43 protein-coding genes and 4 pseudogenes are annotated in these 51323 nt (G+C 41.1%); 32 read left to right on the top strand and 15 right to left on the bottom strand.

Translation table 11 applies throughout. The features are described from left to right. Positions 1 to 560 precede the first annotated feature (560 nt). The 6 genes and pseudogenes from ACE01T_RS07480 to ACE01T_RS07505 form a co-directional block, all read right to left on the bottom strand. Positions 561 to 3437, bottom strand: a complete 2877-nt coding sequence (locus tag ACE01T_RS07480; RefSeq protein ID WP_395519032.1) for a type I restriction endonuclease subunit R — start codon at positions 3435 to 3437, stop codon at positions 561 to 563. Positions 3438 to 3529: 92 nt separating this feature from the next. Continuing rightward, positions 3530 to 5182 (bottom strand): RNA/DNA-binding domain-containing protein, encoded by a 1653-nt coding sequence (locus ACE01T_RS07485; protein ID WP_395519033.1) that lies wholly within the window; start codon positions 5180 to 5182, stop codon positions 3530 to 3532. A 10-nt stretch (positions 5183 to 5192) separates the two neighbouring features. Continuing rightward, a pseudogene (locus ACE01T_RS07490) lies at positions 5193 to 5948 on the bottom strand (restriction endonuclease subunit S); the annotation flags it as partial. After that, a pseudogene (locus ACE01T_RS07495) lies at positions 5937 to 6455 on the bottom strand (restriction endonuclease subunit S domain-containing protein); the annotation flags it as partial. The pseudogenes ACE01T_RS07490 and ACE01T_RS07495, both read right to left, overlap by 12 nt. After that, the gene (locus tag ACE01T_RS07500; protein WP_395519035.1) at positions 6455 to 8023 is read right to left on the bottom strand and encodes a type I restriction-modification system subunit M; all 1569 of its coding nucleotides are present in this window, start codon (positions 8021 to 8023) and stop codon (positions 6455 to 6457) included. The gene ACE01T_RS07500 and the pseudogene ACE01T_RS07495, both read right to left, overlap by 1 nt. 234 nt (positions 8024 to 8257) lie before the next feature. After that, a complete protein-coding gene (locus ACE01T_RS07505) occupies positions 8258 to 9427 on the bottom strand; it encodes a RepB family plasmid replication initiator protein (RefSeq protein ID WP_395519036.1) in 1170 nt (389 codons plus the stop codon). A gap of 907 nt (positions 9428 to 10334) precedes the next feature. Between ACE01T_RS07505 and ACE01T_RS07510 the strand changes: the two genes are divergently transcribed. From ACE01T_RS07510 to ACE01T_RS07605, 20 genes are all read left to right on the top strand, one after another. Then, the gene (locus ACE01T_RS07510) at positions 10335 to 11120 is read left to right on the top strand and encodes a ParA family protein (RefSeq protein WP_166171951.1); all 786 of its coding nucleotides are present in this window, start codon (positions 10335 to 10337) and stop codon (positions 11118 to 11120) included. Between the two features lie 18 nt (positions 11121 to 11138). Further along, entirely contained in the window at positions 11139 to 12038 is a 900-nt protein-coding gene (locus ACE01T_RS07515) for a ParB/RepB/Spo0J family partition protein (protein ID WP_180082421.1), read from the top strand. 292 nt (positions 12039 to 12330) lie between these two features. Then, the gene (locus ACE01T_RS07520; protein ID WP_180082423.1) at positions 12331 to 12474 is read left to right on the top strand and encodes a hypothetical protein; all 144 of its coding nucleotides are present in this window, start codon (positions 12331 to 12333) and stop codon (positions 12472 to 12474) included. A 581-nt stretch (positions 12475 to 13055) separates the two neighbouring features. Then, positions 13056 to 13805 carry a thermostable hemolysin gene (locus tag ACE01T_RS07525; RefSeq protein ID WP_395519037.1) on the top strand — a complete coding sequence of 250 codons (750 nt, stop codon included), beginning with the start codon at positions 13056 to 13058 and terminating at the stop codon, positions 13803 to 13805. A gap of 30 nt (positions 13806 to 13835) precedes the next feature. Further along, positions 13836 to 15347: an AMP-binding protein gene (locus tag ACE01T_RS07530; RefSeq protein WP_395519038.1), complete on the top strand. Its 1512-nt coding sequence runs from the start codon at positions 13836 to 13838 to the stop codon at positions 15345 to 15347. 200 nt (positions 15348 to 15547) lie between these two features. After that, positions 15548 to 16615: an RNA-guided endonuclease InsQ/TnpB family protein gene (locus ACE01T_RS07535; protein ID WP_180082427.1), complete on the top strand. Its 1068-nt coding sequence runs from the start codon at positions 15548 to 15550 to the stop codon at positions 16613 to 16615. Between the two features lie 34 nt (positions 16616 to 16649). Further along, positions 16650 to 17483 carry a TauD/TfdA family dioxygenase gene (locus ACE01T_RS07540; RefSeq protein ID WP_395519056.1) on the top strand — a complete coding sequence of 278 codons (834 nt, stop codon included), beginning with the start codon at positions 16650 to 16652 and terminating at the stop codon, positions 17481 to 17483. A gap of 48 nt (positions 17484 to 17531) precedes the next feature. After that, entirely contained in the window at positions 17532 to 18341 is an 810-nt protein-coding gene (locus ACE01T_RS07545) for an SDR family oxidoreductase (RefSeq protein ID WP_395519039.1), read from the top strand. A 489-nt stretch (positions 18342 to 18830) separates the two neighbouring features. Then, positions 18831 to 19433 (top strand): GTP cyclohydrolase II, encoded by a 603-nt coding sequence (gene ribA / locus ACE01T_RS07550; RefSeq protein ID WP_180175023.1) that lies wholly within the window; start codon positions 18831 to 18833, stop codon positions 19431 to 19433. A 792-nt stretch (positions 19434 to 20225) separates the two neighbouring features. Beyond that, positions 20226 to 20783 carry a hypothetical protein gene (locus ACE01T_RS07555; RefSeq protein WP_086197139.1) on the top strand — a complete coding sequence of 186 codons (558 nt, stop codon included), beginning with the start codon at positions 20226 to 20228 and terminating at the stop codon, positions 20781 to 20783. 399 nt (positions 20784 to 21182) lie between these two features. Further along, entirely contained in the window at positions 21183 to 23360 is a 2178-nt protein-coding gene (locus ACE01T_RS07560; protein WP_395519041.1) for a TonB-dependent siderophore receptor, read from the top strand. Between the two features lie 323 nt (positions 23361 to 23683). Then, positions 23684 to 24118, top strand: coding sequence for an arsenate reductase (glutaredoxin) (gene arsC / locus ACE01T_RS07565; RefSeq protein WP_395519042.1), 435 nt, complete (start codon positions 23684 to 23686; stop codon positions 24116 to 24118). Positions 24119 to 24234: 116 nt separating this feature from the next. Then, positions 24235 to 24522: an ArsR/SmtB family transcription factor gene (locus tag ACE01T_RS07570; RefSeq protein WP_395519043.1), complete on the top strand. Its 288-nt coding sequence runs from the start codon at positions 24235 to 24237 to the stop codon at positions 24520 to 24522. After that, positions 24523 to 25545 (top strand): permease, encoded by a 1023-nt coding sequence (locus tag ACE01T_RS07575; RefSeq protein WP_395519044.1) that lies wholly within the window; start codon positions 24523 to 24525, stop codon positions 25543 to 25545. It abuts the gene before it with no gap. Between the two features lie 19 nt (positions 25546 to 25564). Next, positions 25565 to 25804: a thioredoxin family protein gene (locus ACE01T_RS07580; RefSeq protein WP_300045903.1), complete on the top strand. Its 240-nt coding sequence runs from the start codon at positions 25565 to 25567 to the stop codon at positions 25802 to 25804. 192 nt (positions 25805 to 25996) lie between these two features. After that, positions 25997 to 26317 (top strand): metalloregulator ArsR/SmtB family transcription factor, encoded by a 321-nt coding sequence (locus ACE01T_RS07585; RefSeq protein ID WP_395519045.1) that lies wholly within the window; start codon positions 25997 to 25999, stop codon positions 26315 to 26317. Positions 26318 to 26323: 6 nt separating this feature from the next. After that, positions 26324 to 26794, top strand: a complete 471-nt coding sequence (locus ACE01T_RS07590) for an arsenate reductase ArsC (protein ID WP_395519047.1) — start codon at positions 26324 to 26326, stop codon at positions 26792 to 26794. An 11-nt stretch (positions 26795 to 26805) separates the two neighbouring features. Beyond that, positions 26806 to 27846: an ACR3 family arsenite efflux transporter gene (gene arsB / locus ACE01T_RS07595; protein ID WP_395519048.1), complete on the top strand. Its 1041-nt coding sequence runs from the start codon at positions 26806 to 26808 to the stop codon at positions 27844 to 27846. Positions 27847 to 27855: 9 nt separating this feature from the next. Next, the gene (arsH, locus tag ACE01T_RS07600) at positions 27856 to 28560 is read left to right on the top strand and encodes an arsenical resistance protein ArsH (protein ID WP_395519049.1); all 705 of its coding nucleotides are present in this window, start codon (positions 27856 to 27858) and stop codon (positions 28558 to 28560) included. A 97-nt stretch (positions 28561 to 28657) separates the two neighbouring features. Beyond that, complete coding sequence (locus ACE01T_RS07605; protein ID WP_395519050.1) at positions 28658 to 29737, top strand: ArsO family NAD(P)H-dependent flavin-containing monooxygenase; 1080 nt, start codon at positions 28658 to 28660, stop codon at positions 29735 to 29737. A 480-nt stretch (positions 29738 to 30217) separates the two neighbouring features. Here ACE01T_RS07605 and ACE01T_RS07610 read toward each other — a convergent pair whose 3' ends face one another. Beyond that, positions 30218 to 31966 carry a hypothetical protein gene (locus ACE01T_RS07610; protein WP_395519051.1) on the bottom strand — a complete coding sequence of 583 codons (1749 nt, stop codon included), beginning with the start codon at positions 31964 to 31966 and terminating at the stop codon, positions 30218 to 30220. Positions 31967 to 32425: 459 nt separating this feature from the next. Here ACE01T_RS07610 and ACE01T_RS07615 point away from each other — a divergent pair, with 459 nt between their 5' ends. The 3 genes and pseudogenes from ACE01T_RS07615 to ACE01T_RS17720 form a co-directional block, all read left to right on the top strand. Beyond that, positions 32426 to 33988 (top strand): sensor domain-containing diguanylate cyclase, encoded by a 1563-nt coding sequence (locus tag ACE01T_RS07615; RefSeq protein ID WP_395519052.1) that lies wholly within the window; start codon positions 32426 to 32428, stop codon positions 33986 to 33988. A gap of 206 nt (positions 33989 to 34194) precedes the next feature. Further along, positions 34195 to 37650: an MASE3 domain-containing protein gene (locus tag ACE01T_RS07620; protein WP_395519053.1), complete on the top strand. Its 3456-nt coding sequence runs from the start codon at positions 34195 to 34197 to the stop codon at positions 37648 to 37650. 243 nt (positions 37651 to 37893) lie between these two features. Further along, a pseudogene (locus ACE01T_RS17720) lies at positions 37894 to 37992 on the top strand (IS5 family transposase); the annotation flags it as partial. Positions 37993 to 38533: 541 nt separating this feature from the next. Here the strand turns inward: ACE01T_RS17720 and thrS are convergent. From thrS to fur, 6 genes are all read right to left on the bottom strand, one after another. Continuing rightward, positions 38534 to 40444, bottom strand: coding sequence for a threonine--tRNA ligase (gene thrS / locus ACE01T_RS07630; protein ID WP_086197113.1), 1911 nt, complete (start codon positions 40442 to 40444; stop codon positions 38534 to 38536). Between the two features lie 36 nt (positions 40445 to 40480). Beyond that, positions 40481 to 41836 (bottom strand): dihydroorotase, encoded by a 1356-nt coding sequence (locus ACE01T_RS07635; RefSeq protein ID WP_180044070.1) that lies wholly within the window; start codon positions 41834 to 41836, stop codon positions 40481 to 40483. Next, the gene (locus tag ACE01T_RS07640) at positions 41826 to 42386 is read right to left on the bottom strand and encodes a gamma carbonic anhydrase family protein (RefSeq protein WP_166171516.1); all 561 of its coding nucleotides are present in this window, start codon (positions 42384 to 42386) and stop codon (positions 41826 to 41828) included. The genes ACE01T_RS07635 and ACE01T_RS07640 overlap by 11 nt, the downstream gene beginning before the upstream one ends. 29 nt (positions 42387 to 42415) lie before the next feature. Next, entirely contained in the window at positions 42416 to 42835 is a 420-nt protein-coding gene (gene hisI, locus ACE01T_RS07645; protein WP_180044072.1) for a phosphoribosyl-AMP cyclohydrolase, read from the bottom strand. Continuing rightward, positions 42829 to 43734, bottom strand: a complete 906-nt coding sequence (gene folE2 / locus ACE01T_RS07650) for a GTP cyclohydrolase FolE2 (RefSeq protein WP_180044074.1) — start codon at positions 43732 to 43734, stop codon at positions 42829 to 42831. The genes hisI and folE2 overlap by 7 nt, the downstream gene beginning before the upstream one ends. 102 nt (positions 43735 to 43836) lie before the next feature. Then, positions 43837 to 44253 (bottom strand): ferric iron uptake transcriptional regulator, encoded by a 417-nt coding sequence (gene fur, locus ACE01T_RS07655; protein WP_395519054.1) that lies wholly within the window; start codon positions 44251 to 44253, stop codon positions 43837 to 43839. A gap of 154 nt (positions 44254 to 44407) precedes the next feature. Between fur and ACE01T_RS07660 the strand changes: the two genes are divergently transcribed. Genes ACE01T_RS07660 through zigA form a run of 3 tightly spaced genes read left to right on the top strand, consistent with a single transcriptional unit; the run spans position 44408 to position 46804 of the window. Continuing rightward, positions 44408 to 45154, top strand: a complete 747-nt coding sequence (locus ACE01T_RS07660) for a D-Ala-D-Ala carboxypeptidase family metallohydrolase (protein WP_086197107.1) — start codon at positions 44408 to 44410, stop codon at positions 45152 to 45154. Then, positions 45147 to 45557: a Fur family transcriptional regulator gene (locus ACE01T_RS07665; protein WP_086197106.1), complete on the top strand. Its 411-nt coding sequence runs from the start codon at positions 45147 to 45149 to the stop codon at positions 45555 to 45557. The genes ACE01T_RS07660 and ACE01T_RS07665 overlap by 8 nt, the downstream gene beginning before the upstream one ends. Positions 45558 to 45571: 14 nt before the next feature. Beyond that, a complete protein-coding gene (gene zigA / locus ACE01T_RS07670; protein WP_086197105.1) occupies positions 45572 to 46804 on the top strand; it encodes a zinc metallochaperone GTPase ZigA in 1233 nt (410 codons plus the stop codon). A gap of 90 nt (positions 46805 to 46894) precedes the next feature. Here zigA and ACE01T_RS07675 read toward each other — a convergent pair whose 3' ends face one another. After that, positions 46895 to 47215: an ArsR/SmtB family transcription factor gene (locus ACE01T_RS07675; RefSeq protein ID WP_086197104.1), complete on the bottom strand. Its 321-nt coding sequence runs from the start codon at positions 47213 to 47215 to the stop codon at positions 46895 to 46897. A gap of 145 nt (positions 47216 to 47360) precedes the next feature. Between ACE01T_RS07675 and ACE01T_RS07680 the strand changes: the two are divergent. The 6 genes and pseudogenes from ACE01T_RS07680 to ACE01T_RS07705 form a co-directional block, all read left to right on the top strand. Next, a pseudogene (locus ACE01T_RS07680) lies at positions 47361 to 47510 on the top strand (MBL fold metallo-hydrolase); the annotation flags it as partial. A gap of 71 nt (positions 47511 to 47581) precedes the next feature. Further along, positions 47582 to 48364: a sulfite exporter TauE/SafE family protein gene (locus ACE01T_RS07685; protein WP_086197103.1), complete on the top strand. Its 783-nt coding sequence runs from the start codon at positions 47582 to 47584 to the stop codon at positions 48362 to 48364. A gap of 239 nt (positions 48365 to 48603) precedes the next feature. After that, a complete protein-coding gene (locus ACE01T_RS07690; protein ID WP_086197165.1) occupies positions 48604 to 48999 on the top strand; it encodes a rhodanese-like domain-containing protein in 396 nt (131 codons plus the stop codon). A gap of 52 nt (positions 49000 to 49051) precedes the next feature. Next, a complete protein-coding gene (locus ACE01T_RS07695; RefSeq protein WP_086197102.1) occupies positions 49052 to 49387 on the top strand; it encodes a carboxymuconolactone decarboxylase family protein in 336 nt (111 codons plus the stop codon). Positions 49388 to 49416: 29 nt separating this feature from the next. Then, on the top strand, positions 49417 to 50037 hold the full coding sequence (locus tag ACE01T_RS07700) for a class I SAM-dependent methyltransferase (protein WP_180082290.1): 621 nt from the start codon (positions 49417 to 49419) through the stop codon (positions 50035 to 50037). A 67-nt stretch (positions 50038 to 50104) separates the two neighbouring features. After that, positions 50105 to 50848, top strand: coding sequence for an SDR family NAD(P)-dependent oxidoreductase (locus tag ACE01T_RS07705; RefSeq protein ID WP_086197164.1), 744 nt, complete (start codon positions 50105 to 50107; stop codon positions 50846 to 50848). Between the two features lie 79 nt (positions 50849 to 50927). Here the strand turns inward: ACE01T_RS07705 and ACE01T_RS07710 are convergent. Further along, positions 50928 to 51323: transposase (locus tag ACE01T_RS07710; RefSeq protein ID WP_257060014.1), on the bottom strand; the 396-nt coding region annotated here is incomplete at its 5' end.

Genomic DNA, 51323 nt, shown 5'->3' on the forward strand with positions numbered 1-51323 from the left:
TCAATAATTGAACCGCTCTATCTCTGATTTCAGGGGTATATTTTGGTTTTTTCATCGGAACATTCTCTCAGGAAAGTTGGTCTCCGACAAACCCGGTACGGTTCATATTGTGACTATATTTATATTTTATAATACATTTGATAAATAAGTTAATAAATTTATGTCTAATAAAGTCGATGCATGCTATTTTTTCAACCTCGGGTTTGAGTGTGCCGATGCATAAGCTACTCAGTAAAATCACGACAAGTTATTGAATAGAAATTAAAACTTAGCTAAACCTGCAAAATAGACCTAAGATAGCCTCCAATTTCAATGGCGTTATTCAGTTGTTCTCAAAGATATTAATACCCTTTGACCAACTATTTCGGATTTATGAGCTGAATAGTTAGGTCTCATACTTAGGCTATTTACCAGAGAAAAAGCCAAGGTACATCATGGGTATATGATCATTTCCTTTCTTTTTTCATAAGCATAAATCCATCGGTTAAATACGATCTCTGATCAGGCATGATCTTGACTAGCTCAAATTTTATCCTGTCAGATCACATCGCTGTTTGCTTTTACAACCCGATATAAAACTTTTCAATCAGCTGCCGCGTTTTCACAAGCAGATTGCTAAACACGTTCTCCCGTTCAAACAGCTTAACCTTGTAATTTGGCAAGTCTTTCAATTCTTCCTTGCGTGGCAAGCGTTTGGTGAACTCATAATGCTCCAGGACGGTTTTCATTGCTTCTGGTTTAAGATTTTCCTCTTTACAGAGATGCTGATAGGCCTGTTCTTTTTCAGCATCCCAGAACTGAGCAAAGGCCGTTTGTACGCTCTGGCCATTGATCATCTTGGGCAGGTTTTCTTCAATAAACTTCTGGATCAGCTCCTGCTTGTCATACAGGGTGATTTCATTGCCAATCAGGTCATAGACCTGAGCTTCATACTTTTTGCGCTTCTGCTCGTCCCCGCTATTGACGGCCAGCTGTAACAGGTTAATGATATAACCAACATTGATCCGGTCACTGTGCAGTAAGTCCAGCTGAAAATCGACATCGTCCAGTACCGACACTTTTTCTTTTTTAGTGGTCTTGCGTACATCACGACATAGATCGGCATACTTGGACGCAAAGTTGGCAAAATGCTGTTTATCCAGTGCAGTCTGGTCCTGATCATATTCAATAAAGGTTTGCAGCTGGGCGTTGTAACGCATCACTTCTCGAAAGGCTTTAATGAACGCCAGCTGCTGATCTTCAGTGATGAGCTCGTCGACACTTTGATAATCAGAGGTAATATTTAGTAGCTTCTGTACTGCCACTTCATAGTCCTGCTGAATTTCTTCATAACTTGGCACCAGTACTACTTTTTGCGCTTCTTTATTGGAAAATAATGCCAGTGCTTCATCGGTGGCGCGTTTCAGGTTACGGAAACAGATGATGTTGCCGAAAGGTTTTTTGTCGTTAAAGACGCGGTTGGTTCGCGAGAATGCCTGAATCAGACCATGGTATTTCAGGTTCTTGTCGACATACAGCGTATTCAATGGCTTGGAATCAAAACCGGTCAGAAACATATTCACCACAAGCAGGATATCAATCTGTTTCTTTTTGACCCGATCGGCAATGTCACGGTAATAGGCATAGAACTGATCACCAGAATTATAGTTAGTTTTAAACTGCTGGTTGTACTGGGCAATATAGCGATCCAGCTTGTCACGGCTGGACGGATTGATCTGGCTCGGGATATCTGCCGCTTCTTCATGGATCAGCCCGTTCTGTTCATCCACCGGCACGGCTTCATTGGCGGCATAGGAGAAAATCGTCGCAATGGTCAGCGGTTTAAATAACCTGCCCTGCTCTTCATCCTGCTGCTGTTTCTCGGCCTGAACCTTTTCAAACAGTTCATAGTACTGGGTTAAGGTATCGACTGAACTGACACAGAACATCGCCGTGAATTCACGATTACGGGTTTTGGTATCATGCGTCTCGACAATATAGCGCGCAATCATTTCCAGACGCTGCGGATTGTCATATAGCTCCCGGGTATCAATCCCTTCGACCTCATCATCATAATCGAGGTTGTGCTGCATGCCCTTGGCCGTGTATTTACCCCGGTAATCAATCTGGAACTGCAACACGTTACGGTCACGGATCGCATCGACAATCACATATTGGTGCAGGCATTCATTGAACAGGTAATCTGTAGTGAGTTTCAGGCCGGCTTTAGACTGGCTGTTTTCCTCAAAGATCGGCGTTCCAGTAAAGCCAAACATCTGGGCATTGCCAAAGAACTTCTTGATATTCTGATGGGTCTCACCAAACTGGCTGCGATGACATTCATCAAAGATAAACACCACTTTCTGGTCTTTGAGATAATCAATGTATTCCAGATAGCGATCCGTGCTGATGGCGCGATTGAGCTTTTGAATGGTAGTGACAATCAGTTTGTCATGCCGCTGATCCAGCTGCTTGACCAAAGTATGCGTGCTATCGGTGCTGTCGACACTTTCGGCTTTAAAGGCATTAAATTCGCGTGAGGTTTGCGTGTCCAGGTCGTTCCTGTCCACCACAAACAGGACTTTTTCCACGTCCGGCATTTGTATGATGATCTGACTGGCTTTAAACGAGGTCAGGGTCTTGCCTGAACCGGTGGTATGCCAGATATAGCCGTTCTGATTTGAGTTTTGTACCTGCTGGACAATTTTCTGTACTGCATAGATCTGATAGGGACGCAGCACCATCAGGCTTTTCGTGGTTTCCAGCATGACCATGTACTGGGTCAGCATTTGGGTCAGATGCTGCTGATTGAGAAAAGCGTCGGCAAAGTCGACAATTTCATTGATATGTTTGTTGCTGACATCAGCCCAAGGAAAGGCGAACTCAATGCCAGTCGTGCCGTTGGAGTAGTAACGGGTATTGGTGCCATTACTGATCACAAACAGCTGAATAAAGCCAAACAGGCCCTGTCCGGCCCAATAGGCTTCACGCGTATAGCGCTGGGTCTGGTTAAAGGCTTCGGCGATTTCCATGCCGCGCTTTTTCAGCTCGATCTGAACTAGTGGCAGACCATTGACCAATAAGGTCACATCAAAACGGCTGGTACGGCCATTATAGTCACGGTGGTCAATCGTGATCTGGTTGGTGACCTGATAGATGTTTTTGCTGGGGTCATCGGACAGGAAAAAGATGTGTTTACTTGTACCATCATCAAACTTGACCGGGAACAGATCGCGCAGATTCTTGGCGCGTTCAAATACTGTTACGGTATTTAAAAAGCTGATGACCTGCTTCCACTCAGTTTCTGACAGTGGCGCAAGACCATTGGCACGTTCAATCTGGGTTTTCAGGTTAGACAGTAGCTGGACTTCATCCTTGAGCGTCACTGAGGCATAACCCAATTGTTGCAGCTGGCCAATCAGTTCGTTTTCAAGTTGATATTCGCTTTGTACTGTCATTATTTTCTCTTACTTAAATATATATTTAACAAATACTTATATACAAAAATGACTAAACTTAGTTATTTTTAGCTAAGTTTAGTCATTTTTAGCTATTTCTTAGCTATTTTCCAAGTTTTCCCTTCTGTTTTAATTAAGCCATTTAACCGCATTTTTTGCATTAAATTCCTAATTCTATTAATTTTTTTTGATTCATCTAAAACTTGAGGTAACTTATCGAGCAATAGTTTTTCTAACTCAGAACGCTTTGCTTGACCAAACTTTTTTAAATATTCCAAAATCAGTCCCTGATAATGCTGATCATCTAATCCACGCATTTCTAAATATTCGGTTTTTTGATCTGTATGTTCGGCAACATCGGCTGAAATACAATAGTTGGGCTTTCTTCCTTCAATTAAGCCTTTCTTTCTTAATTCCACAGCATCATCATCGCTAATCAATTGATTTTTTTGAACCTGATCTAAAGCAATAATATTGGTCAAAGAAAGATCTGGAAGCTCAGCGAGTTTTCTCGCGTAGTCAATACTCAGGACTTTTCCTGTGATTTTCACCTGAACACGATTATTGTCTAAAGTGTAATCTGGCATCGGGAAAAACTTTTCTCGTTGTTTCAAAAACATTCTTCGAATACCGCTGCCAATGGTATCAATCAGATTCAACTGCATCATGGCATTGACTAAAAATGTATTACGATACTTTTGCTCGGGTGTATCCCCTAAAATGACATTTTCAATCGATACTGGAAGAAAGCTGCCATAATTCTGAAAGGTCAGTGTGGAGTCTTCTTTTTCTACAATGGTAATTCGTCCACCCAAACGATAGTCCTGGTGTGCGATCGCATTACTGAGGGCTTCTCGTATGATATATGGATCGTATTGATCGACTTCTTCAGGAAACAAGGTGCCATCAACCAAGTAGCGATATTTAAGATTACGGATTTTGTGATACACCTCATCTACTGCCAGCAGAAAAGGGGTATAGAAGTGTTGATAGTCTTTTTCAATACCATCTACCCCTTTTAAAATCCAGGTAATCTGGGCCACAGCAGGATTAAGGAAATGTGCAGATTCCGGTAACCCCAATAAAACTATCGCTGTATGTGTAATTTTGCCTTGGATCGTGATCCGGGCTTTATTTAAAAAGGTGGCGTCATCCCATTGTGGGACTTCTGCAGCCAAGCGCGGGTTTTTACGGATAAATAACTGTCGTGCAGTGGTAATTGCAACTGGATCTAAATCGTGAATCGTGGCCTCTGGACAAATTTCAGCACTCCAGTCTGTAGACATGCTTTGCCATATTTTTTTGGCTTTTTCTGGATAGTCTTTCAATTTTTTAGTGTAACTACCCACACGAATATAAGCCTCATGAAGAAAACTCACAGGTGATCCACTTGTGGCGGGTATTTCAAATAAAATGACTTTTTTATCATCAAAATCAAGTTCATGAATTTTAAAATCTATACGTGGATTCAAACGGGTCAGTAGCCAAAATTCTAAATCTTCATTGCCTTTGGCTTTTTGTTTTTTGGGTTCAAAGGTTGTACCCACAATGGTCTGGTCATCGTCTTTGATACCAAAAATCAAGTAACCGTAACGTTTGCTACATAAACAGGCTCCATTGGATAAAGCCGAAATACGCTCACCAATCTCCTCTGGACCATGATAGTTTTCTTTAAACTCTAACCATTCCTGTTCATTGGGTTCATTTAAGAGCTGTTGCACAAGATTTTTAAAATAATCTGTCATGCTTTCCCCCCTACACAAACATCTGCTGCAACAAGCCTTTTTTCCAAGTTTTAGCCTGTTCAATTTGCTGTGCAACCACTTCAATTTTTTGGTCAATCGCAGATAAGAAATTAGCGATTTTGGTTTGTTCTTCAAGGCAAGGGATTAACACAATAATTTGATTCAAATTTTTCTTTGGCAGTTGTTTTAATGCAGTACCTGTTTGTAGTTCTTTGAATTGTTTTTGACCAAAACTACTATGAAGAAAATAAAGCAAATATAAAGAATCTAGTTCCTTACTATTCAATACTCTTAACAAGCAAATTTGAGCGTTAATATTGGAGTTCTCATGTTGCTTATCAACTAAAGCTAACATTCCAATATCACCTCTAGTTGTAACTAAAATGTCATTTTCTTTAAGATGCCCACTAACCAATACTCTGTTCAGATCTTCATCAATAAATCTCATATCATCATTAGTAATTCTGAGGTTCTTAATGTTATTAGCCCGAATGAAAGGGATCCCCACAGTTTCAAACTGTGATGCTATTGGATAAAGCTCCCCATAGTTTCCATCAGAAATGTAAAGATTAAGATCTTTTATGCACTTCTGTTTAAATTCCCCAAACTCACTACCATCATCCGCTTTAAAACGAATCTGCTGGCTAAACAGCTTTTGCATCATGCCTTGTTTATATTGGCTCAGTAGCTGATGTTTTTGCGTGAGTTGACTAACCTTTTCATCTACAGCGGAAAGAAAAGAAGCGATTTTGGTTTGTTCTTGTTTTGATGGGGCACTTAATTCAAAGTTTAGTACATCAGACTTAGTAATATTCTTCATACTATTACTTGTGCCTGTTGCCATATCTCTTAGTTTTATTAGAGTAGTTTCAGATGATAAATGAAACGACAACCATCTAATATCAGCCTTATCATTAACTTTGATTTGCCACAATTTATCTGATAAATATGTATTTTTCGGAGCTTTCTTAATAAACGCAGATGATCCAACCAATAAAGGTGTATTACTACGATTCATAACAAGTGAATTATCTAGTAAAGGCTCTTTTAGTCTTTGAATCTCGTTTTCTAAATTAACTAGTTTTCGTTCATTTGCATTAAAAACACCTAAAGAAACACAGCTCGTTTTCAGAACAGAAAAATCATCTTCAGTGACATCTACATCTTCACCATTTACAGAAACGCCCGCATCTAAAGATATCACCAATTCTTTTAACTTAACCTTAGACCAGTCACTATCAAACTCTTTAAATCTTAACTTTGGCGCAGTCATTACTTCACCTCTGTAAAAGGCGAAGCAATCCCAAGCTCTTTGCAGAAATCCGCAATTACCGCATCGGTCTTTTGGCTGTCTTGTTCCAAAGCCTGTAACTGCTGAGCAATTGCATCCAGATCAATCTCGGCTTCCGCTTCAAAGGTATCCACATAACGCGGAATATTCAGGTTGTAATCGTTGTCTTTAACTTCTTGTAAAGTTGCTACATGCGCGTATTTTTCAATGTCTTGGCGCTTTTCAAAAGCCGCAATAATATGGTCCAAATGCTCAGGCAATAACTTGTTTTGATTCTTCTGCTTTTCAAAACCGTTACTGGCATCAATAAACAGAATATTGCCAGTATGCTCACGGTTTTTCTTCAACACCAAAATACAGGTCGGAATCGAGGTGCCATAGAAAATATTGGCCGGTAAACCAATAATCGTATCCACCACATTCAACTGTTCAATCAGGTACTGACGAATAACGCCCTCACTGGAACCACGGAATAATACGCCATGCGGTAACACCACCGCCATCGTGCCGTTATCATCCAGTTGATAAAGCATATGCTGGACAAAAGCCATATCGGCTTTGGAACTTGGCGCCAGTTTGCCATAAGCGGCAAAACGTTCATCCTGTAGAAATAAAGGATCGGCTGACCAGTTGGCTGAAAATGGCGGATTGGCCACCACCGCATCAAACTTGTGCTCTAAATGCTGCGGACGGGTTAAAGTGTTTTCCTGCTTGATGTCGAACTTGGCAAAATGTACATCATGCAGAATCATGTTCATGCGCGCCAAGTTATAAGTGGTACGGTTCATCTCCTGACCATAAATCATATCCACATCTTTGACTTCACGTTTTACCCGCAGCAACAAAGAACCCGAACCGCAGGTTGGGTCATACACTGAACGTAAACGCTCTTTGCCTTGGGTGACAATTTTAGCCAGTAAAGTCGATACCGTTTGCGGGGTATAGAACTCACCAGCTTTCTTGCCCGCACCTGATGCAAACTCACCAATCAGGTATTCGTAAGCATCACCCAGTACATCGGCTTCAGTATTGGAAATATCAAAATCAATGTCGTCTAAATGACTGAGGACTTTCGCTACCAGTTCATTACGGTCACTGGCATTATTGCCCAGCTTAGTCGAATTCAGATCCAGATCTTTAAACAGGTTGGCAAAGTCATCGGCAGAGTCGGTGCCTAAAGTACTTTGTTCAATCGATTTTAAAGTCGCAGTTAAATCATCCAGAATAAACTCGCCCTGACGACCACGCTCAGCTAAGGTATGGAATAGCTGTTTTGGCGTCAGCGCATAACCGACTTCGGCAATGGCATTCTTTTTGATTTCTTCGATATAAGGCACATGCTCAGGATGGTTTTCATCCAGCTCAAGAAAACTGAGGTCTTCGCCATCTAGCAATTCATTAGCAAAATTAACCGACTTTTCCGATAAATATTTAAAGAAAATAAAACCCAGAATGTAATCCCGGAATTCATCTGCCCCCATGGTGCCGCGCAAAGTATTGGCAATATTCCAAAGTTGTTTTTGTAGCTGTTGCAGTTGTACCTGGGTCATGCAGAATCCATCAGTTTAATTTTTAACAATAAGTATAGTTTAGCTTAATGATCAAAAGCTTTCAGCGCGATGTGACATCACTTTTCGCTTTGATTGTACTTTTTCAAATATTGCATTGAAATGCGAGACAGATGATAAATGTTGTAGCAAGTTGCTACACGCTTTAAATCAGTACTGGCCCAAAAATCTGGCTTGAAGCCTTGCCATAAAAGCTGTAGTAAGTTGCTACACTTTTTAAATAATTTCTTTACCAAAAATCTCATTCAAACGTTCGCGATTTTCCTGCACGAAATTGGGATCATTTTTCAGCTTATATTTCATCTCTTTCTTGAAATCACTCATGGAGGCACCCGCCACAGCAAAATCCATTTGAAACATAATATCGTTCACAATCACGTTGGCCTGTGAATCGGTGAGGCAGCCTTCGATCTTAAACCATTTGCTGAACTGTTTATAATTCGGATCATTGGCATAGATATACCAGGAACGCACTGTCAGATCGAACTTTGCCCCCAACTCTTTCACAATGGCATTATCATCAAAATCGACATCCAGGTAGATCTGGGTCTTTTCGTTGCTGTGCGGGATCACCTTTTCAGTATGTCCATTCACAATTTTAAAGCGCACCCCGACAACAGGACGACCTTTCTTGATAGTGTCATATTCGAGTTTGAGGCTGGTTCTTTGATTAATTTCTTCCACAATCTTATCCAGCACATAACGTCTGAAGTCGACCCAACGATCATATTTCTTCTCGCCAATGTCGGTTAAAGCCTTGATATTTTCTAGGGACAGTTCAACTTCATAGGCGTCTTGATTGGCATATTTGAACTCGTTTTTAATAAAGTAGGAATACAGGCTCATACTGGTTACCGAGTCTAAAGCAAATAAATCCTTTAATTGGTAAGTGGTAAAATTGCCGCTTGCCAGACGGGTAAAATAAGGCAGCACTTCGCTGGTAAAACGGATCTGCAAGGCATTTTTCGCATCATCTTCCCAACGCAGCTCTCGAATAATCGGGACCACTGAATGGACTTTTTTTACCTTGCGCTTGCTTTCATCTACCGGTTCTTCAATCACAAAATGGGCCACCCGGGAGGACAGCTCTTTATAGATCCGGTCAATCGCGACATTAATAGAGTTCTTTTTATCCAAACCCAGCAATTCGCCTAAATCATCTTTATGCAAATAAATATAGGTTTGTTCGGTAATTTCACGATCTTGATTATTTTTTTCCCCATAATTCGCCACCGCCATCGCATAAAGTAGCGCTTTATACTCATTGGATGACAGTTCAATCGGCCGGATCAGGCGGTTGCTGGTGCTGACCACGCCATTATGTCGAATATTGCCAATACAATATGGTAAATATTCTATTTCTTCTTGTTCATTCAGCTTGTTCATCAGTGGAAAATAAAAGTTATTTTCTACATGTTATACACAAAAGTGGAATCTAATGCAAATTATCCACCATTTTAACTCAGGCAAAGCGATACTTGGACAGGAAGCAAGCAAATCCAAAGCTAAGGGTGGAAAGCTTGTCACGCTATTTTGCCATTTAAACCACTTTTTAAACATGAAGTGGAAAATAATATAAAAAATCCACCTTTTAGTGACAAAGCTTCCACTTTTAATATTTCCCAGACATTTTATAATCTTATAAAAGGGGAAAAAATGTCCTAATCTTGCCATTAAAGTGGAAAACATAATAAAAAATACACCTTAATAGTGACAAAGCTTCCACTTTTAGCCAGTCCAGAAGTGAAAATGTACAGTCGCCTTGATGAAATTAGCAACAAACAGTTTATCCACAGGATAAAAATATCAAAATGACAAGCTTTCCACCTTTAAGGTCAAATAATTCAACTTATCAACAGATTAAAATATTGAATTTAAATAATTTTGTAAGATAAATTTAAGTTTTTTTTTTTAAACCAGTGACAAGCCTTCCACCATAGTGACAGACCTTCCACCTTTCAGTGACAGACCTTCCACCTTTCAGTGACAAGTCTTCCACCTTTCAGTGACAAGTCTTCCACCTTTTAGTGACAAACCTTCCACTTTTCGGTGACAAATCTTCCACTTTAAAATCTATAAGATATTGATTTTAAAAAATAAAAAAGTGCTCTAATTATAATTAACTAATTAGTATTAATTAATACTAATTATAATTAGCTAGCTATATTTTATAAAAAAATCAATTTGTTTGTTTTTTATTCATAATCAGATTATAACTTCAAACTAAGCTCAACAAGGTGTAGCAACTTGCTACAAAGTTCTTTATATTACAATAACTCAAGTGAGGATAATTATGACAACTCGGTCAACTAAAATCATTGCAGTGGCAAATCATAAAGGTGGTTGTGGAAAAACAACCACAGTCGTTCATCTAGCGTCTGAACTAGCCGACTTGGGTAATAAAGTATTGGTGATAGATTTAGATCCTCAGGCCAATGCAAGCTTACATATCGGATCAAGACATCCAAGTGAAGTTGAAACCACGTCGGCTGAATTACTACTGGGTGATTTAAACCTATTATCGGATGCCCTGGAAGAAGAAACCAATTTCAAAAACGTTTCTTTAATTTATGGTTCACTCAATTTAGGTAAAGCTGAAGATCAACTCAAAGATGATGCCCCAAGACCATCTGAAGAACTCTCCAATAAGTTGGAATTATTAAAAGGATTGTATGACTTCATCCTGATTGACTGTCCTCCAAGCCTAAAACTGCTCACCAGTAATGCATTGGCAGCCTCTACCCATGTGATGGTACCAATTGAGTCAGGTTCACAATATGGCTTGTATGGAGTAACTGACTTGATTAACCATTTAAGTAAAATCAGACGGGTCAATCCTGAGTTAAAACTTTTAGGCGCCTTGTTGATTAAACATGATGAACGTCAAAACGTCTGTAAATTGATTAGAGATGAAGCTTTAAGCCAAGTCGGTGAACTGTTAAAAACCACCATCCCAATGAGTACTAAAGTGAATCAGGCCGCAATTTTGCAACAGCCTTTATTCAGTGTAGATAAAAACGCTAAAGTTCGTAAAGCTTTCCAAGATTTAGCCAAAGAAATCATCAATCGTGTTGAATAAAAGCCTGCTGAGAATATTATGGTAAGTACAAAAGAATTGCTGGCACAACGTTTACAGCAAAATACTCAAAAGCATCAACAAGCTCAGCAAGAGCATGTTAATGATGTGAAAGAATTGCGTCGTAATGTACAAATTACAGATATCCAGCCAAGCCCAAATCAGCCAAGAAAAATATTTAATCCACAAGATATAGAAGACTTGGCAGCATCGATTGAAGAAATTGGCTTGTTACAACCAATTGCAGTGCGACGGATCCATGACAAATATGAATTAATCGCTGGTGAAAGACGCTTGAAAGCGCATCAAATTCTCAATAAAAACACCATTGAAGTGATTGTGATTGATGCATCTGATGAAGAAGTAGCACTGTTAACGCTAGCGGAAAACCTAAAACGGGAAGACTTAACTGATTATGAAATTTATGTGGGCTTAAGTTCACTGGATGAGAAACTAAAAAAGAACAAGCAAAAACTGGCAAAATCCTTAGGCATGAACCGGGAAGATATGTATAAATATTTATCTTTCGAAAAATTACCTCAAGAGCTGATTGAAGATTTAGAGCAACAACCGGCATTGCTGGCACGAACTGCCGCAACAGCAGTCAAAAAGTTTCTCTCCGATTATGAAGAAAATTACAGCAATGCTAAAAAAGCACTGCTAGAAGCCTGGGCGAAATTACTGAAAAAAGAAGTAGAGCAAACAAAACTGGCAGTATTGGCAGAAAAAATTCTCAAATCGAAAGAAACCAAACAACCCATTAAAACGTCAATCGTGCATAAAATCGAATATGAGGGGAAAGTCGCTGGCAATATCAAGTTTGATCACAATACTTTAAAAGTATCATTAAAGATAAGTGAATTTGATGATCAAAACTTACAGGAGCTGGAAAACCTGTTGAAAAAAATGCTAAATCAGTAATAGAAAAAGGTGTAGCAAATTGCTACACCTTTTTCATTAAGTCGTGAACAATTAGCACCTAAATCAGGATAAGCAGTACTCAAACTAAACGATTATTGACTCAATCAGAATTTAAATAGCTTAAGAAAAATGGGTGACTAAAAAAATCATGCTTAGTATTTAAATTTGAAGTATTTATATATTTTTTGAATTCAGATGCTATAAATTTCTGGTTTTTTATTCGAAAATAAAATGTTAATTCAATTTAAAAAGATTTTTTCTTAATGCTCACCATATTGTTTCAGCAGAAATTATGCCACTTGAATCAAATACTTTTTCAGTGCAGATTAAAACCTTGTCAATGAGTCAGGGAAATAAAGAGGTGATCAATATTGATTTTGATGATTATGAGTTTGCCAATGCATTGATCAGTAAAATCAAAAAAGTCCTGAAATAAAGTTCTAATTATATGAATACATGAGCACTACATAATATAGATTTAGCTCTCAATCCATATTTAGCTCACTATTCGGGTTAGGGGGCTATAAGTGAGATGGGAAACGCTTTTCTGGGGAGAAAAGGTATCTGATAATTATTTGATTACATATTAAGGGAACAATTTTACTAAACAGCAACAAGAATTATGGGGGCTATCATTTTAAAGCACACTGTATTTTTTCCATATTTCATCTTGATGTTCATTCATCAGAAATGTTGTTACCTTGTTCGAAGTTTAGAATGATTTAAGCTCCGATTTTTGTTTTCCAGATGCATACCCTTTTACTTAATAAAGCAGAAACAACAAAACGTTAAGTGATAAAAATAACATGATTGAGATTTTAAACTACCCGTTTAAAAATCAAAGATAAGTGCTGATGTCGCGATGCATAATTCGTTTTAATTTGATCATGATTCATTCTATAGCTCAACTTTTCAAGCCTGAAATTGCTTAAAAATACGCCTTCGATAGTGTTAAGTGTTTTTTAAGTTTACAGACCTAAGGTGATCACCAAGCTGTTTATGCGTGGTGAAAAGAGAATGATGAAATTCAATTTGGATGATCGTTCATTTAGTAAAACCTACTATCTGGATCGCAATACCCATCCATTAAAAGTTAAAAAAAACATCAATAATCAGAAACTTTTAGAACAAAAAAATTATTCTATTTCTTCTGTTGTGGTCTTAAAAAATTCATCACTTCGACTCGTGGTGAAAACCGTGCAACGAAGCGAGATCGCTGAACGGAACATGTTGGAAAACTTTATCCGTGAGAAATACCGCCAAGTCCATCAGGCCTCAGTCTGTGAATTTTCTTCTACCCTGTTTGCCGGTTATGTTGGGACTGAGATGCAGGTCGTGATTGGTATGGAGCATTTAAGCACGGTAGATGCTTTTCTTGAACGGTATCTAGATGCGTCGATTGAACAGATACTCACTCAATTAAGTAATGTACCAGTGCAAAGACCGCAGATTGTTGAGATTGGCAATTTGGCAGCTTTGGATATGGATAAAGCCAAATTGATGGTGGCTTTTCTGGTGTTTCATTTATCGCAAAAAAATATTGATTGGGCCGTGTGTACCGGTACTGCAGCGGTTCGTTATGTATTGCAAAAAATGGGGTTGCAGTTTCATGTCATTGAAAAAGCCGACCCTGAAGTGTTGGGGGAAGCAAAACTTCAATGGGGCAATTACTACCAGCAGAAACCTTATGTATTGGCGATTGATGTGGCAGCAGCATTGCAGGTTACTCAGCAGTCTTACAGTTTCTCTGAATCAATTGACCAGTAGTTCGTCCTGGTAGATATACGGAATTTTAAAATGATGAATCATTTATTTAAGGCCATTTCAGCCTATGCCCAGCAAGATCCGGGACGTGAAGCCATTGTTACTGACGTGGATACAATTAACTATGCCGAGCTGAAAAGTCTGGTTGAACAGCTTCGTGCCGAGTTAATCAAGCTAAATATTCAACGTCTGGCACTCTGGGGCGTGAATAGTGTGGATTGGATTATCATTGATCTCGCAGCCCAGTTAGCTGGTGTGACCGTAATTCCTATTCCCTTGTTTTTTACCAAAGAACAGGTTCGTCATTTGTTACAAGACAGTCAGGCAGACCTGCTTTGCATGGTAAGTGAAAAAACAGAGGATGCACCACAGTGGCTAATGGAATTAGTCGATGAAATAGGCAAGCATGAGGTCTCTGTATCTGTCGATATGTATGCTCGGTTTTTTCGTTTAGCACAGCATCAAACACAGCACCAGGGCTTGCTTCCTTATCAATCCCGGCGGTTGGCAAAAATTACCTATACCTCGGGCAGTACTGGAACGCCGAAAGGGGTATGTCTGGCGGAAGACACTATTGAGTCAATTACCCATTCTCTAAGTCAGGCACTGGCCAGCAGCCAGCTTGGACGGCATTTATGCCTGATTCCATTTGCCACTTTACTGGAAAATATTGCCGGGATTTATGTCGCACTCAATATGGGACGTTCAGTGGTCATAGATGAGGTGAGTCAGTTTGGACTGGTCTCTAATCATACTTTTAATGTACAGCGTTTTGTAAATGCTGTGCAGACTTATCAAATTGAAAGTGTGATTTTACTGCCGCAAATGTTGAAAGCTATTGTGGAATATAGCACTGAATACGGCAGTACAGGTCTCAGTACGCTGAAATTTATTGCCGTTGGTGGCGGGAAAGTATCTGCCGATTTTCTTCAACAGTGCCAGCAGCTAAAACTTCCAGTCTATGAGGGGTATGGCCTGTCCGAGTGTGCCTCGGTAGTCAGTCTGAATCTGCCGGGTGCACGCCGGGTTGGCAGTGTAGGTCGGGTTCTGCCGCATGTCGAGGTTGAGATTGCGGCTAACAGCGAAGTAGTGGTCAAAGGCAATGCCATGCTGGGTTATGTCAACGACTTGGTAGCCACTCCCTATATTCATACTGGCGATGCTGGCTATTTTGATGAAGACGGCTATTTATACATTACCGGGCGCATCAAGCAGATAATTGTCAGCAGTTTTGGACGCAATATTTCCCCAGAATGGGTGGAGTCCAACAGTCTAACCGAACCTGAAATTCAGCAGATTGTCATTTTCGGGGAGGAACAGCTGTATCTGTCTGCTGTGATTTATGCCGATGATTCCACTTCCGAGCAACGGCTTGCAGTGGCAATCGAGAGAGCCAATGCTCGAATGCCTGATTATGCCCAGATTAAACGCTGGTGTCGTGCTCCCGAGCCATTTTCCCTGAGTAACCAGATGCTGACCGATAATGGAAAGTTGCGCAGGCAGCAGATCCAGCAGCATTTTCAGGCTGAATTGACAGCAAATTAACCCATATTTTCTGTGCATGCCCACGTGAACCACAGACCCATGTACAGCAGCAGAGAGTAAACTTATCTAAATGAAGCGTAAAACCCCCACCTGAGAAGCATCGCTTCGCAAGGGTGGGGGATATAAGCGACACGACATGAAATGTCGTTCAAGTTTGATTAATGGTTTTTTAAAATCCATCAAAATATTAATATAAGCACATGAAAACCCTTAAATTGCGTATTAAAGACAAACATTGCAAGGTGCTAGACCAATTGGCATCTGAGGTTAATTTTGTCTGGAATTATGTGAATGATTTAGGGTTTAAACACCTCAAGAGAAAAGGTGAATTTCTCAGTGCTTACGATATTGCTAAATATACCAAAGGCACATCAAAAGAGTGTGATTTACATAGCCAAACTATTCAGGCTGTCACCGAAGAATTGGTCACACGTAGAAAACAGTTCAAAAAAGCAAAACTTAGATGGCGTGTCAGCAATAAGAAATCAGCAAGACGATCACTCGGATGGATACCGTTCAAGAAAGTTGCCATCAAGTATGCTGATGGATACGTTCAGTACGGCAAGCATCAGTTCAAGGTTTGGGACAGTTACGGTTTAAGTCAGTACAGCGTTAAGACAGGTTTATTCGTTGAGGATAGTCGTGGCCGTTGGTATGTGTGTCTGGTGGTGGATGCACCAAAGCAAGTCAAACCGACAGCGACCAAAGCCATAGGCATTGATTTAGGCTTAAAAGATATTGCGACCTGTTCTGATGGCACTGTCATCAGTAATCCGAAATTCTATCAAAAGTATGAGCAGAAATTAGGGATAGCTCAAAGAGCCAAGAACAAAAAACGTGTTCGTGCATTACACGCCAAGATTGCGAATTGTCGTAAAGACCATTTGCACAAGGCAAGCACCATGCTTGTCAAGGGAAATGCACTGATTGTTGTTGGCGATCTGAGTGCCAAAAAACTTGTAAAAACCAAAATGGCAAAGTCTGTTTTAGATACAGGGTTTTCAGCACTCAAAACAATGCTCAAGTATAAATGCGAGAACGCAAGTGTATTGTTTGAAGAAGTCAATGAAGCCTATACCACCCAAATCTGTTCGAGTTGTATGAAAATCTCAAGCAACAGTCCGAAAGGTAGAGCAGATTTGCGAATAAGAGAGTGGCAATGTGAGTGCGGTATCACTCATCAACGGGACATTAATAGTTCCAAAGTCATTCTTGCGCTCGGGCATGAGCGTCTAGCAGTAGGAATCCCCCACCTAGCGAAAGCGTAGGTGGCGGGAGAATGTCAAGAATATTGCATCACAGATTTTAAGCACGACTCATGCACAGATCAAACAGCGTCTGATAGAACAGGGTTGGGTCTTGTTGAGACATGAACACTATGACGTGACATCTTTTAGTGAACTCATGAATGGTCTATACCAGCGGCTGACCTATGACCCCACCCGGGAAAACATTACTCGTCAGTCGCAGAAAGTCGATGCTGGTACGCAGGCCATGGGGCTACATATTGAAAATGACAGTACCCCGCTGCCACCCGACATCATCGCCTTTTTTAGTGAAAAAAGTGCTTCGCGTGGCTCGCAGACCACCTTATGTGATGGGCATGAGGTCTGGAAAAATCTACCAGATGCTCTCAAGCAGAAATTTGCCGAGCCGATGACCATCAGCCGTTATTTACCCAAGCCGATCTGGCAAAAGTATGTGGCAACTGCGCTAAATATTGAGAATGCTGAACAGGTCGGGCAGCAGGAGCTAGAGCGTTTTATCAAGATGCTGCCCGGACAATGCATCAGCCCCGCAGATGCTGAAGGCGTGCAGTACCATTTAAGCATGAATATGGTCCGTCATGACAATCTCAAGGGGGTTCTGGCCTTTGCCAACACCTTGCTGGGGCCTTCTTATAATTATGAAAAACCCCGTTTTCATTTTGCGGATGGTTCAGAAATCAGCCCCGATTTGCTGGCTGAACTGGCAGAGCGCTGTGAAAACGAGACCTCGGAAATTGACTGGCAGGATAGTGATCTAGTGATTATCGACAACAAACGTTTTATGCATGGTCGACGTGAAATACTGGTGCCACTTGAACAGCGTAAGCTGTATATTTGTATGGGGCTGGGCTTAGATACTGCCTTTTAAGCAGGATGCTACATCACATTAAAAACTTAACAGAAAGAGAAATGATCTATGTCTAATTTAACCGCAGTCCTTCTTGGTGCAACTGGTGGCATTGGTCAGGCCATTGCAAATATTCTGGGGAAAAATGGCCTGAATCTGGTCTTAGTCGGACGCAATCAGCAGGCTTTGCAGCAGTTGCGTGAAAAATTGCTACAGCATTATCCGCAGGTACAACTGCATGTGATCCGCTGTGACCTGGCTGAGCAGCACAGCCGCGATGAGCTGATTCATGCGCTGGCCGCGCTGAATACCCCGATTCACTATTATATTAACAATGCCGGCATTAACGATTTCAGCCTGTTCTCTCAGCAGTCACAGGACACCATGGAACAGATGATGCTGATCAATGTGGTCTATCCATTGCAACTGCTCCAAGGCATCATTCCACTGATGTCGAAAACTCAGCCGAGCCAGATGATTCATATCGGCTCTACTTTAGGCAGTATCGGCTATCCGGGCTATGTCAGCTATTGTGCCAGCAAATTTGCCCTACGTGGCGCGACTGAAGCCTTGGCACGAGAATACAGCAAGACCCCGCTCAAATTTCGCTATTTCTCGCCGCGGGCCACCAATACCGAAATGAACAATCCTGATGTGGTTGAAATGAATATCCGGCTGGGTACGCATATTGATACACCAGAATTTGTAGCACAGGAATTTTATCAATTCCTGCAGAAAGACTGTCAGTCCTATCAGGTCGGCTATCCCGAGAAAATCTTCGTCAAGGTCAATCAAGTCCTGCCAAATATCGTGGCCAATTCTCTTCAGAAAGATCTGGATACTATTTGCCAATATGCAGATAAACAAAAAGGGGGATGAGGTTTTGAAGTCTTTATTTCGGCTCTCTTGGTGTACGGTCACAGGCTTGATTTAAAGCCTGCTTAAATTTTGGTTTGGGATTAGACGACTTAATATTCAACTTTGACCAGCTGTGTTGACTGATGAGTGAGGTTAAAGCAGGGATCAAAAGTATGATGCAGTAGGTGTTGGAATATATCAGCTAGACTGATTGCAAAACGCTCCGGACAAAAGTGGACAGGTTATACTCATTGACAGCAAATATGCTGATAGGAGGCAAGCATTCAATCCGTAGTTTTTTTTGCTGGTCTAGAGCGGTTTAAAATGTGAACAAGATGTTCTCGGAGTTCACATAAAATTCACTTTAAAATCACTATGATCAAATCCGAAATATAATATTTCGAAGACACGAAAATACTGAACCCGTCTTAATTTAATTGATATGACCGATCTTTTATTTTTTGATGAACAGTGTTTTTACTGGCTCTTAAAATCTAATTGGATGAATCAGTGGTGATACAATTTGTTTCTAAATCTAAATTACCAACTGCTTTTGGTAATTTTGAGATTCTAGCATTTCAAGATCCGACCACGGGTGAAGAACATATTGCTCTTGCTCAAGGATTAGAAACGGCTCCTGTAAAACCCGTATTAGTCAGAATGCATTCTGAGTGTCTCACAGGAGACGCTTTTGGTTCATTAAAATGTGATTGTGGTCCACAATTACATGCAACCATGAAAATGATTAACGACGCGGGGCAAGGGGTGATCTTGTACCTACGTCAGGAAGGTCGTGGAATAGGATTGACCAATAAAATCCGGGCATATGCACTGCAAGATCAAGGTCATGATACGCTTGATGCCAATCTGTTGTTAAATTTACCTGCAGATGCCCGGCAGTATGACATGTGTAGCATTATGCTGGATTACCTAAAAATTAAAGATGTCCAGTTGGTTACAAATAATCCACTTAAAATCAGGGCACTGACTGATTTAGGAATTAATGTGGTTAGCCGCGTTCCCTTGACGGTAGGCTTAAATCATTTTAATAAAGCTTATTTAGAAACAAAGCAGAAGCGTATGTCACATCTGTATGAAAACAGTGATTTTTAGCCTAGCTTAAGCCTAAACATTTTAACTCTTCTTATTGTTTCTGTTGAAAATAGATGAGGATGACAGAAATTCTGATTTTGACTTTAATCGAGAAAGCTTTGCCTAGACAAAGCTTTCAGTACCACAGCTTAGTACTTAAGTAGATGATTGGACTGCTCCTATTATCCTAGATAAAGCAGAATCTGATCCTCCAGGTGTAATTTGGGTAGTCTGCCTTTAGCTAGAACATGCTTATGCAATTGCTCAACCATTAAATAAAACGTTTACCATGAGATGCTCATAATCGCTTAAGCTGTGTTTCAGAAAGCTGTTTTGAGTCGATGTATTTCATCTAAAAATTATGCATGAATGTTAAAAATTCTACGGTACAAATAATCAACAACAAATAGCTTAATTTTTGATTTATGAAAGAGATCTTTTATATATCACATATTCTAAAGCTTTATTTTATGGAAATAAGGCGGTTAAAAAACCTTGCTGATTGGTTTAACTTCTGAAATCTATATTCATATTGCATTTTTTATTCCAAAAAAACCTTTACCTGATTGAGAGACAACCGCCTATAACACTCTTAAAGGTATTATCTTTAGTTTAAAAGTTAAAAACTATAAAATTAAAAAGATACCCTCTTCATCTGAACGCTAGCTTTAAATCTCATACATTGACAAGACAATGGATAATATAAAAATAATGGATCATGGATTTTTAATTTAGTAAATAAAATTAATGTATAAGATGTGAAAGGCTAAAAGCTTGCTATAGTGTGCTGAATTTAGCTTTTTATATAGACTAATGTTAAATAATACTTATATTTTATTTGGGGCAGTTTTAGGTTTAACGATTGCAAATGCGGCAGGAGCTGCAACTATAAGCATGAAGAATGATCGGTTGGGCTATTTAATACAACAGGTAGATTATCAGCATATAAATGACTCTCTTGAAAAATCTGAAAATCGGTTATTGGGACGTGCAAGCTGGGATATTCAATGCTGGGTAAAGAGTAGTGAAAATACTAAAATTTGCACAATGCGTAAAAACCATATTACGGTAATGCGTATGAACGATTCTTACAGCTTAAGTGTTGGCATAAACCATGCAAGAAATTCTATTACACTACTTAAAGTAGATAATAATAGTGTTTTGCAGGCGCGTGAGGGTTTATACCGTGACGCTCAAGCCATTATAGATCAGTTCAAGCGTGGCTTTGAGGTAAAAACCGAGTTTAATGTATCTCATAATGCTAAACCGGTTGTGAATGAAGTTTCATTAATTGGTTTTTCTGACGCATTTAATGATATGCAGCAGCAGTATAGTAAGCTGAATCATTTAGATTTACAGCGCAGGCTTTAATAAAACTAATAGCTTGTTGTCTTTGAATAAAAGGCACAGGCTAAGCAATACCGTTCTTGTGATTTAATGCTAAATCCAATCAAAAGACAAACCAGGCCAAAATCAAACTTGGTCCGAGGCGATTCAGTATTCTCAAATCAGGTCTCAGATATATGCAGGTATGGCGGTATTCAACAGGCTGAATGAATGATGTAAACCTTTCACAGCAAGTTGCAGTTTAAATCTGAATAGTGGAGGGATAAACCCAATCCAAAATCCTGGTTTAAAAAGCCGTATCGGAAGCATGATAAAAAAATCTCGGATATGGTGTAGAAATGCTTGTTCAATCTGAGAAAATTGTGAATACTCATGCCCGCAAATTTATGCTGCAAGATTATCTTTTGGGGTTGGACAACTACTGTGAAAACGTATTCATTTTCTCATTTACAAAAAGCATTGCTGGCTGCGGGTTCATTTTCATGTCTAGGCTTAAGCTTAAGCCCGGTATGGGTACATGCTGCAAATGAGAATGAGATCTCACAACTGGAAAAGCTCACAGTGACTGCACAAACGGCCTATGACCAACCCAAGGTGAATTTATACGGTCTTAGCCAGCAAAATCTGGCTGAAATTCCGGCATCGCTCAGCACAATCACAGCCGAGCAGATCGCTGATCAGCACGCCAAAACCCTGATGGATGTAGTTAAAAATGACGCTGCAGTAGGGGATGGCTATGCACCGATTGGCTATTATCCGAACTTTGTTATGCGTGGTTTTGCCTTAAATCTGGGATCCAGCTATTTACTCAATGGCCACTTGCTGCGCGGTGAGCAAAATGTGGCGCTTGAAAACAAAGAACAGGTCGAAATTTTAAAAGGGATCAGTGCGCTTCAAAGTGGCATGGCAACCCCGGGTGGTGTAGTGAACTATGTGACCAAACGCCCCCAAAACATTTACTCACTTACTGTTGAAGGCGACAGTCATGGTGGCAACCGCCTGGCAACGGACTTGGGCGGTTTCCTTGGAGCAGATCAACAGTTTGGTTATCGAGTCAATTTGGCGCATGAAGAGATTCATCCTTATGTGGAACATGCCGATGGCAAGCGTGTGTTTGGTGCTTTGGCTTTAGACTGGAAAATCTCGGATCGTTCAAAACTGGAATTTGATATCGAATCACAGCGCCAACGTCAACGCTCTGTACCTGGCTATCAGTTGCTGGATGGTAAAACAGTACCCACTGGCATTGAATGGGACCGTTTGCTGGGTTATCAAAGCTGGAGCCAACCGGTGACCAATGAAAGTTTGAATACCAGCTTAAAATATATTCACCAGATCAATGACAATTGGACAGCTAATCTGGCTGCTTCGCAAAGCCGTGTGACGGTGGATGATTATTCGGCATTTCCGTGGGGATTTGGTTTAAGTAATACCTTTGACCAAAATGGCAACTATGATATTTATGATTTCCGTAGTCCGAATGACAGCTATCTGACCAATCAGCTTAAAGCTGGACTCAATGGTCAATTCAACACTGGAGCATGGCAACATACGCTTAGCCTGGAACTGTCACAAACCTATAAACGGCATGCACAATATGATGCTACTAATAGTATGGTTTGGGTAGGTACAGGAAATATTTATAGTGATCCTATCATCGTACCCCCTAATGACAGAACTCTAGGCAATCATTACAAATCACTGGATAGTCAGCACACGGCCTTGAACTTACTCGACCAGATTGATTTCAATCAGGCGTGGTCCGTTTTGCTGGGTGGCAAACTCTTGCATGTCAATGAAAGTGCTTATAATGCGAATGGCAACAACATCCGCGATACCGATTTGACTCGCTTCCTGCCGCAGCTGGCCTTGATGTATCAGCCCGTGGAAAACACCCATCTGTATGCGTCTTATGCCAAAGGTTTGAGTGATGGTGGACAGGCACCTTGGTATGCTCTGGGTAATCCTGATAAAGGTATCGAAGGTAATGCTGGCGTAACTTTAGCGCCAGTACATTCCACCCAGTATGAATTGGGGATTAAGCAGCAGTGGAAAAAGTTACTCTTTACCGCGGCAGTGTTTGATTTAACCCAAGACAATCAATATACCAACTCAGACAATTATTATGTTAATGAGGGGGAGCAGCATAATCTGGGGCTGGAACTTGGTCTACAAGGGCGCGTAGGTCAGAATCTAGATCTGAACTCGACTTTGGCACTTACCCGTTCACGTCTCACAGAAATACAAACAGCTGAATATCAGGGTCATCAAACTCAAAATGTACCCACTGTCCGCTTCGCCAGCCATCTGTCTTATCAAGTGCCGCAAGTAGAGGGATGGCGTTTATTGGCCGGTATGCAGTACAGCAGCAGTAAATATGCCAACAAAACAGGCACCGTAAAAGTACCTGCTTATACCGTATTTGATGCGGGTACAAGCTATAACTTCCGGGCTTATGGTTATGACAATATGCTGCGCTTCAACATAGATAACCTGTTCAATAAGAAATACTGGCGAGATGCGGGTAGTTTCTTCGGTGATGACTATTTGTTCCTTGGGGCACCACGTACCGCACAACTGTCATGGACTGTAAATTTTTAATTCGATCTTAGATTTTGCTATAGAAAACTGTTTGAGTGTTTAGCTCAGGCAGTTTTTTATTTGGATATCTTTTACTACTCATCAGCAGCTCATTAACTGTAAGTATTCGGTAGAACCTGTTTGAGTCAAGCATGCTCCACTTATAGGGTACAGTTCACTATAGCCTGATCCAATGCTAGACATGAGACGGCTGCACTAGGAAGCGGCGTCAAATGTTTGTAGACACTCATTCTCAGGTGAATGCTACAAATGGATATATTTCATATTGCGAATATACGTATATTCATATATAAATGCATGATTCATTTATAAGGATAAAGCTCATGGATCAAATGCCAAAAGTCCAAATTTATCATAACCCAGCCTGTGGCACGTCACGTAATACGCTGGCTTTAATTCGCAATGCGGGAATTGAGCCGGAAGTGATTGAATATCTGCTTACGCCACCCTCTAAAGATCAGTTGGTCAATATGATTCGGGACGCCGGTTTAACGGTTCGTGAAGTCTTGCGTAAAAATGTCGATCCCTATACAGAGCTGAATCTGGATGATGCTAGCTGGAGCGATGAGAAACTGATTGAGGCCATGCTGCAACATCCAATTCTGATCAACCGTCCGTTGGTAGTCACAGAGCTCGGAACGCGTTTATGTCGTCCCTCCGAAGTGGTGCTAGATATTCTGCCTTGGCCACAATTAAAGGCATTTGCCAAAGAAGACGGTGAATTCATTATTGATGAACAGGGCAATCGGCTGAAATAAAGCGTCTTGGATAGCAAAAAGCCCTAACTTGATTAGGGCTTTTTTTGTGAAAATACATTGACGATGATCAATATAATTTACATACTGGTGAAATAGGTCCTTGATGGATAAAGGAATTGGATCATCAGCAAGCAGTTTCCCTGTATCAGGTTTTGACGGATACGACCCGTCTTCAGATTTTGCAAATGTTACAGGCAGGGGAGTGTTGTGCATGTGAATTACTCAAGAATCTGTCGATTAGTCAATCAACCTTATCTCACCACATGAAGTGTTTGACTGAATCGGGTCTGGTCAAAGGCAGAAAAGACGGACGCTGGATGCACTATTCACTGAATCCCATCCGTGCTCAAGAACTGTCTTTATTTACACAAGCACTATTATTCCCCCAAGACCGTCAGATTTAAATGGATCAAATAATTGCCCTCTTTGCTTGGCTGAATGATGTGCTGCTTAAAATGACCTGGCTCTCGGATGGTGTACGTTGGCTGGTTGAAAATATCTTCGGTTTATCGGTTGCGACCCGGCTTGGTGGCAGTATTCACTTCTTTATCTATGATGTCTTCAAGATCTTTATTCTGCTTTCGGTCCTGATCTATACCCTGTCGTATATCCAGAGTTATTTTCCGCCTGAACGTACCCGGCAGATTTTAGGCCGGATGACCGGGATCAAAGCCAATATCATGGGGGCCTTACTCGGCACCATTACGCCATTTTGTTCCTGTTCTTCCATTCCGCTGTTTATCGGTTTTACCCGTGCCGGATTGCCTGTGGGGGTGACCTTTTCATTTCTGATTTCATCTCCGTTAGTCGATCTGGCTTCGATTATTTTATTGGCCAGTATTTTTAACTGGAAAATCGCCATGATCTATGTACTACTGGGTTTAGTCCTGGCGGTATTGGGTGGTTCCTTGATTAGCTATCTGAAAATGGAAAAGTATGTGGCTGAGTTTGTGACCCATCATCAGGCGATTTCGGGAGAAGATGAAGATTTCAGTATGACCGCGAAAGAGCGGCGTGCATTTGCCTGGGAACAGGTGGTAGAAATTTTTAGCAAGGTCTGGATATATGTGTTGATTGGTGTAGGGATCGGCGCAGCGATTCATAACTGGATTCCGGAACAGTGGATTACCGCCTTGCTCGGTCAGGAACACTGGTATTCCGTACTGATTGCCACGATTGTAGGCATACCAATGTATGCGGATATCTTTGGAACCTTGCCAATTGCAGAAGCTTTGGTAGCTAAAGGTGTGGGGCTAGGTACAGTATTGGCCTTTATGATGGCGGTCACCGCACTTTCCCTGCCATCCCTAATCCTGTTAAAACAAGTGGTGAAAACCCGTTTACTGAGCCTGTTTGTAGGGATCGTTTTTGTGGGAATCTTGATTATAGGTTATAGCCTGAATACTTTGGGTTACTGGTTTTTATAAAACGTGTGGAGAATAAAAGATGAAAATTAAAGTCTTAGGTACAGGTTGCCGTAAATGTAAGGCACTGCTGGCGGCAACCGAAGAAGCCGTCAAAACTACCGGTATGCAAGCAGATATTGAGTATGTCACGGATATGATGCAGATTGCCGAAACCGGCCTGTTAAGCACTCCGGGGCTGATGATTGACAATAAAATCGTATCCAGTGGTAAAGTTCTGGAAGCTCAGGCTGTTGCAGAACTGATCGAGAAAAATAAATAACTTCAAAATTGAAGTTGTAGAGAAGGAAACCAGTGGTTCAAGCCGCTGGTTTTTCTATATTGGGAGAAGATGGAAACTGTTCAATCCAGCGCTTTCTGGCTGCGATATTCTGATCCAGATATAATTTTTAACTTGTACTATTTACTATATATATGGATATGTATATATTTGCATAATAGAATGGGAGCAGCTATGGACCAGGTTCAGTTTTTTAAATGTTTATCTGATGAAACACGTCTCAGTATTGTCCTGCTGATTGCTGAAAATAAAGAGCAATGTGTCTGTGATCTGACCGATAAACTACAGTTAAGCCAGCCGAAAATTTCACGGCATCTGGCCTTGTTACGTTCTTGCGGGTTGCTTAACGATCGCCGGCAGAGCCAGTGGGTGTATTACAGCATCAATCCGCAATTACCAGCCTGGTGTTTTGAAATTCTGGAGGTGCTGAAACGTAGTGATGTTCCGGTTTTATTTAATCCTTCCGCTCTGTCGATTCAGAGCCATTGCGAGTAAATTTTCATGAAATTTTTGTTTTTGTGCACGGGCAACAGTTGCCGCAGTATTCTGTCTGAAGTGTTATTTAACAGCCGTGCGCCAGCAGGCTGGGTGGCTTACAGTGCTGGTAGCAAACCTTCCGGTCAGGTGCATCCCTTGACGATTAAGACTTTGCAAAATTTGGGTTTATCCACTGAAGGTTTATCCAGCAAAACGATTGATGCCTGTGAGCAATATGAGCCTGAAGTGGTGATTACCGTCTGTGATTCAGCTGCACAGGAAGCTTGCCCACTTTATCTGGGGGGCGCAATCAAGGCACATTGGGGCCTGTCTGATCCTTCACACCTGGACTTAGCTGAAGAAGAAAAACTCCAGGCATTTTTGACTACGGTAGAGCACATCAATAAACGTCTGGATGCTTTATTTGCCTTGGATATCGAAAAAATGATCCGTCCTGAGCTTATTGCTGCAATCAATCAAATTTCCCATCTTTAATCGAGCAGATCATGTCTAAACCCGGATTGTCCTTTTTAGATCGTAACCTGACCCTGTGGATCTTTGTGGCCATGGCATTGGGTGTTGCGATTGGGGTGTTTTTTCCGCAAGCATCGACAGCACTGGATGCCATGAGCATCAACTCGGTCAATCTGCCGATTGCGATTGGCCTGATCCTGATGATGTATCCTCCATTGGCCAAAGTCGACTATGCGATACTGCCACAGGTGTTTCAGGATAAAAAAACTCTGGCCTTGTCCCTGATCCAGAACTGGCTGATTGCCCCGGTACTGATGTTTGTGCTGGCCATCGTCTTTCTCAGCGATTATCCGGAATATATGACCGGTCTGATCTTGATTGGTTTGGCGCGCTGTATTGCCATGGTGCTAATCTGGAATGGTTTGGCTTGTGGGGATAACCAGTATGGTGCGGCGCTGGTCGCTTTTAACAGTATTTTCCAGATTCTGTTCTTTAGTAGTTATGCCTGGTTCTTCCTGACCTATTTGCCGCCATTCTTTGGGGTAGAAGGGCATGTGATCCATGTGGATTTCTGGACCATTGCCAATGCCGTCTTGATCTATCTGGGCATTCCGTTTCTGATGGGCTTCCTGACCCGCTTGTCGTTGGTCAAAGCCAAAGGGCTGGACTGGTATCAGACCCGGTTTTTACCCAAAATTGGCCCGCTCAGTTTACTGGCCTTGCTGTTCACCATTGTGGCGATGTTTAGCCTGAAAGGTGGCGATGTGGTGAGTTTGCCGATGGATGTGTTACGCATCGCGATTCCATTGACAGTTTACTTTGTGCTGATGTTCTTTGTTAGCTTCTTTATGAGTAAATGGATGGGCAATGACTATCCGAAAACCACTGCAATCTCTTTTACCGCGGCGGGCAATAACTTTGAGTTAGCCCTAGCGGTCGCGATTGCCACTTTTGGTTTGGCTTCGCCGATTGCCTTTACCACCATTATTGGGCCTTTGGTGGAAGTGCCAGTACTGATTGCGCTGGTCAGCGTATCTTTGTGGCTCAAGAAAAAATATTACCCCAATTCTTAAGAGGCTGATATGACTCTCCCAAATCTTGAATCTGATCTTTTGCCAACGCCTACCTTTGCCGAGGTGCAGGCCAAAGAGCTGGCCCATCCACCACGGATGTTATTGCTGTATGGCTCAAACCGCGAGCGCTCGTACAGTCGCCTGGCGGTGATGGAAGCCGGCCGTATTCTGGAACGCTTTGGCTGTGAGGTCAAAATCTTTCATCCCAAAGGATTACCGTTGCCTGAAGATGGCGATCTGCAACATCCTAAAGTCAAGGAACTGCATGAATTGCTGGCCTGGTCCGAAGGTATGGTCTGGTGTTCCCCGGAACGGCATGGCTCGATGAGTTCGATCTTTAAAGCGCAAATTGACTGGATTCCGCTGGCAGCTGGAGCCATTCGTGCCACACAGGGCAAAACCCTGGCACTGATGCAGGTCAGCGGCGGCTCGCAGTCTTTTAATAGCGTCAACCAGATGCGCATTTTGGGGCGCTGGATGCGTATGATCACAATTCCGAACCAGTCTTCTATTCCCAAGGCCTTTTTGGAATTTGATGAAGAGGGCCGCATGAAACCCTCATCTTTATATGATCGGATTGTCGATGTGATGGAAGAACTGTATAAGTTTACCTTGTTGACCCGTGGGCAAAGTGCTTATTTGACCAACCGTTATTCGGAACGTAATGAATCTGCGGAAGAACTCTCTAAACGGGTGAATCAGCGCAGTTTGTAAGGCAGGATTTGTTTGAATTCAGGCTTGTCCTGTCAATCAGAGAAATCGGCAGAAACCCGCTGCAAAAGCGGGATGCTGCATCAAGAACAACAGAAAAATGCAAGGGGAAAAGGCTTTGGACACAAAACAGATTGAAACAGATGTGATTATCATCGGTGGTGGACAGGCCGGTTTGTCCACTGCCTATTTCTTAAAGCGTAAGAACATTCCGTTTATCATCCTGGATGATCAGCCTCAGCCTGGAGGTGCGTGGCAGCATGCCTGGGAGTCCTTGAGTCTTTTCTCACCGAATAGCTGGAGCTCCCTGTCGGGCTGGATGATGCCGGCAACCGAACAGACCTATCCGACCCGTCATGAAGTGATCAACTATTTGACGGCCTATGAGCAGCGCTATCACTTTCCTGTAGTTCGTCCGGTGCATGTGGAGCGCGTGGAAAGCAAGGGTAAATATCTAGAGGTCTATGCCGGGGAACAATCTTGGAAAGCTAAAGCGGTAGTGAGTGCTACGGGAACATGGAGCCAACCCTTTATTCCCGAGTATGCAGGCCGTGAGCATTTTCAGGGCGTGCAACTGCATTCTGCACATTATCTGAATGCCGAACCCTTCAAGGGCAAGAAGGTCATGGTGGTGGGTGGTGGCAACTCTGGTGCTCAAATCCTGGCCGAGATTTCCCAGGTGGCTGAAACGCTTTGGATCACCCAGACACCGCCGCAGTTTCTGGCAGATGATGTCGATGGCCGTGTCTTGTTCTTAAGGGCGACTGAGCGCCTGAAAGCCCAGCAGGAAGGCAGAAAGATTGAGCAGCCCATTGGTGGTCTAGGCGATATTGTGATGATCGATAGCGTGAAAAAGGCACGTGAGCGAGGGGTTTTACATAGCAGGTGCCCATTTTCGGCATTTACAGAACATGGCGTGATTTGGGAAGATGGCAGCACAGCGCAAGTGGATGTGGTGATCTGGTGTACCGGATTTAAGGCGGCGCTGAATCATCTCAGCAGTCTCGGGATTATCCAGCAGGACCAGACCATTGCAGTGAAGGATGGTCGCTCGGTTCAGTTGTCAAATTTATGGCTGGTCGGTTATGGTGAATGGACTGGTGCCGCTTCGGCAACGCTGGTGGGTGTTTCTCGGACATCTAGGGCAGTGGCAGAAGACATCGCCGCATTTTTGGCCTGAGATGATTCGATCCTGGACCAAAGGAGCAGATAGACTACATAGAATCTGTCTCCAATCAGCCCTAAAAAAGTAATGAGCCTGTGCCTTATACGCTCATGATGAAATGCTTGGATTGCTGCTCGAGTTGTTCTTTATTATGCTCATGAATAAGCTTCCATAATAAATCTTGTAATGGCTTTGTGCTCAGTTCGAATTTTTTAGGTAAAAATTAAAAATTTTCTTGATCTTCAATTAAATCAATTTCTGCATCATGGAGTAGTTCACGAAATTCTCATTCCAGCTTGTTCTTGCGTTGTCTCAGCGCATGCCAGGTCGTCGATATCAAATTTTCTAAAAAATTAATCATACATGTTGAGCAGGGAAGGAGTGGGGTTAAAGATCTGTCCAAATGACCAGCTTGCCGTAACTTTTCAGCACCAAAATCAACTTTTAAATCAGCTTGTTGATTTATCTATCCTCTTGATAGTTCACAGCCTTGCCTTAGGTCTTTTGTGACAATTTCCAACTCTTTGCAGAGAGCAGAAATTCATAGTTTAATGCCATGAGGATGCTCTGCATATTAAAGTTATTGCGGTCTTCAGGTAATTGTAACAGAAGAGGTAAACGTGTTACGCCATTTTCACCATTAGCAAAGGCATAATGCCGTATTTTAGAGTCAATCACCGAAATTAAATTCTTCGCTTCCAGATAAACACTCTCTTGAGAGGCCTGTTTTTGAATAGCAATAATTTTAAGATAGCAATGATCTCGAACCTCGATCAGATTCTGTTTTAGTTCATTGATCTTCAATTCATGATTTTCAGATTTTTTAAACAATCGCTTAAGAAAACTGCTATTTTCGGAATTTTGCATTTCGCGTTCTAACTGGCGTATGTGCTGCTGGATCTGGCGGGTTTGTTCCATCGCGCTATTGAGCAGTTCCCTAATTTCCTGAGTGGGGGCTGAAACCGCTCGTAGCTGTTGCTGATACTGAAATTCATCGTGAAAGATCACAAAGATTTGCGCACGACGTTGTTCCAGTAATTTTAAATAGGCAATTAATCGATATTTGAACAGACGTGCATGCTGATTAAACTGTAGCATCGGTTGCTGCGATAAAATTTCCAGTTGATGCAGAAACTCATTAATTAACCTTAAAATATTTAAATAGCAATATTCTAGTTCATCGGTATGTTGCACACTGTTTTTTAAGCCTTTTAGCAAAGGTTCGAGAATATTTAAGGATAAATCTTTTTCTAAGATTTCTAGATGCTCTTTCACCAAGTGGTCGATGGAAAAACTTTGAATATTTAAAATTTCTTTTAAACTTGGGATGAGATTTTGCTGATTATATTCATGCAGGGATTCAATTAGTTCTACAATATGTGGATTCATTTTGCGTTGAATACCAATGATTCGGTTCATCAGTTGTTTAAAATTTGCAAAATAATCCGCTTGATCCAGCTGTTGCGGGTCAAGAACCAAACCACTGATATAGAATCGATCCTCTTTACCAAAGTTTTCTTCGGTTAAAAAACGGCGAATTGAATAGGCAGAAACTGAACTGTCGTAGGTGCTGCTTAGGACAAAATAATATTGAAAGGTTTTGATAATTTCAAAGTCGCGAACGCGTTGTTGCTGAATAAAATAATCCTGAAAAATTGCCAGTTCCTGTTCTGCATATTCACTCGGCAAAATATGGGCAAACCAGCTTCCCAGAATTTCACTTTTCATAAAAATTTCAAAGATAAAAGTTCGGACCTGCTCAATATCCAAATGCCGGTGATTTTCAGAAACAGTAAAATCTAAGTCCCGAATAATCAGGGCAGCGTCATACAGAAAGGCTTTTTTGATCAGTTGCTGTGCCTGAATGTCTGCTGAATGTTCCAGATCAATCTGGTTAATTTCACGCACAATACTTTCTAGGTAATCGGCAATCTGAAAGTCGGTTTGATAGCCTTGCAGATAGCTGAATGTACTCTTTATTCTGTGCGCGAGTTGCAGTAATTCGGAGTTTTGCGTGTCAAGCTGAAGATTTTTTAGGCTAGTATGACCTTTAAACTCAAAGGTCTGGTTCAGGTAATTCCATGCGATATTCTTGGCTTTCAGGTACTGGTCTTCTATTTTCTGATGCAATGCCTGCGGCGTCGTCGATAGGATGGACTGTATTTGTTGTTGCCAATGCTTATCGAGAATAGGATCAATTTGTTTTAACTTTACCCGCAGCTGATAAGGAATATATGTTTGCATGGAAATCCAAAAACCTTGTAATAAGTTCAAACTTTTAGGGGAAATAAGTCGTGTGATTTATATCACAAATATAAGTCTTAACTGGGAATATAGCATAAAAAAAATCGATATCGGCGGTGTTCATTGCTGGTTAAATGATCTGAACCTGTGCTAAGCGTAAAAATGCAGGAACCCCGCGACTCCAAGTAATCTGGTACCCTGCATGTTCAGGCCATTTTCCTGGAATCATCAGTTCAGGCAGAAACAGCGATGAATGCCCAAAGCATACTTCGCAAGCATTGACTCCCTTCTGTACTATAGTGGCAGTGCATTCGTTGAACGCTCGGTAAAAAAATAGGGCCGGAAAAATTGACGGCCATTTCAGGGTGATTTGACTCACGTCGATGTTATTGAAATAAACCGTGTTTTTTCATTATTTTGTGATATAAGTATCATAAATAATGACTTGGAATTGCCCTATTGAGACAGGTTTTACTGGCGCCTCGTTTAAATCTGCGCAGCTTAATATTACTTTTAACAGTTTTAAGCGTGACCTGTCTGTTCGTCTTTGCTTTATTTTTTGTTAACTATACAGTGAAAGAGCGCCTGATCGATAACTCTCTGGCCTTGAATGCTGAATATTCCTCTAGGATTGCTGCCCATACCAACTATCAGTTTGAAGAAATCTTAAAAAATTTACGCTTTAGCGCCAAGCTGCTCGGTCAAGATTTTGCTAGTGCCAGCCTGCGAAATAGTGAAACGGCACGCCTGAAAAGCCAGTCCGGACATTTCAACAGTGTTTTTCTGGTTGACCGGGAAGGGCATATCATTTCATTTTTCCCGACCAGCTTAAAGATTGATTCTAAACAGATCCATAAAACCCTTGGCATCACCGAGTCGCTCAAACGCAAGCAAACTTATATTTCTTCTCCATACTGGTCATCAACCAAAAGACTGATCGTGATTATTTCTGAACCAGTCTTCGATACCCAGGGGCAATATTTGGGCTTTATCGCCGGTACGATTTATCTGCAGAGCAAGAATCTGGTCAGTGAAATGCTGGCCTCCAAATATGGTTACAAGAAAAATTATACCTATGTTATGGATGACCAAAAACGCATCATTTTTCATGCCGATACTCGGAAAATTGGCCAGAAAGTCCAGGTCAGTGATGGCTTAACCCCGATGCTTCAGCAACAAGATGGCGCTTTTCGTCTGATGAACGGCCAAGGCATAGAGAGTCTGGTCGGCTTTTCACATATTCCCAGTGTGAACTGGATTGTTGTATCGCAGCAGCCAATTGATGAGCTATTTGCTCAAGCCAACAGTATCATTATCAACGTATCCATCGGGATTACCCTGTTCTATTTCTTTATTTTCTTTGTGGTCTGGCGTTTATCGGGTTTGATTGCACTACCTTTAAACCATTTGGCGAAAATGGCCAGTATGCTCAATCAGCCGGAGATTCAGGAAAAAATTAACAGAATTGACCCTGTATATTTTGAGGTTAATCAGTTCAAAAATTCCCTGATGCTAAGTTCTCAGAATTTTAAGGAAAAAATTGATGAGCTGAATCAGTCGGTGAATACCGATCCGTTGACCGGTTTATATAATCGCCGTGGGATGAAGCTGTTTCTTGAAGAATTTGTGCGTGTGCGTACCGAATTTGCGGTGTTGGCAGTGGATATCGATTTTTTTAAAAAGGTAAATGACAGCTATGGCCATGACAAAGGCGATATTGTCTTACAAAGACTGGCCAGATTGATGAAATATCATTTTCGTGACAATGACATCTGCTGCCGTTCGGGGGGAGAGGAGTTTATTATTTTAATGGCTGCTTCAGACCCGGTCACCGTTTTTCAGGCGGCAGAACGACTACGAAAGGCAGTTGAAATCACGGAAATCGAGGAAATTGGCATCGTCACCATTTCAATTGGCATTGCTTATTGGCCGCATAGTTCTGAGGATGTGGAAGAGGTACTGAAAATGGCAGATCAGCAACTGTATCAGGCTAAGCGTGAGGGACGTAACTGCACGCGTTAATTTCAGGTATCTAACTGATGCAAACACGACGGAGAGAGTTGAGGTATTTGATATATAAGATTAGCTGTAGGCAGCTCTCATGCAAGGTATTCACGGATTATTTACACCGGCCTAATGTTATAATAAACATGTGAATTTTCAGACAATACAAAATTTTAAACAGCGCTATGACATAAGGCCATTTTCGAACTTTATTGGGGAACTTTATGCCTAAATCATCTCGTGACTTATTTTCACCGGATGTATTCGACCTTAAGTCGTTTATTTCTCCTTATATGATGATCATTCCTCCGACGATTTTTGCCTTGCTGATCTGGTGGACCAATCAAAGTTTTGGTTTCGTCTTTACCCATACCATCGCGGAACTGATTTCCATCATTATCGCGCTTACAGCACTGATAGTGACTGTAGTATCGCGGCATTTTACTAAAAATTATTTTGTAGTTTTCATTGCGATTGCCATTGGCTGGTGTGGATTTATTGATCTGTTCCATACTTTGCTTTACAAAGGCATGCAGATTCTTCCTGTGGACAGTGCCAATCAGGCCACACAATTATGGATTGGCGCCCGCCTGTTGCAGGCTTTGACCATGCTCGTCGCACCATTCATGCTGACACGCGCGATCAAGCCTATCCCGCTGAACCTGTTTTTTGGTCTGCTCAGTGCCGGGATTGTGACTGCAGTCATGCTGGGTTTCTTCCCCACCGCCTTTGTTGATGGGCAAGGCCTGACCCCTTTTAAAATTTACAGTGAATATCTAATTATTGCGGTGCTGGCACTGGCGCTGATACTGGTCTGGTGCCGCCGCGAATATTTATCGGCGCAACTAACGTTTGGGGTCAGTCTTTCCATGCTGACCATGATGGCCTCTGAATTTACCTTTACCCAGTATGTGTCCGTATATGCCGATGCCAATCTGCTGGGGCATATCCTGAAAGTTTATTCCTACTGGTTTATTTATATGGCATTGGTCGAGTCGACCATCAAAGAACCTTTTAGTATGTTGTCCAAGGCGGCCAGCACCTATGACACCATTCCTGATCCAACCTATATAGTCAGTTCCGACCAAAGCATTCAGCAGGTCAATCTGGCGGCAGCCCGGCTACACGGTATTGCTGCAGCACAATTGACCGGATGTTCCGTACATGAACTGGTGCATGATCCTCGTGTAAAGGCCGAGGATTGTCCGGTCTGTTCCAGGCTGCAGCAGGCACTGCAAGAGTTTTTAATCCAGTTGACTTTGCCGGACCGCAAAACGGTCGAGTGTCATGTCGCCCCCTTTGCAGAACGCCTGGGCAAAAAACCGGTCTGGGTTATGGTGGTGCACGATATTACAGACCGCCAGCTTTTGTTGCAGGATGTACAAAAACGGGTCAAGGAAGTACGTTGTCTGAACCAGATCAATCAGCTTTGCAATAACATGCATAGCGACATGGCTGAGCTATTGCAGAAAGCCATGGAAATCATTCCTTCGGGATTTTCCTCTCCGGAAAGGATTCATCTGAGGATTGACAGTGACTGGGGCATTTTTGGCACCGAACTTCCTGTCCAGACGCCCTATCTACAGTCGACCTTTGCCAATGACACCCAGAAATTCGGAAACTTAACAATCTGGTATGCTCAGGCACCGGATGTGCCCGCTTTTCTGGATGAAGAGCAGAGTCTAATCGATCACATCACCAGCCAGATTACCAATGTTTATATCCGGTTACAGTCCCAGGGGCGGGTAGCACGTTTAACCTATCTGTACCAGCTGCTTAGTGAAACCAACCGGGTGATTGCGCATAGTCAGAACCAGCAGCAGTTGCTGACTGAGTTGCAGCAGGTACTGCTGAAGCTGGGTAGTTTTGCCAAAATTCTGATTGCGTTGAAGGTGGACGATCAGGCGGACAGTCCACTGGTGATTCAGTTCCATCATAATATTAGCGCTAATATTTTGCCCACTTTGCAGACTGCCTTGCAGCAGGATCAGAATACTCCGTTGAATCAGTTGAAAAATACCAGCCCTGATGTGGATGTCTATAGCTATACATTGGTCAATGATCCTGATAAGGGTGTTTCTCCGGAATACCGAACCTGGAGACAATATTTAAAACAGGAGCAGATCCATCAAGCGGCATTAACGCCGTTGCTGTTACAAGGCCATTTCTGGGGACTGGTTGGGCTGTACACCACGGGCCAAGTGGAATTTGATCAAGAGCAAATTCAGCTGCTGCAAAATCTCTCCAGAGATATTTCATTTGCGTTGGAGCGTTTTGCAGCTGAGCAGCAGCGTCAAACGGCCGAAACCTATTCGCAGCAGATGGAACAGCGTTTCCAGCAGGTGTTTTTGCAGTCGCCAGTACCGATGCATATTATTTCCATACTGGATGAACGCATTCTTGCAGTCAATCTGGCCTATGAAAAATGGCTGGGATACAGCTTAGAGGATTTTCAGGACCGGGAAGCTTGGTTGAAAAAAGTGGCACCAGATGCAGAACAAAGACAGTTGATGCAGCGGAGCTGGCAAGCGGCCTTGCAGTTGGCGAAAAACGGCAAACAGGTGCAGTTTCCTGAAGTTACCCTAGTAGCTAAAGATGGTAGTCAGCGTATTGCGCAGCGTACGCTGGCGATTGTCGGTAATGATGCGATTCTGGCCTGGGCTGATCTGACCACCATCCGGCAAACCGAGCAGGCATTAAGAGACAGCGAGCAGCGGTTCCGTGGCATGGTTGAACAAACAGTGGTCGGAATGTATGTACTGCGCGACAATCAATATTTATACGTCAATCCAAGTTATGCCAATATGCTAGGTAGATCTGCCGCCGAGCTCAACGGACATAATATTTTGGAGTTTAGCGATGCGGCTGCAGACACGCTGGCGTTGATTCACCAAGCTGAGGATAGGATACAGGCGGCAGAGCATTTCAGTATGCCATCTATCGTTCCGTTCCGACATCGAAATGGTCAGATCCGGGAATTTTCTTTGCATAGCCGTCACATTACTTGGGACGATGACTTGCCTGCCGAAATTGTTATGGCACAGGACATTACCGAGCAAAAGCAGGCACAGGACCAGATTGCCCGGCAGCTGGAACAGCTGGAGGCCACCATGTATGGCACCTTGCAGGCGGTATCGATCATGGTGGAATTGCGCGATCCTTATACTGCAGGGCATGAACGCCGTGTCGGTTTGATTGCCAGTGCGATTGCCAAAGAAATGGGCTGGGATGAAAAACGCTGTCTGCAGATGGAAGAAATTGGACTGGTACATGACATTGGTAAAATTTCTATTCCTTCCGAGATTCTGACCAAACCTTCTCGTCTGACTCATCTGGAAATGGAAATGATGAAAGGCCATGCACAAGCCGGTTATGAAATTCTTAAGGATGTTCCTTTCAATATTCCGATTGCTGAAATCATTGGCCAGCATCACGAACGGATGGATGGTACCGGTTATCCTAAAGGATTAAAAGGTGATGAGATCCATCCTGAGGCCCGTATTCTGACCGTGGCAGACGTGATTGAGTCAATGGCTTCGCATCGTCCTTATCGTGCGGCTTTGGGGGTTGAGGTGGCCCTGGCAGAAATCTTACGTGGACGCGGGACGATTTATGATACGGAAGTTTGTGATGCAGCAGTACGTTTAATTAAGGAAAAGGGATATGTCCTGCCAAGTTAAACAGGCTTGAAGACCAGCTGAATAGCAGCCAAAAAGTTATTCACTCTTTGAGTTTAATGGGAATTGGGAAGACCGATATTTTCGAATGCTTTAAATTGAAGTATTAAGGTGTGTTCAGAATTAGGTCAATAAAACTATTCCGTTTATAGTTTCGTTATGGATAGATACCTATTTACAGATGCTCAATGAGAAAAAATGGAACTACTCTGCCTCGGTAAAGTCACAGATCGGGGTCGGATCGGTACAAATAATAGATTATTTCTAGAAGCTTTATTGTGGACTGCACTTAGAGGTAGTCGATGGAGAGATTTACCATATGATTTTGGCAAATTGAATACTGTTTTAAAAGGTTGATACTGCTGGGTGAAAGCCCGTGTATTCGAGAATTTTTGAATTAGTCAATGTGGATTCTGATCTTGAATACGCCATGGTGCAAAAGGGAGAGCTATTCCTAAGCGATTGGTCAATCACAAGATGGAATGACTACTAAAATCCTTGCCTTAGTCGAGAGTTTGGGAAATTTGGTTAAATTCCGCTTAATGCCCGGACAATCTCATGATCTTGCTGAAGTTAAGTCACTGATTAAAGATATAGATTTTCAGGCATTATTAGTAGATAAAGCTTTTGATGTAGCTTAGTTATTGAAGGAGCTTGATCATCGTGGAGTAAAAGCAGTTATTCTCCGAAAAGCCAAGCGTAAAGTTCAGCGTATATTTGATCGTTGTATGTATAAATGGCGGCATTTCATCGAAAATTACTTTGAAAATTGAAAGAATTCAAACGTATTGCCATGCGTAGTGATAAAATAGACTCAAATTTTGCCGCCATGATTTATATTTGTGTGAGCGTAATTAACTCTCGTTCATTCTCAACACACCTTAAATTAGCTTGTAGATGTATTATTAAAAAAATCGAGTAACTCAGAGTATTGAAAATCTCCTAAATCTACTCCATTTTGCGCACGTATTCGAACAGATGATAGTTGTGCTTCCTGCTCACCAATGATGATCAGATAAGGTATTTTTTGTAGCGTATTTTCACGGATTTTATAGTTCAATTTCGTTTGACTTAAATCTAATGTTGCCCTAAAGCCATACTTTTTAAGCGAGTCTTGGACGTGTTTGGCGTAATCATGTTGTGCATCTGTAATTGGTAAAATTGCGATTTGAACCGGTGCAAGCCAAAATGGGAAATGTCCCACATAGTGTTCAATTAAAATACCAATAAAGCGTTCAAAAGATCCAAATAAAGCCCGATGTAACATCACAGGTCGTTGTTTTTGATTATTTTCATCAATGTAATGAATATCAAAACGTTCTGGTAAATTTAAATCAACCTGAATCGTCCCGCATTGCCATTCACGACCAATAGCATCTTTTAAGGTAAATTCAAGTTTGGGACCATAAAATGCACCTTCACCGATATTTAAGGTATAAGGGATATCAAGCTGTTCAAGAGATTGTTTTAGTGTATTTTCTAAAAAATCCCAAATTTCATCTTTACCGACACGATGATCAGGACGTGTGGATAATTTGATCGAAATTTCATTGAAACCAAATTGTTCATAAATTTTATAAATGAGAGCAATCGTATCTTTACATTCAGATAAAAGCTGGCTGTCAGTGCAAAAAATATGGGCATCATCTTGGGTAAAATGGCGAACGCGCATTAATCCATGTAAAGAGCCAGATGGCTCATAGCGATGAACTTTACCAAATTCTGCCATGCGTAACGGTAAGTCTCTATAACTTCTTAATTCATGTGCATATAGACAAACTGCGCCAGGACAACTCATTGGCTTAAGCGCGTAACTCCGCTGATCTTTAGTGACTGTGGTAAACATGTGCTGCTGATAGTTTTGCCAGTGTCCCGAAATTTCCCAAAGCTCACGATCCATGACATCGGGAGTATTAACTTCAATATAACCCGCATCATCTTGTTGCTGGCGTAAATAATCTGTCAATAACTGAAATAATTTCCAGCCTTTCGCATGCCAGAATACGGCACCAGGTGCTTTATCATCAAAATGTAGCAAATCAAGTTGCTGTGCTAATTTACGATGATCTCGTTTTGCTGCTTCTTCAACTTGCTTTAAATGTTTTTTTAATTGTTTTTGGTCAGCCCAACATGTGACATAAATTCGTTGCAACATAGGGTTTGTAGAGTCGCCTTGCCAATATGCACCAGAAACATGAGTCACTTTAAAATGTTCTAAAAATTCAGTATTTGGAACAAGTGGACATAAGTAAACATCAGAGAAATCATTATTTTGATGAAAATATAATGTGCTTAAATCACTCATATTTTTTAAGTGTTGATATTTAAAATCAGAATTTTGCTGTTTAAAAAAATCAGCGGCTTGATCGGACGTAATCTTTTCTGTGCGTATATCTAAATGTTGTTGTACCCACTCATGCATTTTCAGTTCAATTTGTTGCAAATCATCCTGATTAAAGGATGGAGTATCGGCGAAGTCACAATAAATACCATAATCAGTAATCTTATATTCTACGGGGTGAGCAGAAGGGTATAACTGATGGACAGCCTGTGCCAATAGATAAGCATAGGAGTGTCGTAGTAGATTTAAATGATTGTCATCGTTCAGACTGAAAAGTTCGATGTGACAGTCATGCTGGATAACATAGTGTAAATCAACGAAATGAGCGTCAACTTTAGCGAGAAAAGCTTTTTTATAGCTTTGAATTTTGAAACGAGACAAAACCTCAGAAATCGCCATGGATTGTTCGAGTTGAAAATGGTGAGTTGAACCAAGAAAATTAAACTGGATATTCATATAGAGTCATCTAAATACGGGTAAGGCTATTGCAGATTAGCGGTCAATTTCTAAAGCTTGACCCTGACAGTTAAGATAAGGTTGCTGTTGATGCCATGCGAGTTGACCAGAAATGATGGTTGTATCCACCAGATGGCGGAATGTTTTCTTTTGGAAGGGTGTCCAGCCGCAACGCATATAATTGGTTTGTTCAGCTACAGATTGTTTTTGATGATTTTCACGGATGAGGACTAAATCTGCCCAATAACCTTCACGGATATAACCTCGATCTTTAATGCGGAATAAATCAGCAACCTGATGTGAGGTTTTTCTTACCAGTGTTTCAATCGATAGTTTTTGATCTGCCACTAATTCTAATAATGCAGGTAATGCATGTTGAACTAGAGGTAAGCCTGAAGGGGCATTAAAATAAGATTGTTGTTTTTCTTGCCATGTATGCGGTGCATGATCTGTACCAATAATATCAAGACGATGGCTATTAGAAACTGCCTCAATAAGCGCCTGTTTGTCATTGCTAGTCTTAATAGCTGGATTACATTTTATTAAATGGCCTAAATCAGCATAATCAGATTCATCAAAAGTTAAGTGATGTATACATACTTCAGCAGTAATATGCTTTTTGTCCAATGGCAAATTTTTAAATAAGCAAAGTTCTTTTGCTGTTGTCAGATGTAGCACATGTAACTGTGTACCGAATTTTTCAGCGAGTGATACGGCTAACCGCGAGCTTTCAAAACAGGCTTGTTTATCCCTGATTTTAGGATGTAGGTATGCAGGGACATCTTCGCCATATTGATCACGATAAAACGCTTCCAGTTGTTTAATCCGTGGCGTGGATTCGCAATGTGTTAATAAAATAGTGGGTACATTAGCAAATAAGCGTTCTAAAATCTTTGGATCATCAACCAGCATATTACCCGTTGATGCTCCCATAAAGACTTTAACACCGCTGACCAATTTAGGATCAAGTGCTTCAACAATCTCTAAATTTTGTGCACTTACACCAAAGTGAAATGCATAATTGGCTATGCTATGTTGGGCTGCAATTCCTTTTTTATAGTGTAGTGCAGTTAAGTCCAATGTAGGAGGATTGGTATTTGGCATATCCATGATACTGGTAATTCCACCTATCGCAGCTGCCAAAGACTCTGAGACAAAACGCCCTTTTTGTGGTGAGCCTGGGTCACGGAAATGGACTTGATCATCAATCATGCCTGGGAGTAACCATGCTCCATCAGCCTCGATGCTTTTGGCATTGTAGATACCCGTTATATTAGATTGGATTTTACTAATACGACCTTGCTGAATGAGCACATCACAAATTTGTTGCTGCCCCTCATTAACCATATTCGCATTACGTATAATTAGATTGGGGAGTTGTCTAAAATTCATTTTGTAATGCCTTATAACCTTGTACCAACTCAATATTGGTGCTCACCACACTTTCAGAAAATTCACTGATAGAAATATCGATTGGAGGGTACTGACTTAAGTCCGTTCGAGCATTGATATAACTCATCGCAGGTACATAAAATGATTCAGGCAAATCGCGACCATCGACCACTGCATTATGACGGATGGCACTATGATCACCGACTTTACAGTTGAATAAGACGCTGTTAAAGCCGACAAATACGCGGTTACCAATCACACATGGACCATGAACAATCGAACGATGGGCGATGGATGAGTTTTTTCCAATTGTGACTTGTGCACCTGCTTTTGAATGAATGACAACACCATCTTGGATATTTGAATTTTCACCGATAATGATGGGTTGCATGTCGCCATTTTCATCTACTTCATCTGCACGGATCACTGCATAAGGACCGACAAATACGTTAGCTTCAATGATGACTTTTCCACAGATAATTGCGGTTTGATCAATATAAGCGGATTGGTCAATGATAGGGAGATGACCAGTTGGATTTTTACGAATCATGGTAATGTCTTCGATGTTGTATAAATTGGCTAAATGATGGGCTGAGTTAAAATTGTGGCGTGTTGTTTGTTTAATCCAAGATAAAAACAATTGGGACGATCAGTGTGGCAGGCGGGTCCAGTCTGTTCGACCAAAAAGAGAATGCTGTCACCGTCGCAATCAAGTCTGGCTTCAATGAGTTTTTGACGATGTCCTGAACTTTCGCCTTTTCGCCATAAGCGCTGCCGCGAGCGAGACCAATAGCAAACCTGTCTTGTATTCAGGGTTTCAAGTAGTGCATCACGGTTAATCCAAGCAAGCATTAAGACATCTTTACTCTGTATATCTTGTGCGATTGCAGTGATTAATCCATCCTTGTTCCAGGGAATGGCATCAATAATGCTTGCCAGTTCATAACATTGCCCCATCTTTCCTTGTTCGATGTCTAGAAAAATTGTCGAACTTACCATTGCCATGAACCCTGCGCGACTGCATCGTGGGCATGTAAGCTTTCAGCATGGATGACTTTAAAGTTAAATCCTGCAATACCTGAGTAGTTGACAAATGCGTGGTATAAGCGGCGTAAAGCATCTTCACAGAACATTAAATTTTGACCATTTGCTAATGCGAATGCCTGCTCATCTACACGTTTGACAGCAGTCTGAACGGGTGTTGCCAAGGCTTGTTCTGCATGGGAAATGAATTGTCGAATTGGAATAGACTGTAAGCAAGGGTCTAATTTAAAACGTAGCTGAGCAAAACTTCTTTGGCTGTGTGGTGTTGCTACAATCGCGTCTGTTGTACCTAACCACGCCATGACATCATCCGTGTTTTGTGGATTTATTTTTTTTGTATCAACGGCATCTTGAAAGCTTTTTTGAATGAGGTCTCGTGCCAAAGCCGCAGAACAAGGACAGGTTGAAGAATAGGTGATTTCTATTGCTAATTCAGCTTCAAAAGTATGCTCATTTAACTGACAGCATAAGCTGAAGGGATAGCTTTTCCAGCCCGATAGTACACTGATTAAAGCAGGTTGTTCTAAGTTAAACTCCGCTTGAATATCAAGGCGGGCTTGTTGAGAGAGCTCAGTATGACTTGCTAAGAAATCCTGAAGTGTTTGATAAATGTGATTTAAAGTTAGGTCAGGCAGTGAATGGAGCTCCAGCAGTCGAGTATACAGTCTAGACATATGGATGCCTTTGGCCTGAGGATCATCTAAGCTGACATAGGCATTTACTTTACTGGCACACAGTGTGTTTTGAATTTGAATGGGCAAAGCAATATTTTCCATTCCGACCCAATCAAGAGGATAGGTATGTGTGTGAAGAAAAGGCGCAGACGAGATATCTGGGAGTTGCGAGGCATTCATATTGGAAAGCAAGTATTATATGTTATGTTATAACATAACATATAATGAGTATTGTTTCTAGTCCGGCCTTGATAAGAACCGATAAATACTCAATTTTCTATTTTATTTTTTGGAATTTCTACAATATCCAAATAAGATTAGAGAATGTCCTGTGAGTTGGAAATCATGATTTTCTGCAATACTTGTAAGTAATTTTTCAATTTCTTCATTCTTAAACTCAATGATTTGGTTTGTTTTTTGACATACAAGATGATCGTGGGAAGTATCTTGTTTTATTTCAAATAGGGCATGATTATGATCAAAGTTATGGCGTTGAATAATACCTGCCATTTCAAATTGAGTTAAGACACGATAAACCGTCGCTAGTCCAACATCTTCATCTTGTTCTAAGAGTTTTTTATAAATATCCTCTGCACTCAGATGGTGAGGACTTGAGTTTTCTAATATTTCTAAAATTTTTATTCGCGGAAGAGTGACTTTTAGTCCTGCTTTTCTCAGGTCTTGATTGCTAATCGCCATATATAATCCGTATTTGATAAGGATAGGGAGGAATGTAAATTTTGAGGAAGAACTTTTAAACTCATAAGCTATGTTATAACATAACAATATTAATGGTAAACTTATTAAAATTGCCAAGACGACATTTAGAGTTGCGAGATTGTAATAACTGAATATGAAGCATTTTTTAATTATAGGGTTACTTTTTTGTCTTTCAGCATGTAGTCAAAAACAAACAGGGCAATTGATTTACTCATCGAATGCCTCGGGGAAATATGCCACAAAAAAACATAAATCTGTACTATCAAATCGATTATTCAAGAAAATTGCACCAATTTCTTATCAGCATTGGCTATCTCAGCCTTTAAATAAAGATCAAGTTCTTCGTTATAAAGAGTTTTTAAAAAATAATAACTTACACAGTGTCATACCTGAGTTTGAGTTATTTCAAACTGCGAGAGATTGGCAAAATTGCAATGCATCCGAATATGAAATTCCATCTCAAGAAATTTGGAGCAATATTATTCCGACCTTAAAAATTTTGAAGGAATTGGTTGATGTCAAAGTGATTGATGATTTTACAGTCACTTCTGTCTACCGTAACTCTGCCTTAAACCGTTGTGCGAGTGGTGCTGATTCTTCAAGGCATGTTTTTAATGCAGCACTCGATTTTCGAATTGGTTCTGAACAACCCACGCCAGAAGAATCTGGAGTGATTCAGCAAACAAAAACTAAATTGTGTCAATTTTGGGTCGAAAAGGGAGTCACTTTAAATATGGGACTTGGTATTTATACTTCTGGGCAAATTCATATTGATAGTGCTGGATATCGTACATGGGGACCAGATCATAAAAGTACCTCATCACCTTGTATCACTCAGCTTTTGTCCAATCAGAATAATAAAGGAACACGAGATGAATGAATTAAAACTCAGTGTTGTGCAGCAAAGAGTGTTAACAATTTTGCAGAATGAGCAGAAGGCAATGAGCGCCTATGCTTTATTAGAAAAGGCAAAATCTTTCGGATTGCAATCTCCAGTACAGATTTATCGTATTCTAAAAAAATTATCAGGCTATGGACTGATACTTAAACTCGATACATTGAACAAATATTTAGCGTATGAATTGAGGAAGAAGCAAAGCTATTTGCTCGTCACGATTTGTACAGAATGTCAGGCAGTACAAATCGTTGATTCACCTCAGTTTGCTCACGCCATCGAACAGTCAATTTTCCCTCAAAATTTTAACTCTAAACATCATTATTTAGAGCTCGCAGGTCAATGTGCTTTATGTTTTTCCAAACATAACAGCCCTTTATTAACATAAAAGTGAGAAAGTCAATGGATCATCCTTTAGCCATCCCAGCAAAATTACCTGTAACTGTGCTGTCAGGATTCCTCGGTGCAGGTAAAACGACATTACTCAACCATATTTTAAATAACCGTGAAGGCCGTCGTATTGCTGTCATTGTCAATGATATGTCGGAGGTGAATATTGATGCTGCTTTAGTACGAGAGGGCGGTGCAGAACTTTCTCGTACAGATGAAAAGCTGGTCGAGATGAGCAATGGCTGCATTTGCTGTACGTTGCGTGAAGATTTATTGGTTGAGGTTCGTCGCCTTGCACAAGAGCATCGTTTTGATCAATTGGTCATTGAGTCAACAGGAATTTCTGAGCCATTACCTGTAGCAGAAACCTTTACTTTTGAAGATGAAAATGGTGTGTCACTGAATGAGTTTGCGCGACTTGATACCATGGTGACGGTTGTAGATGCCTTTAATTTTTTAAAAGATTACAGCTCGTATGATAGTCTGCAACAACGTGGAGAATCATTGGGTGAACAAGATGAGCGTACAGTCGTTGACTTGCTGATTGATCAAATTGAATTTTGTGATGTCATCATCTTAAATAAAGTGGATCTGATCAATGAAGAAGAAAAGCAACGTTTATTTGCAATTTTAAATAAGCTCAATCCACGCGCAAAAATTGAAATTTCTGAATTTGGTCAAGTCGATTTAGATAAGCTTTTAAACACGGGACTTTTTGATTTTAATGAAGCTTCTCAAGCTTCAGGCTGGCTGAAAGAATTGCGTGGTGAACACACGCCTGAAACAGAAGAATATGGAATTAAAAGTTTTGTATATCGTGCCAGACGTCCATTTCATCCACAACGCTTTTATGATTTTATCAATTCAGAATGGCAAGGTGTAGTCCGTTCTAAAGGCTTTTTCTGGCTGGCATCAAACCCTGAATTTGCTGCTTCTTGGTCACAAGCGGGTGCGATGGCTAGACATGGTGTTGCAGGCTATTGGTGGGCAACGGTTCCTGACGAGCATTGGCCAGAGGATCAGCAAAGCCGTGATGAAATCATCAAAAATTGGGATGAGCGTACTGGCGATGCACGACAGGAAATTGTACTGATTGGGATGGATATGGATGAGCATAGTTTAATCCAACAGTTTGACCAATGTTTACTGACGGATGAGGAAATGGCTGGGGGACCTGAGCAGTGGAAGCTGATGCTTAACCCATTTCCCGATTGGGAAAATTTAGGCCAATCTTTAGATCATTGATTTGAATGTGTAACTGACTCTTTTGTTTGAATAAGTGAGCAAAAGAGTTTGTTATCTAAAATATGAAATATTTTGAGGATGTCTCTGGTTTTAGTCTAAGTCTTTATCACTCTGACAGTACAAGTCATATAGGGTCTGCATGATTTTTAATATTCGTATATCACTTAATTGATAAAAAATCTGCTTACCTTCACGACGTGTTGATACTATTTTACTTTTTCTCAGTACAGTCAGTTGTTGTGACAAGGTCGGCTGGTAAACCCCAGCAGATATTTCAATTTTTTGAACATTCAATTCACCATCAACTAAGACACATAAAATTTTAAGACGATCAGGATTGGATAAGACTTTTAAGCAATCAGTCACAAGATTGACTTTGGAAAAGTCTATTTTTAATTCATTGTTATTCATAAATTTATCCTAAAATTCACCTTATTCTATAAAAAAGTAAAGTAACACTTGAATATAGTATATAATTATATATTATTAATAAATATATTGTTTGGTGTGTTTTGTATGTTATGCATGACGATCTAATTTCCTTTACTGGTGGATTGTCGAGATGCGAAACCAGCGTGATTCAGGACTGAGTATGCCAAAGCTGATCCTACCTTTCATTCAGATCAATATGAAAGGTGGACAGTTCCCAATGCCAGAAGAGAATGGGGTTTCTTATTTAAAACTTCCACTCAATTACTTTAAATAGGCATTTTTTCAAGATTAAACAAAAAGGTTTGTCGTTGTTTAATTGCTTTAGTAAATAGAGGAACAGTGGCTATGTGGGTATTGATACTTGAAGGGCTGGCCATCGGCGGGTTATTGGGTTTAACCGGTGCTGGTGGTGGTATTCTGGCTGTACCGGCACTGATGGCGAGTCAGGGTTGGACTGTTGCACAGGCTGCACCTGTAGGCTTGCTTGCAGTCACTTTGTCTGCATTCGTTGGAACGTTCGAAGGTTTATTCAAGCGTATTGTACGTTATCGTGCTGCACTCTGGATCGCCTTAATCAGTATTCCTTCAGCCCGTTATGGCGTGCATTTAGCCGATATAGTTTCTCCAGTCTGGTTGACGCTGGCTTTCAGCCTAGTGATGCTGATTGTGGCTTACCGGATATTCTTTAACAAAGTCAATGACTATGAAAATCCACCGTGTAAAGTCAATCAAACGACCGGTCGCCTGATCTGGAATTTGAAAACTGCCTCGTTCCTCGCCGGTATTGGTGTAGTTGCTGGTTTATTAACTGGCCTGCTTGGGGTTGGTGGTGGTTTTGTAATTGTTCCAGCGCTGCGTAAATTCACAGACCTCGATATGCGTAGTATCGTTGCGACTTCCCTGATGATTATCTTCCTGATTGGCAGTGTCAGTATTTCTGCCCACGTTCTGGATGGCTTTCAATATCCTGTTTCGGTTACGCTGACTTTTGTTCTGGCTTGTATCATTGGGATGCTCATTGGGCGTAGTTTGATACCTTTGATAAAGAGTAATCAAATCCAAAAGGTTTTTGCCACGACCGTGATTGGGGTGGCAATCTATTTAATCTATTCAGCACTCATAGGCTAGTCCTGTGCATTGTATGGATAAAGAATGCATGAGTTGATGTATGACTACATGATCTGTCATCTGAATGAATATCAAACAGGTGTAGAGTCTAAAATGAATTTAGCAAATGGGCTGTTTGCAATAGTGTGATCGTTGTAACAGTGCTGGAATGAGAGTTTATAACAAAGTGCTTTTAAGTTGCTGATCTGGCATTTATAACAGATGAGGCTGATTTTGATGAGTGAGGAAGAGTAGAAATGATGAAAACGGCAGAGCAAATGATCCTGAATGCGAAAAGACGGATTCAGGAAGTGAGTGTAGATGACTTACTTGAAGCCATGAAAAATCATAAAACCATTCTGATTGATGTTCGGGAACCGGATGAATTTCAGGCGGCAGCGATAGACCGTGCAGTGAACTATCCTCGTGGTGTTTTAGAAATGAGGATTCACCAGCATCCTTTGGCGAGCCATCATTGCGATACCCTACAGGCACTGGAACATCTTAAAGATCAGCCGATCTATTTGATCTGTGGTACAGGCGGCCGTTCGGCACTGGCTACAGATACTTTGCAGAATATGGGTTTTACTCAGGTTAAATCCGTTCAAGGGGGATTTCAAGCATGGCTAGAGCAGGGCTATCCGGTACAAAAATAATCTATTGAATAAGCAAAACCTTATTGTTGATTGTTTAGTTTGAGAGAAAGTCATGAAATACAAAGAATTAACCCAGAATATTTCAGGTAATTTAAGAACGCTCAGTCAGGATTCACCTGATTTAATGAAAAGTTTCAATCAATTATCCCAGATCGCAATGCATGATGGTGTGATTGATCCCAAAACCAAGGAATTGATTGCATTGGCGATTGGTGTGGCTGCACGTTGTGATGGTTGTATCGGTTTTCATGTCAGAACCCTGGTCAAAATGGGCATGACCCTGCAGGAGCTGGAGGAAGTTCTGGGTGTTGCGGTGTATATGGGCGGTGGACCTTCATTGATGTATGCTGCAAATGCCCTGGAAGCATTTAAAGAGTTTTCCAACTGATTGGATAGTGGCGTAAATGGAGGGATGAAATGAGTCAGCACTGGAATGAATTGTATACCCAGACGCAGGACCTATACGGCACAGCAGCAAACCTGTTTATCCAGGAAATTGCGCGGAAAATCCGGATTGAAGGTAAAACACTGGCAATTGCTGAAGGAGAAGGAAGGAATATCCTGTACTTGGCTGAGCAGGCAAGACAGGATAATTATCCTTTTTCGGCAGAAGTTTGGGATTATTCCGATGTTGCTTTGAAGCATCTGTCCAGCAAAGCCGAAGCCACAGGGATAAATCTTGAACTCCGACATGTTGATTTAACAGCAGCTAAATGGCCATCCGAGCGTTATCAAAACGTGATTTGTGTATTTGGTCATTTCGATACAGAAACGCAAACAAAGGTTTTAGAAGGCATAAGAAAATCTTTGCTAAACGGTGGATGGTTTATCGGTGAGCTGTATTCAAAGGAGCAGATCAACTATAAAACTGGTGGCCCTAAAAATATCGAATATTTATACGATCCGTGGGATATTTTGCAGGTTTTCAAGCAGGATCATATCCATCTTTTTTATGTTGGAGAGCAAGAAAGACAGGAGGGAAAATTACATTGCGGTAAATGTCATGTTATTCAATTTGCAATACAAGTGATGAAGTAAAAACAAGTGAATTATTAAATGTGATGCAAATATTCAGCATTGCAGTACTTTAAAAAGAGGTTTTATTATGTCAAATCGGTTCAAAAATAAAGTTGCCCTAGTTACTGGTGCGGGTTCTGGAATTGGGAAAAGCACAGCTATGCTTTTAGCGAAGCAGGGTGCAAGTGTTGTAGTATCGGATATTAACTTTGAAGCAGCACAAAAAGTTGCTGAGGAAATTGTATCTTTAGGCGGTAAAGCGGCTGCGAATAAAGCCAATACGGCTGAACCTGAAGACATGAAAGCAGCAGTTGAATTTTCAGTCAGCACCTATGGTGCGCTTCATTTAGCTTTTAACAACGCTGGAATATTGGGTGACGTTCAGCCAATTGCAGATTTAAGTATTGAAGCTTGGCGTCGTGTGATTGATATTAATTTGAATGCGGTCTTTTATGGCTTACATTATCAAATCCCTGCAATATTGGCAGCCGGCGGTGGTGCGATTGTGAATACAGCATCAATTTTAGGTTTAGTTGGGACTGAAAATATTTCTGGTTATGTTGCAGCTAAGCATGGTGTAACCGGGCTTACTAAAACGGCTTCGCTAGAATATGCTGAAAAGGGTATTCGTATTAATTCAGTACATCCAGGTTATATTAAAACGCCTTTAATTAGTGAGTTTGATGAAGCTGAACTGATAAAATTACACCCAGTTGGTCGTTTAGGAAATCCTGAAGAAGTTGCTCAGGTCGTTGCTTTCTTACTCTCTGATGATGCATCCTTTGTAACGGGCAGCCAGTATGTGGTAGATGGCTCCTATACTTCACAATAAGTTAATTTTAGGAAAGACCTTCACCTGATTGAGAAGGTTTTTCCTTTTAAAATTTATATAGAATAGGACTTACGCACTATTACTTATAGATTCTCTGTGGTAGCAGATGATTTTTATCGAGAATAAAGTCATCAATGAAGTTTTTGATAATTGGTCTAAATAATTTCTTCTGCCAACGATATATATTTTCAAAGATCCGCTCAAACTGGTTCTTTTGTATCTCAACGTAGGCCATCAAGGCTGAAAAAATATGATTCAAAATCAGTTTAGATCGTCTTACTTGAAACTTTTCAATATGACAAACCTGTTTAATCACCCGGTGATATTGCTCTATTTTCCAATGACTTGAATGTAATTCATGAAAACCTTCAAAGGACAATAAATCATCTTCATCTTGATGCACAATATAAAACCTCTGCTGTTCTTTTAACTGAGTCTTAAATAATTGTACAAAGCCAAAATCTTTGAGCCAGAC

It is taken from the genome of Acinetobacter uliginosus (assembly GCF_044130295.1).
In the GTDB taxonomy this organism is placed as follows: domain Bacteria; phylum Pseudomonadota; class Gammaproteobacteria; order Pseudomonadales; family Moraxellaceae; genus Acinetobacter.

Coding starts and splice junctions, on each gene's coding strand:
- ACE01T_RS07480 (WP_395519032.1), bottom strand. CDS start 3,437: ATGACAGTACAAAGCGAATATCAACTTGAAAACGAACTGATTGGCCAG.
- ACE01T_RS07485 (WP_395519033.1), bottom strand. CDS start 5,182: ATGACAGATTATTTTAAAAATCTTGTGCAACAGCTCTTAAATGAACCC.
- ACE01T_RS07500 (WP_395519035.1), bottom strand. CDS start 8,023: ATGACCCAGGTACAACTGCAACAGCTACAAAAACAACTTTGGAATATT.
- ACE01T_RS07505 (WP_395519036.1), bottom strand. CDS start 9,427: ATGAACAAGCTGAATGAACAAGAAGAAATAGAATATTTACCATATTGT.
- ACE01T_RS07510 (WP_166171951.1), top strand. CDS start 10,335: ATGACAACTCGGTCAACTAAAATCATTGCAGTGGCAAATCATAAAGGT.
- ACE01T_RS07515 (WP_180082421.1), top strand. CDS start 11,139: ATGGTAAGTACAAAAGAATTGCTGGCACAACGTTTACAGCAAAATACT.
- ACE01T_RS07520 (WP_180082423.1), top strand. CDS start 12,331: ATGCCACTTGAATCAAATACTTTTTCAGTGCAGATTAAAACCTTGTCA.
- ACE01T_RS07525 (WP_395519037.1), top strand. CDS start 13,056: ATGATGAAATTCAATTTGGATGATCGTTCATTTAGTAAAACCTACTAT.
- ACE01T_RS07530 (WP_395519038.1), top strand. CDS start 13,836: ATGATGAATCATTTATTTAAGGCCATTTCAGCCTATGCCCAGCAAGAT.
- ACE01T_RS07535 (WP_180082427.1), top strand. CDS start 15,548: ATGAAAACCCTTAAATTGCGTATTAAAGACAAACATTGCAAGGTGCTA.
- ACE01T_RS07545 (WP_395519039.1), top strand. CDS start 17,532: ATGTCTAATTTAACCGCAGTCCTTCTTGGTGCAACTGGTGGCATTGGT.
- ACE01T_RS07555 (WP_086197139.1), top strand. CDS start 20,226: ATGTTAAATAATACTTATATTTTATTTGGGGCAGTTTTAGGTTTAACG.
- arsC (WP_395519042.1), top strand. CDS start 23,684: ATGGATCAAATGCCAAAAGTCCAAATTTATCATAACCCAGCCTGTGGC.
- ACE01T_RS07575 (WP_395519044.1), top strand. CDS start 24,523: ATGGATCAAATAATTGCCCTCTTTGCTTGGCTGAATGATGTGCTGCTT.
- ACE01T_RS07580 (WP_300045903.1), top strand. CDS start 25,565: ATGAAAATTAAAGTCTTAGGTACAGGTTGCCGTAAATGTAAGGCACTG.
- ACE01T_RS07585 (WP_395519045.1), top strand. CDS start 25,997: ATGGACCAGGTTCAGTTTTTTAAATGTTTATCTGATGAAACACGTCTC.
- ACE01T_RS07590 (WP_395519047.1), top strand. CDS start 26,324: ATGAAATTTTTGTTTTTGTGCACGGGCAACAGTTGCCGCAGTATTCTG.
- arsB (WP_395519048.1), top strand. CDS start 26,806: ATGTCTAAACCCGGATTGTCCTTTTTAGATCGTAACCTGACCCTGTGG.
- arsH (WP_395519049.1), top strand. CDS start 27,856: ATGACTCTCCCAAATCTTGAATCTGATCTTTTGCCAACGCCTACCTTT.
- ACE01T_RS07605 (WP_395519050.1), top strand. CDS start 28,658: ATGCAAGGGGAAAAGGCTTTGGACACAAAACAGATTGAAACAGATGTG.
- ACE01T_RS07610 (WP_395519051.1), bottom strand. CDS start 31,966: ATGCAAACATATATTCCTTATCAGCTGCGGGTAAAGTTAAAACAAATT.
- ACE01T_RS07620 (WP_395519053.1), top strand. CDS start 34,195: ATGCCTAAATCATCTCGTGACTTATTTTCACCGGATGTATTCGACCTT.
- thrS (WP_086197113.1), bottom strand. CDS start 40,444: ATGAATATCCAGTTTAATTTTCTTGGTTCAACTCACCATTTTCAACTC.
- ACE01T_RS07635 (WP_180044070.1), bottom strand. CDS start 41,836: ATGAATTTTAGACAACTCCCCAATCTAATTATACGTAATGCGAATATG.
- ACE01T_RS07640 (WP_166171516.1), bottom strand. CDS start 42,386: ATGATTCGTAAAAATCCAACTGGTCATCTCCCTATCATTGACCAATCC.
- hisI (WP_180044072.1), bottom strand. CDS start 42,835: ATGGTAAGTTCGACAATTTTTCTAGACATCGAACAAGGAAAGATGGGG.
- folE2 (WP_180044074.1), bottom strand. CDS start 43,734: ATGAATGCCTCGCAACTCCCAGATATCTCGTCTGCGCCTTTTCTTCAC.
- fur (WP_395519054.1), bottom strand. CDS start 44,253: ATGGCGATTAGCAATCAAGACCTGAGAAAAGCAGGACTAAAAGTCACT.
- ACE01T_RS07660 (WP_086197107.1), top strand. CDS start 44,408: ATGAAGCATTTTTTAATTATAGGGTTACTTTTTTGTCTTTCAGCATGT.
- ACE01T_RS07665 (WP_086197106.1), top strand. CDS start 45,147: ATGAATGAATTAAAACTCAGTGTTGTGCAGCAAAGAGTGTTAACAATT.
- zigA (WP_086197105.1), top strand. CDS start 45,572: ATGGATCATCCTTTAGCCATCCCAGCAAAATTACCTGTAACTGTGCTG.
- ACE01T_RS07675 (WP_086197104.1), bottom strand. CDS start 47,215: ATGAATAACAATGAATTAAAAATAGACTTTTCCAAAGTCAATCTTGTG.
- ACE01T_RS07685 (WP_086197103.1), top strand. CDS start 47,582: ATGTGGGTATTGATACTTGAAGGGCTGGCCATCGGCGGGTTATTGGGT.
- ACE01T_RS07690 (WP_086197165.1), top strand. CDS start 48,604: ATGAAAACGGCAGAGCAAATGATCCTGAATGCGAAAAGACGGATTCAG.
- ACE01T_RS07695 (WP_086197102.1), top strand. CDS start 49,052: ATGAAATACAAAGAATTAACCCAGAATATTTCAGGTAATTTAAGAACG.
- ACE01T_RS07700 (WP_180082290.1), top strand. CDS start 49,417: ATGAGTCAGCACTGGAATGAATTGTATACCCAGACGCAGGACCTATAC.
- ACE01T_RS07705 (WP_086197164.1), top strand. CDS start 50,105: ATGTCAAATCGGTTCAAAAATAAAGTTGCCCTAGTTACTGGTGCGGGT.